We start from the raw sequence: 41,294 nt of genomic DNA on the forward strand, positions 1-41,294 counted from the left end.
CAACTTCGGACAGAGCTGGAAAACGGCCCCAGTCCTGATCAACCTGAAACACGTCTTGCAGTAAAAACTGCATGTCATCCCGTGGAGCTCGATAATCCGCCATACGACACCTCAATAAAATCAAACAATGAATTTAAACAGGTGTTTTAATATCAACTTAGCGCGCGCTTGTCCAGTCTTCTAAGGCGGGTTGCTGAAAAGCATCATTCCCCAGGGCCAGCACGACATGATTCGGGGCGATACTAAGGACCTGAATACCCTGCCAATTATCACCCTGCCGGAGGCGTTGACCGGCCAGTTCAATAAACCGATCACTCACCCGCGAAGAGTACTGGTGGGCATCGTAACTGAAGTCAGGAATGCGTCCTTGTAACGAAGAATTTAATTCGCTGATACGGGGCAACACCGAGTTTTGCTGACCGCTGCTGCCTCCTGTCGCAGTCAGCGCTTCCTCAAATGCAGAGAGTAGATCAGCTGGAACCTCATTTAAATCCACGGTCTGGTTTTGTGCGAGAGCTTCCGGTTGAGCAAAGCTGGAACGGGTCGGTTGCGTGGCTTCAACAGCTGGCTCAGGGGGCGTTGTCACCACCGCATTTTCTTCGGGGAGCTCAACCACCCGCACCGGTTGTGGCGCGCCGATCTCCCACTGTGCCGACGATGCGACAGGCGCCGCAGGCTGCTCAGCCCCTGCGGTCGTCCACCAGTGCACCAGCCACCACCCGACTAACGCCGCTATCGGTATTAGCAACCAGATCAGGCCCATAAATGAGCGTTGTTGTTTGTGCGCTGGCTCAAGATAAATTGCCGGTTGCGCCGGCACTAGTTTGGATTGTTGCTGGCGTAAGGCTTTTAAAACTGATGACATTAGTTCGCCTCCCCGTTGGCGGGACGCTGCATACGCGGGCCCATACCGGTGTGGTGGCTGGCCAGCCAGGCCAAGGTCAGGGCGTCAAGTTCCGCGGTCACTGGCAGACCATGCTGTTGCTGTAGCGCCTGCGTCAGACTGCTGAGCTCTTGTCCAGGCGCAGCGGCATAACTCTGAAGCTGGCGTTGTAGCCAGTTCTGATAGGTGGTTGCATCAGCAAGCGTGTAACCGGGCGGATGTGGATAGAAAGCCAGGAATTCACCTGTCCAGCGCTCATCCGGGAGAGTCTGAGGATCCTCGACCCACTGCCACTCATCCCCTTGCAGTTCTAGCACTACAGGTAAATTCAGCGCCACAATACGATCAAAGCGCAAACGCCCTTTAATGCAACCGAGCTGATAGTCCGTAACCCAATCACAAAGTGCGCGATCGGCCGCCGGCTGCGGCAGTTGCCAGGCGCGCAGCAACTGGCGCACACCTGCTTGTTTGCTTGTTTCCGCCGGCACTGCGGCGGCTTCCTGCGCAGGTGAGCTGTGTTGATACCAGAAACTTGCCGCCGCGCTCAAAACCAGGACCAATAACGCCACTGCGGCCGCACCTAATGGATGAAAGCGGGGGTGCCGGTTGCCTGCATCAGCGTCGAGTTCCTTGGCCGCATGCCGGATTTGCGCCCTTCCCACCACCTGTACCTGATCGTTGTAGGCAGCTAGCAGCGCTCGGTCACAGAGCAAGTTTAAGCGCCGCGGAATACCTCCACTGTAGTGATGAACAAGCCGCAAAGCGGATTTATCAAACAGCGCGCGTTGGGCGCCAGCAACTTGCAGACGGTAATTGATGTAACGTTCGGTGTCGCTTTCCTGCAGCGGTAACAAGTGGTAACGAGCGGTGATCCGCTGCGCGAGCTGGCGCAGCTCGCGGCGGCGCAATAAATCCTGTAATTCCGGCTGACCAATCAAAATCACCCGCAACAGCTTACTTTGGTTGGTCTCCAGATTGGTTAATAAGCGCAACTGTTCCAGCACTTGGGGTCGCAGATGCTGTGCTTCATCAATCAGTACCACACATTGCTCACCTTCGGCGTGCGCTTGCAGCAGAAACTCAGAGAGTTTATCGGTCAGTCGCTTGTTGGTGATGTTACGCTTGGCGTAACGGATCCCAAACTCATCACATAAGGTCGCAAGCAGTTCTGTTTCGTTGAGCATAGGATTAAGAATAAACGCCGTACGGGTCTGCTCGGGCAGTTGTTCGAGTAATGCTCTGGACACTGTGGTTTTACCCGTGCCGACTTCGCCGGTGAGGAGTATAAAACCACCACTGCCCTGCAGGCCGTAGCTCAGATGCGCGAGTGCTTCCTGATGCCGTTCACTCAGGTAAAGGAAGTTTGGATCCGGCGCAATTGAGAAGGGTTCTGCTTGTAAGCCAAAGTAATTCAGATACATAGTTTGGGTTCATTTGCCAACGTTAAACAATCTTCAGTGTAACGACTGACTTGCATCAGAGCTAGTCATTCGCCATCATCAGAAAAAATAAATAGGAGTGCAATGTGAAAGTCTATCTCGTTGGTGGCGCTGTCCGCGATAAGTTACTGGGTAAACCCGTGCATGAACGTGACTATGTCGTCGTCGGTTCGACCCCGGCAGAGATGCTGGCGCAGGGCTTTCGTCAGGTCGGCAAAGACTTTCCGGTATTCCTGCACCCGGCGACCGGAGAGGAGTACGCGCTGGCGCGCACTGAGCGAAAATCGGGGCCAGGTTATACCGGCTTTACTATAGCCGCTGACCCGGAAGTCACCCTGGAACAGGACCTGCAACGCCGTGATTTGACCATCAACGCCATCGCTGAGGACGCTGACGGCAGCTTGATTGACCCTTATGGTGGCGTGCCGGACCTCGAAGCCCGGCGCATCCGCCATGTTTCTCCTGCCTTTGTGGAAGACCCTCTCCGAGTTCTGCGAGCTGCCCGCTTTGCTGCCCGCTTTGCCGATGATGGTTTTACTGTTGCGCCGGACACCTTGCAACTGATGCGTGAAATTAGCGCTGCTGACGAATTGGCGACGCTCGCTAATGAGCGTGTCTGGCACGAAACTATTAAAGCGCTTACCACGCCCCGTCCGGAAGTTTATTTTCAGGTACTTGAGCAGGTAGAAGCCTTACTGCCCTGGTTCCCCGAGCTTGCGCCGCGCGGTAGATTTGCAGACGTAGTTCAACGTTTGGCACAGGTCAACTCCGCCAGCGCAGAGCTGACCTTCGCCCTGTGGATGGGGGAACATCCAGTTAGCGAAGTAGATGCTCTGGCAAGGCGTCTGCGCGTGCCGACCGAATGGCATCAACTGGGTAAACTTGCCAGCCAATGGCATGCCCAGCGATACGATCTGACCAGCGCAGACAATGTTATTGATTGTCTGCAGCAGAGTGACGTCTGGCGCCGTCAGGAACGATTTGAGAAGTTACTTGCTATTTGGAGCAGACAAGGTCTGAGTGCCGACCAACAGACCCTGCTGCAGCATGCGTTTGATAGCGCCCGTAAGCTGTCCGCGGCTGCATTAATACAGCAAGCAGAAGCTCGGGGCGAGACCCTGGCAGGTCCACAGATAGGCAAAGCATTGCAGCAAGCCCGCAATGCTCAGCTGCGCTCGGTGTTAAATAAATAAAACGAGCAGCAGCGCACCCAGAGCCAGGCGATAGATGACGAATGGCAGCATACCGATTCGCTCGATGGCTTTCAAAAACAGCGTGATACAGACATAAGCAGCAACAAAAGCAACGCTCATACCAAGCAGAACTACGGCCCAGGACACCGGTTCAGTTTGTTGTGCCAGTTGCAGACCTTTGTAGCTTCCAGCCAGCAAAATGACCGGAATTGAGAGCAAAAATGAGAAGCGGGCGGCATCAGTGCGTGTCAGCCCTAACAGCAGCCCGGCCGTAATCGTGATACCTGAACGCGAGGTCCCCGGGATCAATGCTACAGCCTGCGCCACACCGATCAGCAAAGCTTGTCGCAGAGTAAGCGCTTGTAGCGAAGAACGTTCACTGGCGCGGGCGTCAGCGTACCAAAGCAACAAACCAAAGCCGATAGTGGTGGTAGCAATGACTAACGCGGAGCGGCCATAGTTTTCCAATAAATCGTTGCCTAACAACCCGGCAACTCCAGCAGGAACAGTGGCCCAGATAATAAACCAGGCTAAGCGGCTATGACTTGAGTGGTGTCCCCGCAGGCTTTGAAACCACCCCGTGAGCAACTCAACTACTTCTTTACGATAATAAAATACCACCGCAGCGAGGGTTCCCACGTGCACCGCAACATCGAATGCCAGTCCTTGATCCTGCCAGCCCAGTACCTGTGAGGGTAAAATTAAATGAGCCGAACTTGAGATGGGTAAAAACTCTGTAAGACCTTGAATAAGCGCCAGGATTATGGCTTCAAACGTGCTCAAACTAGCTGTCCTTGTTATCGGTGGGGGTGATTAAGTAAGGTAAATCTTCAAATTTAAAGTCTACCGCGTGCAGACGTTGCTCACTACGATAATTTTGCCAAAGTTGCGCAAAAGATTTCCCTGCTACAGGGTGCTCGAGCTCAGCTGCAAGCTCCGCTAATGGGCGCAGCACAAAAGCATTATGCAATATTTCAGCGCGTGGCAGCTGCACCGGAGTTTCGCAGACTTCCTGGTTGTACAGCAGCACATCGATATCCAACGTTCGCGGACTGTACTTGGCTGCACTTGAGGGATGCCCATGAGCACGTTCGATAGCTTTGCAGGCTTTACTGAGATCACCAATAGAAAGCTCCGTCTGCAGCTGCACGACGGTATTTAAAAAGTCATTACCAGCGAAACCTATTGCCTCACTTTCGTAAACGCGCGCAACTCTTAGCGGCTTTCCGGCGCTGGCAAACTCCTGATGTAGAGCGCGCACCCCCGCAGCAATGTGATGGTAGCGGCGGCGATTACTGCCAAGCCCTAAAAACACCTGCGCCAACGCCATATCAGTTCTTGCCTCGGGTAATTTCTACACCGACAGTATCGGCGGCAGGCACCGCCTTAGGCTTGCTCACGCAGACCGTGACCCTGGACACCTTAAAGTCTGTCAGGATCAGTTCTGCCACTTCTTCAGCAACGGTTTCGATCAGCTGTCTGGGGCGCGCTTCAACCAGCTTAATCACGGCCTTACTCAAGGCATCATAATCAAGTGCATGCTGCAGATCATCGCTTGCAGCCGCGGCAGTCTGATCCCAGGCCATAGTCAAATCGAAGAGCAAGGGTTGTGGCTGTTCATGCTCCCATTCGTACACGCCAATGTAGGCATCAGTGCGCAGACCTTTAACAAACACTTTATCCATCGAACACTACTCTCATTATCAGCATAGAATTTTTTTCCAGAAGCGCTTATGCTTAAGGCTTCGCATAGTAACGGAAAGCGCGCCGGAAAATAAACCATATGGGTGCAATAATTGTACTGGCCATTATCGTGGCCTACTTATTCGGATCACTTAGCAGTGCAGTCATCATCTGCAAGCTGTTCCGCTTACCTGATCCTCGCTTTAACGGCTCCAACAATCCGGGCGCCACGAATGTTTACCGAATCGGTGGCAAAATTCCAGCACTGCTAACCTTAACCTTTGATGTTCTTAAAGGTATGTTACCTGTGTGGGGGTCATATTTTCTCGGTATTCCGCCACTGTTTCTCGGGGTCGTTGCCGTTGCCGCATGCCTGGGCCACATTTTCCCTCTGTATTTCCAATTTCGCGGTGGCAAGGCGGTAGCAACGGCTTTAGGTACGATGTTTCCGGTCGCCTGGGAAATGGCGTTACTATTGATTGCCACCTGGCTGCTGGTGTTCCGGGTCAGCAAGGTTTCTTCCATAGCCGCACTGATTACGGTAACCCTGGCCCCTTTCTACGCCTATTGGATCAAGCCCCAGTACACGGTGCCAACCATCATGATCTCAATTCTGATCATCTGGCGCCATCAAGCCAACATCTCACGGCTTCGCCACGGTAACGAAGAGCGCACCCGAAGACGCTCTTAAGCTTTTACCATGGGTGCGTGGAGCTGCTCCAGCGGCCAGCGCGGAAAAGTTTTTACGACATTATCCACTGACTCACCTGCGGCCAGACGTTGCGCCCCAGCGTAAGCGATCATGGCTCCGTTATCAGTACAGAACTGCGGCCCGGGAAAGAACACCTCACCGCCAATTTTTTCTGCAAAGTCGTGTAGTTGGCGTCGCAACTCTTTGTTCGCACTGACCCCTCCGGCCACGACCAGACGTTTCAGCCCTGTTGCCTTTAAAGCACGACGACATTTGATGACCAGAGTGTCGACCACAGCCTCTTGAAAAGCGCGAGCAATGTTTGCCCGGGTTTGCTGATCATCGGCAGCTGCGGCGATGGTGTTCGCAGCAAAGGTTTTCAAACCGCTAAAACTGAAATCAAGACCAGGGCGATCCGTCATCGGTCGCGGGAACTGATAGTGCCCCGTCTCACCTTGCTCTGCCAAAGCCGCCAAGCGCGGCCCGCCAGGATAGTCCAGGCCCATGAGTTTAGCCGTTTTGTCGAAGGCTTCTCCAGCGGCGTCGTCAACGGATTCGCCAAGTAGCTGATAGCGACCAATACCATCAACGCGGACGAGCTGAGTGTGGCCACCGGAGACCAGTAAGGCGATAAAAGGAAATTCCGGCGACACATCTTCCAGCATCGGCGCCAGCAGATGGCCTTCCATGTGGTGCACTGCTATTGCGGGGACCTGCCAGCCTAGGGCTAAACTGCGGCCGATACAGGCACCGACCAATAATGCACCGACCAGGCCAGGACCAGCCGTATAGGCGACGCCATCGATATCAGCGGAGTTTAACTTTGCTTCTTTAAGCGCAGCTTGAATTAACGGCAGGGTTTTACGGACATGATCACGCGAGGCAAGTTCCGGCACCACACCGCCATAGTCCGCATGAAGTTTCACCTGCGAATAGAGCTGATGTGCTAACAGACCTTTCTCTGTATCGTAAATCGCTATTCCTGTCTCATCACAGGATGTCTCGATACCTAAAACGCGCATGCTTAACCTCGTTTACTACCGCTAACAACTTGAGAGCGGTAGTTTACTCGAAGTTACTCAAGATCGACAGTCACACCTTTCATTGCGCCCTCGTCGCCAGCACCAGACTCACCACTTAGTTTAATGCGTAAGCGCAAATCGTTTGGCGCATCAGCATGGCGCAGTGCTTCCTCGAAAGATATTTTCCGTGCTTTATACAAATCAAACAGCGCCTGATCGAAGGTTTGCATGCCCAGCTCGCGTGACTTGCCCATGATTTCTTTGACTTCGCCCATGTCATTTTTGGCAATTTTTTCTGCCACGATAGGACTGTTCAAGAGCACTTCGAACGCCGCCACACGGCCACCATCACTGGTGGGCACAAGTTGCTGAGCGACAATGCCGCGCAGGTTGAGCGACAAATCAAACATAAGTTTGCCAATCTTTTCCTTTGGCACCATATGCATAATACGTTCAATCGCCTGGTTGGCGTTGTTGGCGTGTAGGGTGGCGACGCAGAGGTGACCCGTTTCGGCAAAGGTCAATGCGTACTCCATGACTTCCTGGGAGCGGATTTCACCGACCAGAATGACATCAGGAGCCTGTCGCAGCGAGCTTTTCAGCGCTGACTCGAAGCTCTCTGTATCGGTGCCTACTTCGCGCTGGGTCACCATTGACTTACCGTGTTCATGCACGAATTCCACCGGGTCTTCAATAGTAAGGATATGACCACGCGAGTGTTGATTCCGATAGCCAATTAAGGCCGCCAGGCTGGTGGACTTACCCGTACCTGTTCCACCGACCACCAGCATCAGGCCACGCTTGGCCATAATCAATTTAGTTAGCGTTTCAGGTAGCTTCAGCTCATCAACCGTTGGGATCTCGGTAACAATGCGGCGAATAACCATGCCTGCGCGCTGCCGTTGCCAGAATGCACTGACCCGAAAACGCCCAATGCCTTCGCGGAAAATAGCAAAGTTAGCTTCGAATTCTTTAAAAAATTCGTCCTGATGCTTTTCACCAAGAGCCTCTTTAACCAAATCCAGCGCACCTTCATTGGAAAGCTTTTGCTCACTTAAATGGCGCAACTCGCCATTTATCTTCGCACTCGGCGGCAAGTTTGCGGAAATAAAAAGGTCCGAAGCCTCTTTTTCGATCATGACTTTGAGTAATTTATCTAGCAACATAGTGCTTCCTCGCTTCTGCTCACTCGCCATGGCTTATTTAAACGCCTCTTTATTAGCGGCCTTGGCTCTTGCCTCGACACGGGCAACCAAACCTTGATTCAGCAGGTTAAGCAGGCCTTGGTCCAGTGTCTGCATACCATGGGATGCTCCCGTCTGGATTGACGAGTACATCTGGGCAACTTTGTCTTCACGAATCAGGTTCTTAATTGCCGATGTGGCGATCATAATTTCATGGGCTGCAATACGGCCACCGCCCACCCGCTTCAACAATGTCTGGGAGATAACCGCACGCAGTGACTCGGATAGCATCGAGCGCACCATAGGTTTTTCATCCCCGGGGAACACATCAATGATCCGGTCAATGGTCTTGGGAGCTGATGTGGTATGCAAGGTGCCAAACACCAGGTGACCGGTTTCAGCCGCAGTCATTGCCAGTCGAATGGTTTCCAGATCGCGCATCTCACCCACCAGAATAACATCGGGATCTTCGCGCAACGCTGAACGCAACGCGGCACTAAAGTTATGGGTATCGCGATGCACTTCACGCTGATTGACCAGGCTTAGCTTGTTTTTGTGCACAAACTCAATTGGATCTTCGATGGTCAGAATATGGTGGTGTTTACTTTCGTTGATGAAATCCACCATCGCCGCCAGGGTGGTGGATTTACCCGAGCCGGTCGGGCCGGTGACTAACACCAGTCCTCTGGGCTGATCAGCAATGGTTTTAAAAATTTCAGGACAGCCCAATTGTTCAAGCGTCAGGACTTCGCTGGGGATGGTCCGCAGAACAGCACCGCAACCACGGTTTTGCATAAATACGTTGACACGAAAACGCGCCAGATCAGGAACTTCGAAAGAGAAGTCGCATTCCAGGTTTTGCTCGTACTCTTTACGTTGGCGGTCATTCATGATGTCGTAAACCAGCTCCTGCACTTGCTTGTGCGTCAGTGCAGGTATATTAATTTTACGAATATCACCATCAACCCGTATCATAGGGGGCGAATCTGCCGAAAGATGCAAATCCGAAGAGTTATGTTTGACGGCGAAGCCTAGTAACTCTGTTATGTCCATACCAGTTCTCTTATTGTTATCGGTGAGCCGTTACATGATGAATAGCATAATTGACCGCTTAAAAGAAGTCCGCAGCAGCATTGAATCCGCGTGTCTACAGAGCAATCGTAGTCCAGAATCGGTGCAATTGTTAGCAGTAAGCAAAACCAAGCCAGCCGATAAGATACGCCAACTGTACCAAGCCGGGCAACGTCACTTTGGAGAAAATTACCTGCAGGAGGCACTGCAAAAACAGTTGCAGCTTACCGACCTGAGCGACATTGTCTGGCATTTTATAGGTCCGATTCAATCCAATAAGACGCGTGACATTGCAACTCATTTTACCTGGGTGCAAAGTATCGATCGGTTGAAAATCGCACGCCGCCTCAACGAGCAACGGGAACAACACATGCCGCCTCTCAATATTCTGATTCAGGTCAATATCGACGACGAACAGAGTAAAGCTGGCATTGGCCCTGATCAGTTGGCGGAGTTTGCCGCTGAACTGCAACAGTTCCCGCAGCTGAAGTTGCGTGGCTTAATGACTTTGCCAGCGGCAAACCCAACTGCTGAGCAGCAACGGCAGAGTCTGACGGCCATGCAGCGGTTGTTTTCTGAGTTAAAGTCCCAATATCCAACTGTGGATACACTTTCTATGGGTATGAGTAATGACCTTGAGACCGCTATTGCAGCGGGCTCAACTATGGTCCGCATTGGCACCGCATTATTCGGCGCCCGCGACACAAACAAGGAGTAAAGAATGACAACGCAAGTGCGCAAAATTGCCTTTATCGGCGCTGGAAATATGACCCAAAGTATCGTCGGCGGTATGGTTTCAAGTGGCTACCCCAACGATAAAATTTACGTCAGTAATCCAAGCGTCGGCAAACTTGAAAAAATGGCCAACTCGTTGCATGTCCACACCAGTCAGGATAATGCAGAAGTCGCCAACGCTGCCGATGTCATCGTTCTTGCGGTTAAACCTCAACTTATGGCCGATGTCTGCGCCGCCCTGACCGAGCAGGTCAGTAATTTAAGTGATAAACTTATTGTCACCATCGCTGCTGGCATTCGGATTGAAAAGTATCGTCAATACCTGGGAGAGAGTATTCGCATGATTCGCGTCATGCCCAATACGCCGTCCCTTGTCGGTAAGGGCATGTCCGGGCTGGTTGCTGATGATCGTGTCAGTAACGATGATAAAAACTACATTACCGAAGCTTTCGATGGCGTAGGTGCAACGCTGTGGGTGGCAAACGAAGATGAGCTCGATATTTTGGGCGCAGTCGCAGGCAGTGGTCCTGCATACTTTTTCGAGTTTATGGCAAGTTTACAAAAAGCTGCAGTAGAACTTGGTTTTGACCGGGATAAAGCCCGTAAAATGGTTCAGCAAACCGCGCTGGGCGCAGCTGAAATGGCGATTGCCAGCGAGCTTGAGCTGGAAGAGTTACGCAAGCAAGTCACCAGTAAAGGTGGCTCTACAGCGAAGGGAATTGAACAGTATCAAGCGCACGATATTGATAAAATCTCTGATGCTGCGGTCAAAGCTGCGGTCAAGCGCAACCAGGAAATGGCTAAACTTTTTTAAAGGCGACCAATTATGGAACTTATGCAATTTCTCATCACCATCCTGTTCGAGCTGTTTTTGATGGTGGTCATCTTGCGGGTTTGGTTACAAGCCGCCCGTGCTGACTTTTATAACCCGGTCAGCCAGTTTGTGGTAAAAGCGACCAACCCTTTGGTGTTGCCACTACGTAAAGTCATCCCCATGGTGGGTGTTTGGGATCTAGCCACTATAGTTCTCGCCTTGCTGGTCAGTATCGGTAAGTTTATTGCTCTTTACGCAGCGCTTGGCTATCCGATGATCTGGGCCGACATTCTGCTGGTGGGTGTGCTTAGCGCGATCAGTCAATTCCTGCAGTTATTGTTTTGGATTGTGATCATCCGCGCTCTATTGAGCTGGTTTGCGCAAGGTTACAACCCTATGCAAGCCATACTGGTGCAACTGACTGAACCTTTCCTGGCACCTATTCGACGCATTATCCCCCCTATCGGTGGGTTAGATTTGTCCGTCCTGGTGTTAGTGATTGGTATTCAGGCACTACGCATACTGATTGGAGTTTAACCTCATGCACAAGTTTAGCTACTGGTGGTTCGGGCTCGCTTTGCTTGCAGGTGCTGTATTCACAGCGCCTGCGGCAGCTGAACAAAGTAAACGACTAGGCCCCTGGGAGGTCCACTACAACGCTTTCAATTCGACCTTGCTCCGACCGGAGATGGCGCGCCAGTATCAGCTGGAACGCTCCAGTACTCTGGCCACCTTAAACATCGCCGTACTGGCCGCTGAAAAGCCTGGTAAACCAGCACAACAAGTGACGGTCGAAGGCTATGCGATGAATGCACTCAGCATGCAACAACCGCTGGACTTTCGCGAAGTAGTAGAAGGCGATGCAGTTTACTATCTGGCACAGACCTCATTTACGAACCTGGAAAGACTACGCTTTTTTATCACTATTCAAAAGGGCGACGAAGTTCAGGAGTTACGATTCTCTGAAGAGTTCTGGCGCAATTAACCCGACTTCGAATCGCTGCCGTCCAGCAGCTTCACCCCGACTTTGGTAATACGATTTTCTTCGTTCAGCTCACGAATAGTGAGCTGAACATTACCCAACGTCAGTTGATCCCCCACCACCATGCGACGATGGAACTTCTGCGAGAAAAAGGCATGTAGGCTCATTGTCAGCTCTTGCGGATTAAGATGACCGAGGGGGTAAAAGCTGGCGACATCAGCAAGCGATAACTCGCCGTTCAAGGTGAAGTCGCCGAAGAAGTCGCTGCTGTTCAGAGAGCGGGCTTTGCCACCGGCTGCTAAGACACGGCTGATTTCATCAATATGCTGAACTTTTGCCACCACCAGCACATGATCATCTTCAAGTAATTTAGGTCGCTCTGTGGGTTGTAACCATTCACCATCCCGAATCAGGCCAACAAACTCTAAGGGTACGGACCAACGCAGCTCATACCAATAATGGTCGCAGGCTGGTGAGCGTTCACTAATCTCGTAAGACCATAATTCTAACGGATCATTACTACCCACTTGATCCAGCGCCATGCGCCGATCCGGCTCAGCCTCAAGCGGAACTTCTAACTTCAGCCAGCGTGCCAGCGGTGCAAGAGTCCAGCCTTGTAAAATCAGCGAAACCAGGACCACGACAAAGGCGACATCAAAAAACAGTTCTTGCCCCGGCAAGCCGCTTAGCCAGGGGTACAGAGCAAGAATAATAGGTACCGCGCCTCTTAATCCGACCCAGCTTATGAAAAACTGCTCGCGTATGGGAAACGAGAAAGGCGCCAGACTCACTACGACAGCCAAAGGCCGCACGATAAAAATCATCAATCCTGCAATACTAAGAGACAGTCCCAGGTTCTCAATCAAGTGCGAAGGAGTGACCAACAAGCCCAAAATCAAAAACATCATGATTTGGCTTAGCCAGGCCAGCCCATCCTGAACCTGTAAGATATGCATCAGCTGCGGTAATCTGGCATTGCCAATCTTGTAGCCCATCAGGTAAACCGCGAGGAAGCCACTACCGCCAATACTTGAGGTCAAGGCAAACACCACGACAGCACTGGCTGCTGCTAATAGCGGGAAAAATGCGAATTGTGCAGTAATTTTTTCCGCCATCAGGACAAACAGCCGGCCGCCGAACCAGCCAGCAATAAAGCCAATAGTCAGCTGCTGTGCAACCTCCAGCCCGACCACCGTAAACGAGAAGGCTTCTCCTGAAGCTATTAACGTGGTCATGGTCATGGTGAGAATGACCGCCATAGGGTCGTTGGTTCCCGACTCAATTTCCAACGTTGAGGCGACGCGTTGCTTAATCTTTAGGTTCTGCGACTGAAAAATGCCAAACACCGCAGCGGCATCCGTTGAGCTGAGAATGGCGCCAATCAGTAAAGCTATCGGCCAGGACAAATCAAACAGCCAAACGATGCCCAGGGCGGTTAATGTTGAAGTTAAGGCAACCCCAAGGGTGGCCAGGCTTATTGCCGGCCACAGCGCTACACGGAAGCGCTCACGCTTGGTGCGCATGCCGCCGTCGAAGATGATGATGACTAACGCCAGTGAGCCTATGAGGAACGCAATTTCAGGCTGATCGAAGCCAATGCCCAGCAAGCCTTCTTCGCCTGCCAGCATGCCCACAACCAGAAACACCAGTAGCAATGGCGCTCCCAGCCGGGAGGATACGACCGCTGCCAGAATGCTCACTAATAGCAGCGAGCCCATAAGCAGCATAATACCGTTTAGATCTGCCAATGATTTCCCCTTTGGTCAGTACACCCTATGCTTTATACTACTCCTATTGTGCCCAAACCAAAATCATCTGTCATGCAACAACTCGTATTAGCTACTGGTAACCAAGGAAAAATTCGCGAACTGCAGGCGCTCCTGCAAGCGCTGGACTGGCAGGTGCGCGCACAGGGAGAATGGCAGTTTGAAGAAGTGGAAGAAACTGGCCTCAGCTTTATTGAAAACGCGCTGTTAAAAGCCCGCCATGCTGCGGCGCAGACCGGACTGCCGGCGCTGGCCGATGACTCTGGTCTGGCCGTCGACGCGCTGGCCGGAGCACCGGGCATTTACTCTGCCCGCTATGCCGGCGCTCAGGCTTCGGATCAGGCAAACGTTGATAAGCTATTATCGGACTTGGCCAATGTACCGCCCGGGCAACGTCAGGCAAGCTTTCACTGTGTGCTTGCCTTCATGCGCCATGCCACTGACCCAACTCCAATAGTTTGTCACGGCGTCTGGCACGGCGAGATCGCTCTGCAACCAAGCGGTGCAGGAGGTTTTGGTTATGACCCGGTATTTTATGTCGCCAACGAAGGCTGTACTGCCGCAGAGCTCGAAAAGAGTCAAAAACAACAACTAAGCCACAGAGGTCAGGCCTTGCAACAGCTACTTAAACAGTTGCAGACCCCCTCATGAGGCTACCTCCACTTTCGTTATATGTGCACATCCCCTGGTGTGTACAAAAGTGCCCCTATTGCGACTTTAACTCCCACGCACTAAAAGGCGGCGTTCCTGAAGATGCTTATGTGAATCGTTTACTCGATGATTTGCGCGCCGATCTGGCATGGGTTCAGGGACGTCAATTGAGCAGCATTTTCATTGGTGGCGGCACACCAAGCTTGTTAACCGCGGCAGCAGTAAAGCGCTTGCTCGCCGGCATTGCAAGCCTGGTAGAATTGACGGAAGGCTGCGAGGTCACCCTGGAAGCTAATCCGGGCACCTTTGAAAAAGAACGTTTTCAGGGGTTTGTAGAAGCCGGTGTGAATCGCTTGTCAATTGGCGTGCAAAGCCTCGATACCGAGCAGCTCAAAGGCCTTGGCCGGATCCATGACCCACAGCAGGCATGTGCGGCCGCTGAGCATGCCAGCCAGCTCCAGTTAAACAGCTACAATCTCGATCTGATGCATGGTTTACCGGAGCAAAGTCTGGCACAGGCGATGGCGGACCTTGACGGAATTATTGCCCTTAATCCACCCCATATTTCCTGGTATCAGCTCACCATCGAACCTAATACATCCTTCGCCAGCCGACCACCCAAGTTGCCGGATGATGAGGTTCTATGGGAGATCTATCAACGTGGGCATGAAAAACTGGCCGCTGCGGGGTATCAGCATTATGAGGTCAGTGCTTATGCCAAGCCTGGGCATCAGAGCCAGCACAATCGCAATTACTGGCAATTTGGTGATTACCTGGGGATTGGCTGCGGAGCGCACAGCAAAATCACGTTACCTGCAGAGGGTAAGATTTTACGCTGCGAGAAAATAAAACATCCACAGGGCTATTTAGATCTTACTCGTCCACTTCGGTACAAGTTATGGCAGGTGAGCGAGGAAGAATTACCTTTTGAGTTCTTCATGAACCTATTGCGACTCAATGAACCTATGTCAAAATCGTTGTTCAGCGCGCGCACGGGGTTATCTGTGGCTATTGCCGAACAGGCGCTTGCCCCAGCCATAGCGCAAGGACTGCTAACTGGGAGTGACGAACAATGGGAAACGACGTCACTGGGACGCCGTTTTCTTAATTCAATCCTCGACGAAATGGTCTAGAGAATTATTCCACACGGCTAAACTTCAAATCCCATACCCCGTGACCAAGTCGTGCACCGCGCTTTTCAAATTTCGTCAGCGGGCGCTCGTCCGGGCGTGGGATATAATCATTGGTAGCGGACAGATTTTGCCACTTGGACGCATTCTGCATCACTTCAAGCATGTGTTCTGCATAGTTTTCCCAGTCCGTAGCCAGGTGTAAAACACCACCTATACGTAATTTGCGCCGCAGTTGTTCGACAAACTCAGGCTGGATCAAACGGCGCTTATGGTGGCGCTTTTTATGCCATGGGTCAGGGAAAAAGACTTGCACCCCGGCCAAAGCTTCATCGGCGATACAATCCTGCAATACTTCTACTGCATCGTGCTCAAAAACGCGTAAATTGGTCACGCCCTGTTCTTCAGCTTCCATAAGACAGGCGCCGACACCCGGCCGATGTACTTCAATACCAATGAAATTCTTTTCCGGAGCAGCGGCAGCCATCGCGACTAACGAATGGCCCATACCAAATCCGATTTCAACTATGGTGTCTGCTTCACGGCCAAATACTTTTCCTAAATCAAGCAGGCCATCTTCATGTTGCAGCCCCATCGTCGGCCAGCTGCGCTCTAAAGCTGATGCCTGGCCTTTGGTCAGACGACCTTCACGCTTTACAAAACTGCGGATCCGGCGAATATAACGCCCTTGTTCCTGCGCTTCACTGAGATTCTTTTGAGTGGATTCTTTATCGTTCATAGTAGTGTTAACTATCTCAATTTAAGACAAAAAAGGCGCAACCAAGCTGGGCTCGGTGCGCCTCTTTTAAAGAGCAACTAAAACTTAGTTGTCTTCTTTTACCGGCACTTCTTTAGTGATCGACATTTTCGCTTCGATCCGGCGGTTCTTCGCACGGTTCTCAGGCGAAGTGTTCGGCACTAACGGGCGGTTCTCACTGAAACCTACAGTGCTAACGCGCTCCTGCTCGATACCAAAGTCAGAAATTAAGCTTTGACCTACTGACTTCGCACGGCGCTCTGATAAGCCTTGGTTGTATTCAACGGTACCAATGCTATCAGTATGACCTTCAATGCGGATATCAAGCTGCGGGAACTCTTTCAGGAAGTCTGCAGTTTCCTTGATTTCAACTTTTTCACCTGCAGGAATGACTGCAGAATCAAAGGCAAAGTTGATCATTAACTCATGCGTGATTGTTTCGTTGCTATACATCACACAACCATACTGATCCACTTTGTAAGTTGGCTGAGTGTTCGGGCAACGATCGTTGGCGTCCATCACACCATCACCATCTGAATCAACTGGTGCGGCTTGCTGTGGCGCTGGAGCCGGTGCAGGTGCAGGTGCAGGGCTTGCCGACTCACCGAAGTAGTAACGCAGACCCGTCATTAACAGGAACTCTGTTAAGTCGCCGTCGCTCTGCTGTACGCCACCTTCAACGAAAAGCTGCCAGTTATTGTTAAGCTGCTCGCGGTAACCGGCACCAACACGCAGGAAACGATTGGATACGTCACCCAGGTCTGTATTGTTAATACCGATGCTACCGTACACGCTGTCGGTGAAGTTATACATCAGGTCAACACCATAAATAGAACCATCTGCAGAGTCTGCGTTATGCAGATCGCCACGCAGATAGTCATAATACACCCGATAACCCCACTCTGGAGTAAATTGGAAACCGGCCTCCAGGCCGTAGAATGCACTGTCGAATCCGCCCTTGAAAGTACGTAACTGATTGTTGTCAATTGCGACACGATCAGAGTCAGTACCTAGTGGTCCAAGACGCGGACCGATATACCATTGGCCTTCTTCAGAACTGGTTTGCGCGAACGCTGTACCCGTCACTGATAAGCCTGCTATTACAGCAAATGAAACTGCGGCGATACGATTCACGAGATGCTCCTTTAAATTTCTCAATGAATGGATTTTAATTTCCCTTTACTATATACGAAATAAGCAAATTTTGCTCACTTTTCAGCAAATTCTTTGGGCTTTACAAAACCTTTACTAAGTGTTGATTTGTCGTCAAACAAATCGTTGAGGATTCATGCAATCTATTGATTATTATGTACGTACAGCGAAGCAGACGATTGCGCCAGCTAACTTTTCCCGGACGGTTATCGACTGGCAACAAACACATGGCCGCAATGATTTGCCCTGGCAGCGTGAAGCCAACCCCTACCATGTGCTGGTCAGTGAGCTGATGTTACAGCAGACTCAGGTTAAGACGGTCATTCCCTACTTTTCCAGGTGGCTGGCTCGCTTCCCGGATGTTGAAACCCTTGCTGCAGCATCTGAGGACGACGTTATGCAACTGTGGCAGGGACTTGGTTATTACCGGCGCGCGCGAAACCTGCAGGCTGCAGCCCGGACCGTCGTCAACAATCACAACGGTGAGATCCCGACAACGGCAACAGAGCTGCGTGAGATCCCGGGCATTGGCCCCTACACGGTTGGCGCGATTCGTGCGTTCGCTTACGATGCCCCTGCAGCAATTGTCGATGGCAACGTGAAACGTCTGTTCGCCAGACTGTTTGCCCTGCCGTTTCTGGTGAACAAGAGCAGCCACGACCGTTACTTCTGGGCGCTCGCAGAAGAGTATACGCCAACGCAGGAGAACCGGCGCTTCGCGCAGGGGCTGCTCGACCTCGGAGCCACCATCTGTAAGCCGAAACAGCCGCTCTGTGCCGCCTGTCCGCTGCAATCCGTCTGTCATAGTCTGGCCCAAGACCTGGTCGATGATTACCCGAAGCGCGAAACAAAGAAAGCAACCCCGACACGCGCCGGACATTTTGTACTGGATGTAACAGAAGCCGGCGTGCTGCTGGAGAAACGTGACGACAGCAGTGTCTGGCCTAATCTCTGGTGTCTCCCGGAACTGGCCGCAATGCCAAGCGGCGACGCCTTTGGGCACTTTAAACATACGTTTAGCCATTACAAGCTTGAGGCCTCCATCTGGTGGCAGCCTGCCCCTGACCAATCGCGCCAACAAAGAGTTGCTCTTGACGCGATCGACCAACTCGGATTACCCGCCCCCATCCGCAACTATTTGCAGAAACTGGATCGCAGAGAAGTTTGTCAGAAATTAGAATAGTGCGTACTATTAGTACTATCTGAAATCGAGCGAGGTAATCATGAGTCGTACTGTATATTGCCAATATTTGAAAAAAGAAGCGGAAGGCTTGGATTTTCAAATGTACCCCGGTGAATTGGGGCAGAAAATTTTCGAAAACATCTCCAAAGAAGCTTGGGCTGAGTGGCAGAAAAAGCAAACTATGCTGATTAATGAGAAACGCCTGAATCTGATGGATCCGGACTCACGTAACTTTCTTGAGGAACAGATGAAAGCCTTTCTTTTTGAGGGGCAAGACATCGAAATTGAAGGTTATACCCCGCCCGGCCAATAAATTCCTTGCTAGCCCCATACTTTTGGGGCTTTTTTTTACCCGCCCTCCACCTTTCTGAGCGTTTTTTGAGCGCTATTTCTCAAATTTTACTAAACTATGATCAACATAGGCAGCAGTTATAGTACGAAGCTAGAGAAACCCTAACGATTCTGTTAGACTACGAACGAATTTTTCAAGAGGGAGCCACTATGAAAATGCCTTCCTGGCAGCGTGCTGTTGTAAAAGTAGGCAGTGCTTTGATTGCGCCAGACGATACAGGAACGAGCAGTAAATATTTATTAGCCATTGCCCGTTTTATTATTGAATGTCATGAACGCGGGCAAGAAGTTGTCTTAGTATCATCCGGCAGTGCTGCTGCTGGACGTAAGCACATTACCTTCGACGGCGAGACAATCCCCGTCACGGTGAAAAAAGCAATGGCAGCCGTCGGTCAAACCGATATGATGGCGAATTGGTCACGCTTTTTTGACTTTCCTTGTGCTCAGGTACTGATGACCCACGGTGACCTGCGCGACCGAGCGCGGTACGTGAGTATCCGTAACACCTTACATACATTGTTAGAACACGATGTATTGCCGATCGTGAACGAAAACGATGCCCTGGCAACCGATGAGATGAAGGTCGGTGACAACGACAATCTCGCTGCCATGGTGGCAACATTGGTCGATGCCGATGCACTGTTTATTTGCTCTGACATCGATGGCTTATTCGATGCTGATCCGCGGGTTAAACCTGATGCGAAAAAAATTCCAGTGGTCGACACGATCACCGAAGAAATTTTTGCACTGGCAGGCGGAACCACTAATAAAATTGCCACAGGCGGTATGCGCACTAAGATTGAGGCTGCTGAGAAAGCGACCTCGCACGGCATAGATACCTATATCGTCAACGGCCGCAAAGGGGATACCTTTGAGCGTCTGTTGCAAGGCGAAAATCCGGGAACCTTGTTTAGCCGGCAACAGGATCCAATGACCAATAAGAAGCACTGGCTGCGTCACACCCTGGTTTCTCAGGGCGAGATTGTGGTCGATGCTGAAACGGCGAAGAGCGTCGTCGACGGTCAGTCCCTTACCACCATGGGAATTGTTGATATTCAGGGCGATTTCAACCGTGGCGATGCGGTGGTCATCCGTAGCGGTGATAATGCCGAAGCTGTTGCCAAAGGTATTTGTCAGTACAGCTCGCACGAACTGATCCATATCAAGGGCCAGGAAGTCAGCGACATCGCAAAACAATACGGGTACAGCCCAATCACCGAAGTTATCCAAAGTAACGACTTAATGATTCTGGAGGATGAATGAGTAACTCCGTAGCACAAGATATTTCTAAACGCGCTGCCGTCGCAGCGCGCGCAGTCGCAACGCTAAGTGAAGCAGAAAAGAACAAGGTTCTGCAGAGCATGGCTGATAGCATTCGCAAGCATCAGGACAAGATCCTTGCCGTCAACGAGAAAGACATGCAGGCCGGCCGCGACAAGCAGCTTTCTGATTCAATGCTGGATCGGTTGCAATTGAACCCAGAGCGTATCGAGGGTATGGCAACGGCAATCGAAGAGATTATTCAGTTGCAGGACCCGGTAGGCGAACGCAAGCCGTTCAATACCCGCCCGAATGGTATTGTTGTTGAAAAAATGCGCATCCCGCTTGGCGTGATTTGTATGATTTACGAAGCTCGGCCAAACGTTACCGCTGACGCTGGAGCACTTTGCTTCAAGTCAGGTAATGCCGTCATTCTGCGTTGTGGACGCGAAGCAATCGAAAGCAGTAAAGCCATTGCTGACGCCTTGCATGAAGCGCTGCGTGCGAATGGCCTGCCAGAAGATGTGATCACTGTGGTACCGACGCCTGACCGCGACCTGATGCTGCAGCTGTTGCAGCAAGACGACTACATTGATCTCGTCATTCCACGCGGCGGCGAAGGCTTGATTCACTTTGTCAGCGATAACAGCAAAATTCCGGTCATCCAGCACTACAAGGGTGTTTGCCATCTCTACGTCGATAAAGACGCTGATCTGGACAAAGCTTTAGCGCTGTTATTGAACGGTAAAACTCAACGAACTGGCGTCTGTAATGCGCTTGAAGGTCTGTTAGTCCATAACGACATCGCTGCTGAATTCCTGCCAAAAGTAGCGCAGGCGCTGCAAGATAAAGGCGTGAAGATCCATAGTGACAAAGCCTCTGCTGAGTACTTTGCTGATGCCGACGTCATCGCTGATTATGCTTTTGGTGAAGAGTACCTGGCGTTAGAAATCGCAGTGCGTACGGTCGCCGATTATGATGGCGCCATCGAGCATATTCAGAATTTTGGCAGCGGCCACACAGAAGTCATCGCGACCGAAAACGAAGTTACTGCGCAACGTTTCATTCGTGAAGTCGACTCTGCGGTAACCATGTGGAATGCGTCATCACGATTCAGTGACGGTGGTCAGTTAGGCTTAGGCGCTGAGATTGGTATTTCCACCAGTAAGCTTCACGCATACGGTCCTATGGGACTGCAAGCGCTTACGACAGAAAAATTTGTGGTGACAGGTACCGGTCAAATTCGTGACTAAAAGCGACCTTATGTATCGGGTTTAGCTTCATAACCCGTAATGAGAAGGGGCCAGTCGCGTTCTTCCTGCCAATGGAAGTCGCGATTGGCCTCTTTTGCTTTAGCTGCCTCTTTCAGCAGACTGCGTAGTAATCGCGCCAGATTGTCTTGTTGCCATTCCCCTGCCTCACGAAAACCACACTTATCAAAATCAACCAGCCATACTTTGTCGTCAGCATCGAGCATGATGTTGTGACAGTTCAGATCAGAGTGGTAAACACCAGCCTCATGAAAGCGGCGAATAACAGCACCTATGCTGTGCCATTCATCATGGTTTAGCGGACGCTCGCCAAGCACTTTAAAGACGTCCTGTGCCTGGGGAATAATCTCGACTAAAATGTCTGCCCGATACCCCCACAATGGCGCCCTTTCATAGCGCGCCGCCAGCGGTTTTGGCACCGGCAGACCAGCTTCCCGCAGGCGTTGCAATAGTTCAAATTCAGCCATCGCGCGGCTTTTAGCAATGGGCTCGCGAGCAAAACGGTCTTTGTTCACTTTGCCCACTAAGCCGCCGCGGTAATAATGACGAAGTAACATGCCTGGTTCGCCAAACTCAATAAACCAGGCTGTACTTCGGCCCGTCGCAGCGCCTTTTATCTTATGCTGCTGTTGCCAGTATTCCGCACTGAAAAACTCATCTGAGAAGGTTTTAAAAACAGAGTTATCAAACCAGATCTCCAACTTGTCGGAGGGTTTTAAGGTAGTGATAGTTTTCATACTGGTGAACTCCATAGCATCAGTTTCTGAAGGCCGCTTGATAGGTGGTGACTGATGTTTAAAGATAGCGTGAATATCATTGAGCATGGCTGCTGTAGCGCCCTGATCCTGAGCAAACTCCCGAGCTGCAGCTCGTTGCATGGTAAAGCGTAAGTTCGCATCATTAAGTAAGCTCAGCCATTGCCGCGCCAGCTGCAGGTCATCGGCGGCCCAGCACACGCCTTCAGCCGCGTTCAGGCGATCAAATATATCCTGGAAATTAAATACATGAGGCCCGGAAACAATGGGCGTATGGGTGGCAATCGGCTCCAGAGGATTGTGTCCGCCACGAGTGATCAAACTTCCTCCGACAAAGGCAACATCGGCGGTTGCGTACCATAGCATCAACTCACCCATACTATCCCCCAGCCAGACCTGTGTCGCTGAGTCTGGTTGGTCACCAGCACTGCGCCGAACCAGCAACAATTCAGCCGCTGCAATCTGTTCCGCGACTGCGTCAAAACGCTCAGGGTGGCGCGGGACCAAAATTAGCAAGGCTGCAGGGATTTTCGCTAAAACTTTTTTAAATGCCTGCAACACCAGCTCGTCTTCACCATTGTGCGTGCTGGCTGCCAATAACACAGGCCGCTCAAGCTGTTGCTTTAATAAAGTAGCCTCTGCCAACAAATTAGCCGATACCTGGCTATCAAACTTCAGGTTTCCGCGCACCGCAATGCGATCCGCTGCCACCCCAAGATTTACGAAGCGCTCCGCGCTACTTTGGTTCTGCGCCGCAATCCAGCTTAACTGCTGCCAGACAGGACCAATCAGCCAACTGTATTTATGGTAGGAGCGTTGCGATTTTGCCGACATACGGGCATTGAGTAAAACCACCGGAACCTTGTGCTGCTTCGCGCGTTGTAAAAAGCACGGCCAGACTTCCGTTTCCAGCAGCAACACAGCTCTTGGTGCCAACTTGGTAAACAGGCGGCGCATCGCACCGGGGGTATCGATCGGAAGATAAAGGTGGTGAACACGGTCACCAAAGGCAGACTGCGCCAGCGCGGCGGCGGTTGGCGTCATCGACGATAAAGTTACCGGAAGGTGGGGGTAGCTATGCAGAACTTGTTCGATCAGCTGGCGAGCTGCCACCGTCTCCCCTACAGATACGCAGTGGATCAGAATTCCCTGCCGCGCATTCGCGGGAATAGACTGTAAAGCCAGGCGCTCGCTCCAGCGTTGACGATAAGCCGGAGCTTTGCGGCCGCGTAGCCACAGATAAATAAAAATCAGTGGCAGACTGAGGCGTATGAGCAGACGATAAGAAACCGTCATCGCATTTAACGCCAGTATTCTTTAATCCAGGTCGTTGGAAGAACCTTGCGGTACCACTTACCGCTACGCCCTGCCACTGCATCGTCCGGATGCGGACGGCCGTGGAAAATAATCACTTTCGCCCCGTCAGGGATGCGCGGCTGTTGGAAGAAACTTAGCGGGAAGGGCCGCAAGCAATGACGTTTGAAACTGCGGCACCACTCGGCTGGCCAGTATTTGAGCTTACCCTGACGGTCAACAAACTGAGTAATAAACTCTTGCTCATTCCGGACATTCTTACGCGATCCAACCGGATCATTCTTTAAATGTTCAAGAGCGTCGACATGAGCGCCTATGTTGAAGCGAAACACCGAGGTATTGCCTGTTGCATCGGACTTATCCCATTCTTTGATGACCAGAAATTCCCCCTCCGGCTCAAAGAATTCGTCCAGACTGCCAACAATCACGATATCCAGATCGAGAAATAGTGTCTGCCCTTCGAGATCATACAGCGGTTTGGCAAAGCAAGTTAACTTCAACCATCCATGACCAAAGGTCCAGGGCTTGCGCTGGTCAAAATCTTCAAAACCTACCTCAGGGATGGGTTTAACTTCGACTTCGTCACGAATACCATCGGCATCGTCGGTCAAACAGACAAAGCGGAACGGCCGCGATAAATTACGGCTTACCATTGAGTAAAGTGTATTGACGTAATCAGCGCCGTATTTTTGGCCCCATTTGATACAAATAACGTTAACTGGCTGCATTCTTATCCCTGCCTGTAAGACTCGCTTATGAATGTGCGCATAATGCCAAATTCTGCATGCGGTGGCTATATTTCGCGTTATAAAACCCGATCTTTTCCTGAACCTGCTGCGTAGTTCTTGGCTAAGCTTAGTACACATCGAACCACCCGGGACGCCATGACTCAACTTCATTCGAATTGCTTCACCAGTTTGTCCGAGCTACCCACCAATGACTATGCAGAAATTGCGTTAATCCTTGGCGATCAGCTTAATGCCAGTCACAGCTGGTACCACCAGAAATCTAAACGACGCTTGTTTGTTATGTTCGAAATGCGCCAGGAAACCGACTACTGTCGCCACCATATTCAAAAAGTGGTGGGCTTTTTTGCTGCGATGCGAAACTTTGCCAGCGCCTTGGCAAAAGCGGGTCACAACGTGCTCTATCTCACTTTGGACCACAGCGATAACAAACAATCCCTGACGGATAATCTTGCCGCGGTCGCTAAGCACTGCAACAGCAAGGAAATTTTACTGCAACAGCCCGATGAATACCGTCTGAATAAGCAGTTCGATGAATGGCAAGCGCCAGACTCGTGCTCATTAACCTGGCACGACAGTGAGCACTTCCTTACTGAGCGGAACGTCCTGAATCAATGGTTTGGTGACAAAGACAACTATCTCATGGAACATTTCTACCGCCGCGTCCGCAAGCAAACCGGTTACCTTATGGGAGACGGCAAACCTGTCGGTGGCAAATGGAACTACGACAAAGAAAACCGCAAATCCCTCAAAGCATCGGCAGAACTGCCCGAGCCGTTGCTGTTCGCGCACGATGTCAGCGCACTTGTTGAGCTACTTGAGCAAGAAGGTGTTGATACCTTTGGTCATATTGACCCTAACAACTTCATCTGGCCGGTCCAACGCAGCGAAGCTAAGCAGCTATTGAGTTACTTTACTGAACACCTGCTGTCGCGCTTCGGAGATTATCAAGACGCTATGCTTGAGGGGCACTGGGCTCTTTACCATGCCCGCATCTCCTTTGCGCTGAACACCAAAATGCTCAGCCCTAAGCAAGTTGTGGAAGCCGCGTTATCTGCCTGGCAAGCGAACCCCGATGACATTTCACTGAATCAGATTGAAGGGTTTATCCGGCAAATCATTGGTTGGCGTGAGTTTGTGCGCGCAATTTACTGGCACTTTATGCCGGCTTATGCAGACAGTAACTTTCTGGAGCATGAGCGTCCCCTGCCTGACTTCTACTGGACTGGGAAAACCCAAATGAACTGCCTGCAGCATAGCATCACTCAGTCACTAGACTATGCGTACGCGCACCATATTCAGCGGCTCATGGTCACCGGCAATTTCGCACTGCTGGCCGGTTGCGCTCCAGATGCTGTGGATGCCTGGTATCTGGGGGTCTACATTGATGCGATTGAGTGGGTCGAGCTTCCCAATACGCGGGCGATGAGTCAATTTGCAGACGGGGGTAAGTTAGCAACCAAACCTTATGTGTCCAGTGGCAGTTACATTAATAAGATGTCCAACTATTGTAAGTCCTGTCATTACGATGTGCAGACCAAGGTTGGTGACGGCGCTTGCCCTTTTAATCTCTTGTACTGGCATTTTATTGACCGTCATCAGCAGCGCTTTGCCAATAATTCACGAATGGCTTTGATTTTAAGTCAGTGGCGAAAAAGAGACGAGAGGGAAAAGAAGGAGATTCTAGAGCAGGCGGAGAGCTTTCTGGCAAACCTGGGAAATTCGCCGCAGCAAGATTAAAAAAGGGAGCTACTGGAGCTCCCTTTTTGGCTAGTGCTTATTATACCGGCTTATTGAAAGCGACGGCTGCGACGTTCACCACGGGGCTGGCGTTCGTTGCGGGCAAAACTTTTCGGTGCTGGACGTCCACCAGGCTTGTGCGCACGAGGCGCGATAGCCTGATCGGCAGCTAACTCCATACCCATCTGTTGCTGACGGACACGGGCGCGCTGCAGAATGCGTAACACGCCTGTTGGCAAGCCTTTCGGTAACTCAACCAGACTGTGGTTTTCAAATAATTGGATTTGCCCGATATACTTGCTGTCCATTTCCGCTTCGTTGGCAATAGCACCCACGATATCTTGTGGACGAGCACCGTGATCACGGCCGACCTGAATCCGATAAGTATCAAATTCAACGTTTGCATCGCGACGATCACGAGTATTTGCGCGTTTCTCTGGACGCTTACGGTCACCACGGTCATTGCGGTCAGCGCGCTCAGGACGCTCGGCGAATTTCTTCGGCGCCGGATCAGCTGAGACAATCAACGGACGCTGCTGTTGTTGCTGTGCTAACAACGCTACTGCGATTTGGCTTGCCGTTAATTCTGTCTGCTCTTGCATCTTTTCGATGATCGCAGTCAGTTCATCCATACCGCCTTTTTCAACCTGTGCAACGATTTTCTGTTGCAAAGAAGCTTGGCGATGAGCACTCAAATCGCTTGCACTTGGCACTTCGAAAAACTCAATGGTGCTGCTCGTTAACCGCTCGTAATGGCGCAACAAATGTTTCTCGCGCGGGCGGAAAAACAAGATTGCCTCGCCACTGCGACCGGCACGGCCGGTACGGCCGATGCGGTGGACATAAGATTCAGTGTCACCAGGTAAGTCATAATTCACCACGTGGGTGATTTCTGGTACGTCTAGTCCACGCGCAACAACGTCGGTAGCGACGAGAATTTCAATACGACCACTACGCAACTGATTCACCGTCTGCTCACGTTGCGCCTGATTAAGATCGCCGCTCAATGGCGATGCTTTGAAGCCGGCAGCCTGCAACTGCTCAGTAACTTCCATCGTATCATTACGAGTGCGGACGAAAATCAACACGCGTTGATAATCCATGGTTTCAAGCAGGCGTGTCAGTGCCATCATCTTGGTGATACCACGAACTTGCCATGCACGTTGACGAATCGTAGATTTCGCCACGTTTTTAGCTTCAATTTTAATCGAAACAGGTTGTTCGCCTTCGCTGGTCACCAGGAAGGTTTTTGCAAGCTTACGGATTGCATTCGGCATCGTCGCTGAGAACAAGGTCCGTTGCGATGTATTTGGCACAGCACCCATGATGGCTTCGATATCATCGATGAAGCCCATGTTTAGCATTTCGTCTGCTTCATCCAAAACGGCCATACGCAGTGCGTCTAATTTCAATACGCCTTTTTTCAGCATATCGAGCAAACGACCCGGAGTACCGACGATCACTTGCGCGCCAGTACGTAGCGCTTTGATCTGTGGTCCAAATGCAGCGCCACCGTAGACAGTTGCGACTTCAAGACCTCGCATTTGTTTGCCAAATTCGGTAATAGCTTCTGCTACCTGAATCGCCAATTCGCGAGTTGGTGCAACAACCAACATTTGGGTTTGACGTACTTTTGGATCGACTAAAGTCAAGCCAGGCAAGCCAAAGGCCGCAGTTTTACCGGTACCGGTCTGCGCTTCGCCTAAAACATTCTTACCTTCAAGTAAGGCTGGAATGGCTTGAATTTGAATAGGAGTTGGTGTTGTAAAGCCCATGCTTTCGACTTGTTTAAGCACAGCACTTGGTAGGCCAAAATCGCTGAACGATTGGCCAGTCATTAAATCAGACATTTGTATCTCACATCATTTCTGTAAAGCATAAAGGGGGTATAGGTACGCCCAGCTACAGAACACGATGAACACTCTGGCAGGAAGATTAGGCGCTGAACCCCAGCGTAGTCAGGGGTTGAGCCGCTCCCATCATTAGCGGTAATGACCCTGAGGTTGCGGACTATACGTGAATCACTACCTAATTACAAGCTAAACTAGCGTTGCATGTGAACCACTTAGGCAACATACTCATAGGAGAGTTATAAGTTTTTACTACTTGCCAACAACAAGGGGAAAATTATGACATCCCACAGCATGCGTTCACTTACGAAGACCAATGCATTCATCGATGGCCACTGGGTGCCTGTGGAACAGCGTTTTGCCGTTACCAACCCGGCCACTGGTGAAGTCGTTGCCGAAGTTGCTGATGCTGATGCAACGCTGACTGAACGGGCCGTTGAGGCAGCCAAAAATGCCCTGCCCGGCTGGCGCAAGAAGACGCCCCACGAGCGTGCCGAATTATTGCGTCGGTGGTTTAACTCGATGCTAAGTAACAAACAAGCCCTGGCCGAGTTAATGTGCGCCGAGCAAGGCAAGCCCGTCGCGGAAGCCGCGGCTGAAATTGAATACGGCGCCAGCTTTGTTGAGTGGTTTGCGGCTGAAGCTGAGCGCAGTTACGGCGACGTGCTCCCACTGCAGAGCCCGGATAAGCGCGTTTGGATCACCAAACAAGGGGTAGGCGTCTGTGCCGCGATAACTCCCTGGAACTTTCCAAACGCCATGATCACCCGAAAAGTCGCGCCAGCGCTGGCAGCTGGCTGCACTATGGTGGTAAAACCACCACAATTAACACCACTTTCCGCACTGGCTATCGCGCAGCTCGCCAGCGAGGTGGGGATCCCTGACGGCGTCATCAATATCGTACCTAGCACTGACGCCAAATCGATTGGCGGAGTTCTCACCGAACATCCAGACGTGCGTAAGTTTAGTTTCACTGGCTCAACGGCGGTCGGTAAGAAACTGATGCAGCAATGCGCCAGCACCGTGAAGAAAGTATCTTTTGAGCTCGGTGGCAATGCTCCGTTTATCGTATTTGACGATGCCGACATTGAGCTTGCAGTCGAGCAACTTTTAATCTGCAAATTCCGTAACGCAGGCCAGACCTGTATCAGTGCCAACCGTATTCTGGTACAGGAGAAAGTCTTAGATAAATTCGTCAACACCCTGAAATCCGAAATGGAAAAGCTCAAAGTTGCCCCAGGTACTGCAGATGAAGTCGATTATGGCCCGCTGATTGACCAAGATGCCATCGATAAGGTCAAACGACTGGTTGCCGATGCCAGAGAGCAAGGTGCTAAATGTTTAACCGGCGGCAAGGTTCTGGACGAGGTTGGCGAGTTATTCTATGCCCCTACCCTGTTAACCGGAGTGACCTCAACCATGGACATCGCTCAGGAAGAGATATTTGGCCCCGTGGTTGCAGTTCAGACCTTCGACACCGAAGAAGAAGGCATCCGCAAAGCCAATGCCACGCCCTTTGGTCTGGCTGGCTACTTTTGTGCCGAAGACTATCGCCGTATCGAGCGGGTCAGTAGTGAACTGGAGTGTGGCATGCTCGGCATAAATGCCGGCGCCATCTCGCACGCGTATAACGCCTTCGGTGGTGTTAAAGAGTCAGGTATTGGTCGCGAAGGCTCGCGTTACGGCCTCGCCGAATACCAAGAAACCAAAACCCTTACTTTAGGTGGTTTTGCTTAAGGAGTACGACCTGTGTCAGAACAAATGGAGCTTAGCAACTTAATGCAACGCCTGCGCCATACCTATGTGAGCGGACTGACGCGTTCTCACGCGTGGCGTATGACGCAGCTGAAACAGCTCGCGTTAATGCTGGAAACACATGAAGCTGAGCTTCTCGAGGCGTTACATTCTGATCTGGGTAAAAGCCAGGCAGAAGGCTGGCTGACGGAGCTGGGTTATTTGACCAGTGATATTGAACATACCTGCAAGCGGCTACGGAAGTGGATGCAACCAACCCGCGTAAGTCAGCCACTGATGGCCTGGCCGGGCAAAAGCTTTTTGCAGCCCGAGCCGCTGGGGGTGGTGCTTATCATAGGTGCCTGGAATTACCCGCTACAATTGCTGCTAAGCCCATTGATTGCTGCTCTGGCAGCCGGTAATTGTGTCGTGCTGAAACCGTCAGAACTTGCCCCAGCGACGGCGTCACTCATGGCGCGATTGTTGCCCGACTATTTAGCTAATGAAGCAGTTCAGGTGGTTAATGGCGGTGCTGACACTGCGCAAGCGCTTTTGCAGCAGCGTTTTGACCACATCATGTACACCGGGGGTGGTCGAGTCGGACGTATTGTCATGAAAGCCGCCGCCGAACATTTAACACCAGTAACGCTGGAGTTGGGAGGAAAGAGCCCGGCGGTGGTGCTGGCGGATGCTGATATCAAAACAGCGGCCCGCCGTATTGCCTGGGGAAAGTGGCTGAACGCAGGACAAACCTGTATCGCTCCAGATTATGTGCTGGTCGATGAAAGCGTCAAAGCACCTTTTCTTGAGGCGCTACGAGAAGCGATTGAGTCCTTTTTTGGGGACGATGCAGCAGATGCTGACGACTATGGAATGATTGTCAATGAGCAACACTGGCAACGACTGGTCGATTACCTTGACCAGGGTACGCTTTATTATGGCGGTGAGTTTGACCGTCAGGCGCGTTACATTGAACCCACCATAATGACCGAGGTCGCCACCGACAGCCCCGTCATGCAGGAGGAGATTTTCGGCCCGCTACTCCCGGTGCTGACGGTGCCAAACCTTGCCAGTGCCATCGAATTTATTCGTGATCGTGATAAGCCACTGGCACTTTATGGTTTCAGCGGCTCGACACGCAGCCTACAGCAGTTAACGGAGCAAACCCACGCGGGGAACCAATGCAATAATGACACGCTGATGTTTATGCTGAATCCGAAGCTTCCCTTCGGCGGCGTAGGTCCTAGTGGCATGGGTCGCTATCATGGCAAATTTGGATTTGATACCTTTAGCCATCAGAAATCGGTAATGCAACGGCCATTTTGGTTCGATCCGAATTTCCGGTATCCTCCCTATACTTCGTTTAAGCAAAAGCTTTTACGCTGGTTTAGTTAGTTCAACATACAAACTTAATGAGTAAGAAGGAATAAGTGTGGCAAACACAGGTATCACGGTAACGCTCGAGAACTTCCAACAAGTGATTCTGGAGGGCTCTCAATCCAAACTGATTATTGTCGATTTTTGGGCTGACTGGTGTGAGCCGTGTAAGCAGCTCATGCCGGTATTGGAAAAACTTGCCGCCGAATACAGTGACCGTGTCACTTTGGCTAAAATCGATTGTGACGAACAGCAGCAACTTGCCGCCCAATTTGGCATTCGCAGCTTGCCGACCGTCGCGTTTTTCAAAGAGGGTCAGCCCGTGGATGGCTTTGCCGGTGTTGAGCCCGAAAGTGCTATCCGTGCGCGGATTGAACAACATATACCTGGCCCTGGCGAGGACTTACTAAAGCATGCCCGGGAGTTACTCGAGCAAGAACAATTTGACGAGGCTTATGCGCTTGCCAAACAGGCCTATGACCTGCAGCCAGAAGACACCCAGGCGCAACTGACTTTAGCTGATGCAGCCTGCAGCCTTGGCCGAATCGAGCAAACGGAGTCATTGCTAGATGGAATTCGACTCGCTGATCAGGACAGCTATTTCCAGCAGGTACAGAGTAAATTACAGCTGGCAAAGCAAGCGGCGGACAGTCCGGAGCTGCGAGCCCTGCAGCAGCAGGTAAAGGAACAACCGGATAATCTCGAACTGGCACTGGAATTAGCGACCAGCTTATATCAGGCGAAGCGTATGGAAGAGGCGTTGGAGGTTTGCTTTTCCGTACTCAAACGAGATTTCAACTTTCCAGAAGCCAGACAACAAGCGCTGGATATGCTCAATGGCCTACCAAAAGGCGATCCTTTGGCCGCCCGTTACCGCCGTTTACTCTATAGCATGATGTATTAAGAGCCGGCTCGGCGCAGCGTAAGGTTTATGCGCTGCGCGCCAAGCTGCGGATGGTGGCCATCCGCTAATTTGGCAATTCCATGATAGCGCAAGCGATCAACACCACCCCAGACCACTACGTCACCATGCCGCAGCTCGATACGAGACGGACGATCCGAACGTTGCAAACCTCCCCATAAAAAACGCGCCGGTAAACCAAGTGACACCGATACTATGGGATGCTCAAAGGAGTATTCATCACGGTCTTGATGAAGTCCCATCTGCGTGCCTGGCTGGTAACGATTGATCAGGCAAGCGTCAGCAATAAACTCAGAAAAGCCCACGTGTGCAGCGGCATTTTTCGCTAATCCAATCACCGCAGCAGGTAACTCTGGCCAAGGCTTTTCCGTCAAAGGATCTGTCCCTACGTAACGGTATCCCTGCTTATCACTATGCCACCCCCAGCTTCCGCTATTTGTGGTTTGCACCGACATCGCTCGTCCACCAGGCGTCTGCAGGCGACGCCACAAGGCTTGGCTCGTTATAGTATCAATTGCCTTAAGCAGCTGCCTTTCCCAGGGTAAGGCATAGCCGCGTAACAGCGCGCTCTGCTCACCAAGAGAAATGATCTCAGGGCTTCCGTTTGTCGAGAATAAATCGTGTTGCATCGTATCTATGTGTTGCTGGTGCTTGCCGCATTCTACGGCATACGCTAGGATTGAGCGAATGTTCGTCGAGGTTTCCTTATGCCTCGCTAAGCTATGTCTATAATAACTATAAATAAAGGTCCCCCTATGAGTACATCTCGCGAGCATTTTAGCTCGAAAATTGGCTTCATACTGGCTGCGGCAGGTTCTGCCGTAGGTATTGGCAACCTCGTTGGTTTCCCAGTTGCAGCAACGAAAAACGGCGGCGGTGCATTTCTTATCATCTATGCACTTTTTGTCGCTTTTATTTGTCTGCCAATCATGCTCGCGGAAATGGGACTGGGCCGCCGTACTCAGCATAGCCCTTATAGCGCTTACGCCGAACTTGGTAAGAATGCTATTCAGTGGCGTCTCGCCGGGTGGTTCGCAACCATAACGCCGTTTATGATTGCAGTCTTCTATATGGTCATTACCGTGTGGATCTTCGGTTATCTGTTTCAGACCTTGTCGGGTAATTTGGAAGTCATAGCGCAACCCGAGTACTTTGGACATTTCGTTAACGACTATTCGTTTGTCGGTTACTTAATCGCCGTCACCCTGATCATCAACTTTATTCTGGTAGGTGGTGTCCGTAAGGGTATTGAACGCGCATCCAAAATTCTGATGCCAACGTTGTTTTTAATGCTCATCTTACTGGTCATCTTCGTACTGACATTGGATAACGCCATGGCAGGGGTCGAATTCTATCTGGTTCCTGATTTCAGCAAAATTGATGGTAGTGTGATTAACGGTGCCCTCGCCCAAGCATTCTTCTCGTTGTCGTTAGGTATGGGGATTCTCATTACCTATGGCTCCTATTTCCGCCGCAATGACGATATCGTGACCTCTGGTAAGCTGGTCGCTATTACCGACACGGCAGTAGCTTTTACCGCCGGCTTAATGACATTACCTGCAATTTTTGCCATCTATCCAGATACCAACCCAGAGTCCTTAAGTGACTCATCGGTATCAATGATTTTCTCGTTCTTCCCGCAAATTTTCATGCAGTTGTCAGACATTATAGGTTACGGTTTTGCCACAGTCGCAGCTTCCGTCTTCTTTTTGCTCGCCTTTGTTGCCGCTATCACTTCATTAGTGTCTATTATCGAAGTGCCGACCTCATCCTTTATGGAGAAGCGCAACGTGTCACGCAGTACGGCGCTATTGGTTATGGGCATTGCCATCACTATTCTGACCTTACTGGCAGCCACGTCCTTTGGTCTGGTGCCCTGGGTGAGCCACGTGATTACCTACGCCGGGATAGATAAGTCACTGTTCGATGTCATTGTCGACGTCTTTTACGAAACCATCTTGCCATTAAACGGTCTGTTGATTTGTCTCTTTGTCCGCTTCCGCTGGAAGCGTGAGAACTTCGCGGCTGAACTTGGCGAAGGTAACAGTAACTACGCAACCAGCTTTCTGCACAAATATGTCAACTTTGCGATCGGTACCTTTATCCCGTTAATTCTCGCTCTCGTATTTGCCAATACGGTAGCAGCGAAGTTCTTTGGTGTGGCTTTGTTGTAAGCTGCTTACACGTCATCACGACATGTCACTGCAAGCTTCATTAGCACTCGTCAGACACCATTTGAAAACAGCACGGCAACGTGCTGTTTTCATTTTTAGCCCAGACCATGATCATGAGCGTGCACAGCTTCGTGATAAGCTGCTGGAACTCACTCCCAACGCCCTGCACTTCAGTGATACAACAGCTGACACTAAAGCCATTCACCGTTACCGCGATGTACTGGGTCAGACTTATGACGCAGTGCTGCTTGACTACCAGCAGCTTATTCATGCTGATGCCCTTGCGGCAGTCACCGGCACCATCAGGGGTGGCGGTATTTTGTGGGTGATTTTACCGGCGGGCTCATCAGCATTTAAACAGCGGCTGTTACAATCTGCCGAAGAGATCGGTCTGGTTCGACACGTCGGCCACTGGCAACACCTGCCTGATCATCTCGCTGCCGTTAGTCAGACGCACCTGCCTGCGTCTGCTGCACCAGACTTACCCTCTGCCAGTCAGGCTCAGGTCATTAGTCAAATGACCAAATACAAATTAGCGACACATCTCTTGCTCGCCGACCGTGGGCGCGGCAAAAGTACGACTTTGGGCCTGGCGATTAAAGCAGCGGGTTACAGCTCAGCAAAGCCGATTCTGGTGACCGCGCCGCAGCCACAGGCTGCGGCTACACTCTTAAAACATGCTGCCGGCGGGGCACGGTTTCGGGCATGGGATCGACTACTTAAAGATAGTTCTGAGTTCGGCGCCAAGCTCGTTATCGATGAAGCCGCGGCTATTCCGTTACATATTCTCAAGCAACTGCAGCAGCATTTCCGTGTCTGGGCCATCGCGACTACCGTCGACGGTTATGAAGGCTGTGGTAAAGGCTTTGCCCTGCGGTTTCTAACCTGGCTCAAACAAAGCTGCGAGTGTCAGCAACACCAGCTCACCGAGCCGCTCCGTTGGAGCACTGCTGACGCAGTAGAGGCATGGCTCAATCAAGTGCTGATGCTCAAACTCGCACCCTTAAAAAAACCGCAAGCAACATCAGGCCAAGTCCGCTGGCATTATGTTCATGCCAGTGAGCTTAGCAATGCACTCCTACAGCAGGTGATGACGCTACTCCTTGAAGCGCATTATCAAAGCAGTCCAAACGATCTGCGGTTATTACTCGATGACCCCGCTCAGCACCTCGGTTTATTACTGGCAGATGAGCTGGTTATAGGTGTCTGCTGGGTGGCGCAGGAAGGTCCTATCGAATTGGAGCTACAACAACCTGTTTTGCGCGGTGAGCGTCGGCTTAAGGGGCAGCTTCTGCCGCAAGCGGTAGGATTTTACCGGCAACAACCCGATTGTCTTGCGTGGCGCTGGCTGCGCATTGTCCGCATTGCCACGCACCCCGAACTGCGCCGCCAGGGGATTGGCCGGCGCATGCTTACAGCGCTCTATCAACATGCACAGACACAGAACATAGATGCGTTAGGTACCAGTTTTGGCATCACGCCCGCAGTTGAAGCTTTTTGGCAAACATCAGGGCTGGTGGAAATCCGCCGTGGCCAGAAAAAGAATATGGCCAGTGGCGCGGTCAGTGCGATCTGGGCGCAGGGGCTGACCACGGCAAGCTGTTCGCTGATCAAAGCGTTACAACAGTTACAGGAAGCCGAACTATGCTGGCAGCGCGGCCAAACTGTGCCACTGAACCTTAATATCGACACTACCGTTGTTCCCATTCTGCGTGGTTTTGCGCAAGGGTATTTACCGCTGTCGAACGCGCGCTTTGCCTGGTGGTATATACTGCGGCAGCAAGCTGCACATTCAGTTCTGGCAGCCCAACCCCGGGCGCTATTTGACCCGACTATTGATAGTGCGGCGTTGACGCAAATCAACCACGCTAACAGCCGCGCCGAATTTGAGAATCAGCTACGAGAAATCGTTGGTCAGTATCTGCACTACGGCCCCACCAAAGGTTAAGTCGGGATGCTGTTTTTGCAAAAATATGCTATCTTTCAGCCTTTAAGTCACCCGTAAATGGAACCAAAGAAAGGGTCTCTACATGTCACGAGTATTAGTTATTGGCGCCGGCGGTGTAGCCGGAGTCGTTGTCAAAAAATGTGCAATGCTACCAGAGTATTTTTCTGAAATTCACCTGGCCAGTCGTACCGTTTCGAAATGCGAAGCCTTGCAACAGGAAGTGGGTAAAGATCGCGTGGTCGGTGTTTACCAGGTTGATGCCGACAATGCTGGTGAGGTGGCAAAACTAATCCGTGAGGTTGAGCCAGCGCTGGTAATTAATGTTGCTCTTCCTTATCAGGACCTGCCAATCATGGATGCTTGTTTAGAAACCGGCGTTCACTACCTGGATACGGCCAACTACGAGCCTAAAGACGAAGCCAAATTCGAATACTCCTGGCAGTGGGCCTACCATGAGCGTTTCAAAGAGAAAGGCATCATGGCACTACTTGGCGCCGGCTTTGATCCAGGCGTGACCAACGTGTTTACTGCATACGCTGCAAAACATTATTTTGATGAAATTCATTATCTGGATATTGTCGATTGTAATGGCGGAGACCATGGTCAGGCCTTTGCGACCAACTTCAATCCGGAAATTAATATTCGCGAGATTACCCAACGAGGCAAATACTGGGAAAACGGGGAGTGGCTTGAGACTGACCCGATCAGTGTGCGCGAAGATCTCGACTATCCGGGTGTCGGTGTCCGCGCTTCTTATTTGTTGTTCCATGAAGAGCTGGAGTCACTGGTAAAACATTTCCCAAGTCTCAAACGCGCGCGATTCTGGATGACCTTTGGTGATCAGTACCTGACGCATTTACGCGTATTGGAAAATGTCGGTATGACCTCGATTGAGCCAGTTGAGTTTCAGGGACAGAAAATTGTACCTCTGGAGTTTTTGAAAGCAGTATTGCCAAACCCAGGCTCGTTAGCCGAAGGTTACACTGGACGCACCTGTATCGGTACTTATGTCACTGGCATCAAAGATGGTGAAGAGAAAACTATCTTCATTTTCAATAACTGTGACCACGCCGCCTGTAACGCAGAAGTAGGTGCGCAAGCCGTATCCTACACCACTGGTGTACCAGCGATGATCGGTGCTTCCATGATGCTGCAAGAGCACTGGATGAAACCTGGAGTCTGGAACATGGAACAATTTGACCCGGATGAGTTCATGGAGCGTCTGAACAAGTACGGTCTGCCATGGCAGGTGGTCGAATGTGAATCACCATTTAAGCGCTAATATGATGACAGAATCCTATTTATCTGACGCTATCCCATCGCCTTGTTACGTCTGTAACGAGGCGCTGCTGGAACAAAACCTGCAATTAATGGAGCGGGTGCAGCGCGAAAGTGGTGCACACATCATTCTTGCCTTAAAAGGTTTTTCGATGTGGAGTACCTTCCCTTTGATCCGCAAGTACCTGGTGGGATGTACCGCCAGTTCAGTGTGGGAAGCAAAACTCGCCGCTGAGGAGTTTGGCCGCGAAGTCCACGCTTACGCACCAGGTTACAAAACGTCTGAAATGGACGCCTTGTTACCGCTGGTCAACCATATCTCATTTAATAGTTTGAACCAGTGGCAAACCTTTAAAGATCAGGTTCTCGAAGCGGGCGTTTCCCCGGGATTACGGGTGAATCCGGAACATCAGGAAGCAGAGACTGAGTTGTACGATCCCAGTGCTCCCGGCTCACGCTTAGGGATCCGTGCGGCTGACCTGCAAGGAGCCGATCTGGAAGGAATCGAGGGCTTGCACGTCCATAACTTGTGCGAGTGCGACTCTTTCGCCCTGGAGCGCACGCTTAAAGCTGTTGAAGAAAAGTTTGGTGACCTGCTGCATAAGATGAAATGGTTGAATCTGGGCGGCGGTCATCTGATGACCCGCGCTGGCTATGATGTCGACCATTTGATCAAACAACTTAAGCGTTTGCGCGAGACGTATGACCTTGATGTGATTCTTGAACCTGGTTCTGCCGTAGCTTGGCAAACCGGTCCTCTTATCGCCGAGGTCATTGATATTGTAGAGAATGATGGTCCAATCGCGATCCTGGATATCTCCGCTACAGCACATATGCCTGACGTGCTGGAGATGCCCTATCGCCCGGCAATCACCGGTGCCCGCGAACCTGGTGTTCTCAAGCACACCTACAAGCTTGGTGGGAACTCGTGTCTTGCCGGAGATGTCATTGGTTTGTACAGTTTTGACGAACCGCTGCGTCCGGGTAGCCGCATTATTTTCGAAGATATGATGCATTACACCATGGTCAAAACGACATTCTTCAACGGTGTTGAGCACCCGCACATAGGTATTCTGCGCCGGGATGATAACTTTGATCTGGTGCGCAGCTTCACCTACGAGGACTTTCGCTCACGCTTGTCCTGAGGCTTAGGCTTTAATTTAGTCATCGGTACCTGTGATGCACGAGCATCACAGGTACTTCAGCTTACCGCCAATCCCTGACGTTAAATTCCTGACTGCTCCCGCGCGTACAATGCCAGACCTTGCAGTACTAATTCACTGCGCAGTTCGCCTTTACGCTTCAACTCGACAGGCAGTAACGGTGTCGAACCGCCACTAAAGAGCAGCCGGTAATCAAACCAGTCCAGCTCGGTTTCAGTTACGTGCAAGGCCTGCCGAACAATACCGGCAAACATATTTACGCAGCCGTCCAGCAAACCGTCAGGGGTACTCGTGCCAAGCTGATTCACTCGGCCCCATATTTTCTGAGTATCAGTGAATACACGGGGCGCTCGGTCGGTAACCGCCTTTTGCATCATATCTACGCCAGGCGCGATCCAGCCGCCTAAGTGCTGGCCTTGGTCATCAATCCAGTCAACGGTAATGGCGGTACCTGCGTCGATGATTAACGTCGGCTTTTTATTTTCATTGTACGCTCCCAGCAGAGCGAGCCAGCGATCTACACCAAGATGCGTAGGTTCACTGTAGGCGTTAGAAACACCAAACTTATGCGCCTCAGAAGTTACTGGATAAACTTGCGCCTGTCCGCATTGTGACTTCATCCATTCGTTCAGCAACGATTGCTGCGCCGCACCGCCGACCAGAGCAAGCCATACGGAAGCCACAGGAGCCTGCAGATGGGTCTCACGAAGCTCTTCGTAGGAGAGATTAAAAAGCGGCTCTAAATGGCCGTCGGCGTCCATTTGCGCCGCTTTGACTCGGGTATTCCCTGCATCAATCAGTAATTTATTAGGATTCATAGCGTAAACTTACTTCTCCCGCGTGAAAACGCTTTACTTCACCGGCGACTTCGACCAGCAAGGCGCCATCTTCTGAGATGCCCTTGGCCACTCCTGAAATGTATTTTTCGCCAAACTGGATGCGCACCGCGCGCTCCTGTAGTTTATCGAAGCTGCTCCAACGTTCGATAAAAGGGGCAAGTCCCTCGACATCATAAGCCTGCAAAGCAGTGCGCAGCTTATTCAGCAGTTTAGCTACCAGTTGATTACGCTCCACCCGGCCATTTAGCTCAGTTTCGACATCCGTCCAGGGCTGGTCAATCGGGGCATCAAGCCAATCCGGCATGCGCAGATTAATACCTATACCAATAATCGCATGCGCTGAATCTGTCGCCTGCCCTTCAAGCTCGATCAGGATGCCAGCTATTTTCTTACCGCCAACCAGGATGTCATTGGGCCACTTCAGTTGCACCCCTTCCATACCATCTTCGGCAAGAGTTTCAGCTAATGCGGTACCAATAGCAACGCTAAGGCCCATTGCACCGGACATGCCATGCTCGAGAGGCCAGTACATACTCAAATAAAGGTTAGAAGCAAAGGGCGAGTACCAAGCTTTACCGCGTCGTCCCCGACCAGCCGTTTGCGCTTCTGCCAGTACAGCGTAACCCGCATTCAGTTCCTTGTTTTCCCGTAAGCGCTCACGCAAGACATCATTGCTGGACGTGACCACACGTTCCACTTCTATGTTCGCCACAGGAGCTTTGAGTTCCCGGGTGATAATGTCTTCATCCAAAAGCTCTACAGCCTTCGCCAGTCGGTAGCCTTTGCCGGTCACCCGGAACACATCGACACCTAACCCCTGAATATCTTTTATGTATTGGCTGATGGCGGTACGGGTAACACCAATCTCATCGCCAATGGTCTGACCGGAATGGAACTCGCCGTCGGCGAGTAATTCGATCACTTTTATCACCCGTTCATTGCGTTTACTCATGCGTTGATAAGTTCCTTTTCACCCATGATCCTGACCTCAATCTCCAATTCGATGGCAAACCTCGTCTTGACCCGGCTTGTGATTTCCTTTGCCAGGGTAAGCAGCTCCTCACCTGAAGCCTCACCTTTATTAACCAACACCAAAGCTTGCTTATCGTGAACCGCGACACCACCGCAACTGAAACCTTTCAGGCCCAGCTGATCGATCAACCAGCCAGCTGCGACTTTAACCTGCATATCATCTACTGGGTAATACGGCATGTCCGGGAACCGCTCCAGCAATCCCTGTAACTGCTGCCGGGGAATAACGGGATTTTTAAAAAAGCTGCCAGCGTTTGGTAATACTTTGGGGTTTGGTAATTTACTGTTCCGTATGGCCACCACTGCCTTCATGATCGTCTTCGCCGAGGCATCACCAGGCACGCTGGATAAAGCTCCGTAGCTAAGCTGAGCGCGCCAGTTTTTACTAAGCGAAAAGTTGACATGCGTAATCACATAACGTCCCGCATGCTGTTTAAACAAACTATCACGATACGCAAAGCAGCACTGCTTCTGGCTGAACAGAACAAACTCGTGTTGTTCCCTATCCCAGGCCTCCACTGTGCGGATAAACTCCGACACCTCGACCCCATAAGCGCCAATATTCTGCACCGGTGCTGCGCCAACACTCCCCGGTATCAACGCAAGATTTTCCAGCCCTGGCATGTCTGCATCTAAGGTTTTTATCACTAAATCATGCCAGTTTTCGCCTGCGCCAACCCTAAGCTCGAAACTGTTTTCCGTTTCCGAGCATTCGTAGCCTTTGATCCCAACCTTCAATACCGTTCGGCTAAAGTCGGTCGTGAAAATAGTATTACTGCCTTCACCAAGTACATAGTAGTTATCAGCAAGCGACGGCAGATCCTCTGCCGCAGTTAATTCAACCACAGCATCTGCCTGATAAGGTAATTTAAATGTATGCAGGTCTTTTAAAGAGACGAACTTATGAATCTTTGTCATAAAGGCATTCTAAACCAGCGAGTAGCTTTAGGGAATGAGCGAACAGTAAATGCAACATCAAGAACTTAGCAAAACTCTTAAAATGCTGGGTTCTCCATCATTAGCTATAAAAAGGCGGGCATAAAAAAAGCCCCCAGCGTTAGCTGAGGGCTTTCTTCTTAATTAAAGCCTGGCGGTGTCCTACTCTCACATGGGGAAGCCCCACACTACCATCGGCGCTGAAGCGTTTCACTACTGAGTTCGGAATGGATCAGGTGGTTCCACTTCGCTATTGCCGCCAGGCATA

Annotated in this window: 39 protein-coding genes and 1 rRNA gene (1 of these 40 cut by a window edge); 20 read left to right on the forward strand and 20 right to left on the reverse strand. The window is 51.2% G+C overall.

From position 1 onward, the window contains the following. The 3 genes in view from J6J34_RS11605 to J6J34_RS11615 are tightly spaced (at most 54 nt apart) and all read right to left on the reverse strand, a layout consistent with a single transcriptional unit that may run on beyond the window. Window positions 1-103, reverse strand: the start of a protein-coding gene (locus J6J34_RS11605; RefSeq protein ID WP_301899057.1) for an acyl-CoA dehydrogenase C-terminal domain-containing protein. 1,673 nt of this gene lie to the left of the window's left edge; 103 of the gene's 1,776 nt are visible here — the first part of the coding sequence; it begins with the start codon at window positions 101-103; its stop codon lies beyond the left edge, outside the window. Between the two features lie 54 nt (window positions 104-157). Next, window positions 158-865 carry a general secretion pathway protein GspB gene (locus J6J34_RS11610; protein ID WP_301899058.1) on the reverse strand — a complete coding sequence of 236 codons (708 nt, stop codon included), beginning with the start codon at window positions 863-865 and terminating at the stop codon, window positions 158-160. Next, window positions 865-2,304: an ExeA family protein gene (locus J6J34_RS11615; RefSeq protein ID WP_301721687.1), complete on the reverse strand. Its 1,440-nt coding sequence runs from the start codon at window positions 2,302-2,304 to the stop codon at window positions 865-867. Before J6J34_RS11615 ends, J6J34_RS11610 begins: the two co-directional genes overlap by 1 nt. Window positions 2,305-2,408: 104 nt before the next feature. Between J6J34_RS11615 and J6J34_RS11620 the strand changes: the two genes are divergently transcribed. Next, window positions 2,409-3,515: a tRNA nucleotidyltransferase/poly(A) polymerase-related protein gene (locus J6J34_RS11620; protein ID WP_301899059.1), complete on the forward strand. Its 1,107-nt coding sequence runs from the start codon at window positions 2,409-2,411 to the stop codon at window positions 3,513-3,515. Here J6J34_RS11620 and J6J34_RS11625 read toward each other — a convergent pair. The 3 genes from J6J34_RS11625 to folB are packed head-to-tail and all read right to left on the reverse strand — an operon-like array spanning window position 3,504 to window position 5,200. After that, window positions 3,504-4,298 (reverse strand): undecaprenyl-diphosphate phosphatase, encoded by a 795-nt coding sequence (locus tag J6J34_RS11625; protein ID WP_301721685.1) that lies wholly within the window; start codon window positions 4,296-4,298, stop codon window positions 3,504-3,506. The two genes, J6J34_RS11620 and J6J34_RS11625, sit on opposite strands and share 12 nt — an antisense overlap. Before the next feature lies 1 nt (window position 4,299). Next, window positions 4,300-4,845, reverse strand: coding sequence for a 2-amino-4-hydroxy-6-hydroxymethyldihydropteridine diphosphokinase (folK, locus tag J6J34_RS11630; protein ID WP_301834725.1), 546 nt, complete (start codon window positions 4,843-4,845; stop codon window positions 4,300-4,302). 1 nt (window position 4,846) lies between these two features. Further along, window positions 4,847-5,200, reverse strand: a complete 354-nt coding sequence (gene folB / locus J6J34_RS11635) for a dihydroneopterin aldolase (protein WP_301834723.1) — start codon at window positions 5,198-5,200, stop codon at window positions 4,847-4,849. Window positions 5,201-5,298: 98 nt separating this feature from the next. Between folB and plsY the strand changes: the two genes are divergently transcribed. Beyond that, a complete protein-coding gene (gene plsY, locus J6J34_RS11640; protein ID WP_301721682.1) occupies window positions 5,299-5,889 on the forward strand; it encodes a glycerol-3-phosphate 1-O-acyltransferase PlsY in 591 nt (196 codons plus the stop codon). Here plsY and tsaD read toward each other — a convergent pair. Genes tsaD through J6J34_RS11655 form a run of 3 tightly spaced genes read right to left on the reverse strand, consistent with a single transcriptional unit; the run spans window position 5,886 to window position 9,148 of the window. After that, complete coding sequence (tsaD, locus tag J6J34_RS11645) at window positions 5,886-6,911, reverse strand: tRNA (adenosine(37)-N6)-threonylcarbamoyltransferase complex transferase subunit TsaD (protein WP_301834721.1); 1,026 nt, start codon at window positions 6,909-6,911, stop codon at window positions 5,886-5,888. The genes plsY and tsaD overlap by 4 nt on opposite strands. A 53-nt stretch (window positions 6,912-6,964) precedes the next feature. After that, complete coding sequence (locus J6J34_RS11650; protein WP_301721679.1) at window positions 6,965-8,077, reverse strand: PilT/PilU family type 4a pilus ATPase; 1,113 nt, start codon at window positions 8,075-8,077, stop codon at window positions 6,965-6,967. A gap of 33 nt (window positions 8,078-8,110) precedes the next feature. After that, window positions 8,111-9,148, reverse strand: coding sequence for a type IV pilus twitching motility protein PilT (locus J6J34_RS11655; protein ID WP_301899060.1), 1,038 nt, complete (start codon window positions 9,146-9,148; stop codon window positions 8,111-8,113). 37 nt (window positions 9,149-9,185) lie between these two features. Between J6J34_RS11655 and J6J34_RS11660 the strand changes: the two genes are divergently transcribed. Genes J6J34_RS11660 through J6J34_RS11675 form a run of 4 tightly spaced genes read left to right on the forward strand, consistent with a single transcriptional unit; the run spans window position 9,186 to window position 11,700 of the window. Then, window positions 9,186-9,884: a YggS family pyridoxal phosphate-dependent enzyme gene (locus J6J34_RS11660; RefSeq protein ID WP_301899079.1), complete on the forward strand. Its 699-nt coding sequence runs from the start codon at window positions 9,186-9,188 to the stop codon at window positions 9,882-9,884. Between the two features lie 3 nt (window positions 9,885-9,887). Further along, window positions 9,888-10,715, forward strand: a complete 828-nt coding sequence (gene proC / locus J6J34_RS11665) for a pyrroline-5-carboxylate reductase (RefSeq protein ID WP_301899061.1) — start codon at window positions 9,888-9,890, stop codon at window positions 10,713-10,715. Between the two features lie 12 nt (window positions 10,716-10,727). Next, window positions 10,728-11,252 carry a YggT family protein gene (locus J6J34_RS11670; protein WP_301899062.1) on the forward strand — a complete coding sequence of 175 codons (525 nt, stop codon included), beginning with the start codon at window positions 10,728-10,730 and terminating at the stop codon, window positions 11,250-11,252. A gap of 4 nt (window positions 11,253-11,256) precedes the next feature. Then, window positions 11,257-11,700 carry a DUF4426 domain-containing protein gene (locus tag J6J34_RS11675; RefSeq protein ID WP_301721674.1) on the forward strand — a complete coding sequence of 148 codons (444 nt, stop codon included), beginning with the start codon at window positions 11,257-11,259 and terminating at the stop codon, window positions 11,698-11,700. On the opposite strand, the gene J6J34_RS11680 is transcribed toward J6J34_RS11675, so the two are convergent. After that, window positions 11,697-13,445: a potassium/proton antiporter gene (locus J6J34_RS11680; protein WP_301899063.1), complete on the reverse strand. Its 1,749-nt coding sequence runs from the start codon at window positions 13,443-13,445 to the stop codon at window positions 11,697-11,699. The two genes, J6J34_RS11675 and J6J34_RS11680, sit on opposite strands and share 4 nt — an antisense overlap. A 72-nt stretch (window positions 13,446-13,517) precedes the next feature. Between J6J34_RS11680 and J6J34_RS11685 the strand changes: the two genes are divergently transcribed. Together J6J34_RS11685 and hemW are read left to right on the forward strand one after the other, a co-directional pair. Next, window positions 13,518-14,114 carry an XTP/dITP diphosphatase gene (locus J6J34_RS11685; protein ID WP_301899064.1) on the forward strand — a complete coding sequence of 199 codons (597 nt, stop codon included), beginning with the start codon at window positions 13,518-13,520 and terminating at the stop codon, window positions 14,112-14,114. Then, the gene (hemW, locus tag J6J34_RS11690) at window positions 14,111-15,247 is read left to right on the forward strand and encodes a radical SAM family heme chaperone HemW (protein ID WP_301899065.1); all 1,137 of its coding nucleotides are present in this window, start codon (window positions 14,111-14,113) and stop codon (window positions 15,245-15,247) included. The genes J6J34_RS11685 and hemW overlap by 4 nt, the downstream gene beginning before the upstream one ends. A 4-nt stretch (window positions 15,248-15,251) precedes the next feature. Here hemW and trmB read toward each other — a convergent pair whose 3' ends face one another. Together trmB and J6J34_RS11700 are read right to left on the reverse strand one after the other, a co-directional pair. After that, window positions 15,252-15,983 (reverse strand): tRNA (guanosine(46)-N7)-methyltransferase TrmB, encoded by a 732-nt coding sequence (gene trmB, locus J6J34_RS11695; RefSeq protein WP_301899066.1) that lies wholly within the window; start codon window positions 15,981-15,983, stop codon window positions 15,252-15,254. Between the two features lie 84 nt (window positions 15,984-16,067). Beyond that, a complete protein-coding gene (locus J6J34_RS11700) occupies window positions 16,068-17,135 on the reverse strand; it encodes an OmpA family protein (protein ID WP_301899067.1) in 1,068 nt (355 codons plus the stop codon). Between the two features lie 154 nt (window positions 17,136-17,289). On the opposite strand from J6J34_RS11700, the gene mutY reads away from it, so the two are divergent. From mutY to J6J34_RS11720, 4 genes are all read left to right on the forward strand, one after another. Then, the gene (gene mutY, locus J6J34_RS11705) at window positions 17,290-18,336 is read left to right on the forward strand and encodes an A/G-specific adenine glycosylase (protein WP_301899068.1); all 1,047 of its coding nucleotides are present in this window, start codon (window positions 17,290-17,292) and stop codon (window positions 18,334-18,336) included. A gap of 40 nt (window positions 18,337-18,376) precedes the next feature. After that, window positions 18,377-18,649 carry an oxidative damage protection protein gene (locus J6J34_RS11710; RefSeq protein ID WP_301721666.1) on the forward strand — a complete coding sequence of 91 codons (273 nt, stop codon included), beginning with the start codon at window positions 18,377-18,379 and terminating at the stop codon, window positions 18,647-18,649. Window positions 18,650-18,837: 188 nt separating this feature from the next. Next, a complete protein-coding gene (gene proB, locus J6J34_RS11715) occupies window positions 18,838-19,950 on the forward strand; it encodes a glutamate 5-kinase (RefSeq protein WP_301899069.1) in 1,113 nt (370 codons plus the stop codon). Beyond that, a complete protein-coding gene (locus J6J34_RS11720) occupies window positions 19,947-21,200 on the forward strand; it encodes a glutamate-5-semialdehyde dehydrogenase (RefSeq protein WP_301899070.1) in 1,254 nt (417 codons plus the stop codon). The genes proB and J6J34_RS11720 overlap by 4 nt, the downstream gene beginning before the upstream one ends. Before the next feature lie 8 nt (window positions 21,201-21,208). Here the strand turns inward: J6J34_RS11720 and waaA are convergent, their stop codons facing one another. Beyond that, window positions 21,209-23,269 (reverse strand): lipid IV(A) 3-deoxy-D-manno-octulosonic acid transferase, encoded by a 2,061-nt coding sequence (gene waaA / locus J6J34_RS11725; RefSeq protein WP_301899071.1) that lies wholly within the window; start codon window positions 23,267-23,269, stop codon window positions 21,209-21,211. A 5-nt stretch (window positions 23,270-23,274) separates the two neighbouring features. Next, entirely contained in the window at window positions 23,275-24,015 is a 741-nt protein-coding gene (locus J6J34_RS11730) for a glycosyltransferase family protein (protein WP_301899072.1), read from the reverse strand. 156 nt (window positions 24,016-24,171) lie between these two features. On the opposite strand from J6J34_RS11730, the gene J6J34_RS11735 reads away from it, so the two are divergent. Further along, a complete protein-coding gene (locus tag J6J34_RS11735) occupies window positions 24,172-25,773 on the forward strand; it encodes a cryptochrome/photolyase family protein (RefSeq protein WP_301899073.1) in 1,602 nt (533 codons plus the stop codon). A 50-nt stretch (window positions 25,774-25,823) separates the two neighbouring features. Here the strand turns inward: J6J34_RS11735 and J6J34_RS11740 are convergent, their stop codons facing one another. After that, a complete protein-coding gene (locus J6J34_RS11740; protein WP_301899074.1) occupies window positions 25,824-27,623 on the reverse strand; it encodes a DEAD/DEAH box helicase in 1,800 nt (599 codons plus the stop codon). 279 nt (window positions 27,624-27,902) lie between these two features. Between J6J34_RS11740 and J6J34_RS11745 the strand changes: the two genes are divergently transcribed. The 3 genes from J6J34_RS11745 to trxA are packed head-to-tail and all read left to right on the forward strand — an operon-like array spanning window position 27,903 to window position 31,638. Further along, window positions 27,903-29,360: an NAD-dependent succinate-semialdehyde dehydrogenase gene (locus tag J6J34_RS11745; RefSeq protein WP_301899075.1), complete on the forward strand. Its 1,458-nt coding sequence runs from the start codon at window positions 27,903-27,905 to the stop codon at window positions 29,358-29,360. A 24-nt stretch (window positions 29,361-29,384) separates the two neighbouring features. After that, window positions 29,385-30,752, forward strand: a complete 1,368-nt coding sequence (locus J6J34_RS11750; RefSeq protein ID WP_418055289.1) for an aldehyde dehydrogenase family protein — start codon at window positions 29,385-29,387, stop codon at window positions 30,750-30,752. Between the two features lie 37 nt (window positions 30,753-30,789). Further along, window positions 30,790-31,638, forward strand: coding sequence for a thioredoxin (gene trxA / locus J6J34_RS11755; protein ID WP_301774010.1), 849 nt, complete (start codon window positions 30,790-30,792; stop codon window positions 31,636-31,638). On the opposite strand, the gene alkB is transcribed toward trxA, so the two are convergent. After that, complete coding sequence (alkB, locus tag J6J34_RS11760) at window positions 31,635-32,285, reverse strand: DNA oxidative demethylase AlkB (RefSeq protein ID WP_301774009.1); 651 nt, start codon at window positions 32,283-32,285, stop codon at window positions 31,635-31,637. The two genes, trxA and alkB, sit on opposite strands and share 4 nt — an antisense overlap. Before the next feature lie 126 nt (window positions 32,286-32,411). Between alkB and J6J34_RS11765 the strand changes: the two genes are divergently transcribed. From J6J34_RS11765 to nspC, 4 genes are all read left to right on the forward strand, one after another. Next, a complete protein-coding gene (locus tag J6J34_RS11765) occupies window positions 32,412-33,830 on the forward strand; it encodes a sodium-dependent transporter (RefSeq protein ID WP_301721650.1) in 1,419 nt (472 codons plus the stop codon). Window positions 33,831-33,852: 22 nt separating this feature from the next. Further along, window positions 33,853-35,778 carry a GNAT family N-acetyltransferase gene (locus J6J34_RS11770; protein WP_301899077.1) on the forward strand — a complete coding sequence of 642 codons (1,926 nt, stop codon included), beginning with the start codon at window positions 33,853-33,855 and terminating at the stop codon, window positions 35,776-35,778. Between the two features lie 82 nt (window positions 35,779-35,860). Then, entirely contained in the window at window positions 35,861-37,060 is a 1,200-nt protein-coding gene (locus J6J34_RS11775; protein ID WP_301721647.1) for a saccharopine dehydrogenase family protein, read from the forward strand. A gap of 4 nt (window positions 37,061-37,064) precedes the next feature. Next, window positions 37,065-38,201, forward strand: a complete 1,137-nt coding sequence (gene nspC / locus J6J34_RS11780; protein ID WP_301899080.1) for a carboxynorspermidine decarboxylase — start codon at window positions 37,065-37,067, stop codon at window positions 38,199-38,201. An 80-nt stretch (window positions 38,202-38,281) separates the two neighbouring features. On the opposite strand, the gene J6J34_RS11785 is transcribed toward nspC, so the two are convergent. The 4 genes from J6J34_RS11785 to rrf form a co-directional block, all read right to left on the reverse strand. Continuing rightward, window positions 38,282-39,037, reverse strand: a complete 756-nt coding sequence (locus J6J34_RS11785) for a type III pantothenate kinase (protein WP_301721645.1) — start codon at window positions 39,035-39,037, stop codon at window positions 38,282-38,284. Then, window positions 39,027-40,010 carry a bifunctional biotin--[acetyl-CoA-carboxylase] ligase/biotin operon repressor BirA gene (birA, locus tag J6J34_RS11790; protein ID WP_301721644.1) on the reverse strand — a complete coding sequence of 328 codons (984 nt, stop codon included), beginning with the start codon at window positions 40,008-40,010 and terminating at the stop codon, window positions 39,027-39,029. Before birA ends, J6J34_RS11785 begins: the two co-directional genes overlap by 11 nt. Beyond that, window positions 40,007-41,008 carry a UDP-N-acetylmuramate dehydrogenase gene (gene murB, locus J6J34_RS11795; protein WP_301899078.1) on the reverse strand — a complete coding sequence of 334 codons (1,002 nt, stop codon included), beginning with the start codon at window positions 41,006-41,008 and terminating at the stop codon, window positions 40,007-40,009. The genes birA and murB overlap by 4 nt, the downstream gene beginning before the upstream one ends. A gap of 167 nt (window positions 41,009-41,175) precedes the next feature. Further along, window positions 41,176-41,290, reverse strand: a 5S ribosomal RNA gene (rrf, locus tag J6J34_RS11800). Between the last annotated feature and the right edge of the window lie 4 nt (window positions 41,291-41,294).

This window comes from Pseudidiomarina terrestris (genome assembly GCF_030466405.1).
GTDB classification, from domain to species: Bacteria; Pseudomonadota; Gammaproteobacteria; order Enterobacterales; family Alteromonadaceae; genus Pseudidiomarina; species Pseudidiomarina terrestris.

Excerpts from the sequence above, each read along its gene's own strand:
- birA (WP_301721644.1), bottom strand. The coding sequence starts at position 40,010 with ATGAGTAAACGCAATGAACGGGTGATAAAAGTGATCGAATTACTCGCC.
- J6J34_RS11720 (WP_301899070.1), top strand. The coding sequence starts at position 19,947 with ATGAGTAACTCCGTAGCACAAGATATTTCTAAACGCGCTGCCGTCGCA.
- J6J34_RS11670 (WP_301899062.1), top strand. The coding sequence starts at position 10,728 with ATGGAACTTATGCAATTTCTCATCACCATCCTGTTCGAGCTGTTTTTG.
- J6J34_RS11740 (WP_301899074.1), bottom strand. The coding sequence starts at position 27,623 with ATGTCTGATTTAATGACTGGCCAATCGTTCAGCGATTTTGGCCTACCA.
- J6J34_RS11770 (WP_301899077.1), top strand. The coding sequence starts at position 33,853 with ATGTCACTGCAAGCTTCATTAGCACTCGTCAGACACCATTTGAAAACA.
- J6J34_RS11745 (WP_301899075.1), top strand. The coding sequence starts at position 27,903 with ATGACATCCCACAGCATGCGTTCACTTACGAAGACCAATGCATTCATC.
- J6J34_RS11775 (WP_301721647.1), top strand. The coding sequence starts at position 35,861 with ATGTCACGAGTATTAGTTATTGGCGCCGGCGGTGTAGCCGGAGTCGTT.
- plsY (WP_301721682.1), top strand. The coding sequence starts at position 5,299 with ATGGGTGCAATAATTGTACTGGCCATTATCGTGGCCTACTTATTCGGA.
- trmB (WP_301899066.1), bottom strand. The coding sequence starts at position 15,983 with ATGAACGATAAAGAATCCACTCAAAAGAATCTCAGTGAAGCGCAGGAA.
- hemW (WP_301899065.1), top strand. The coding sequence starts at position 14,111 with ATGAGGCTACCTCCACTTTCGTTATATGTGCACATCCCCTGGTGTGTA.
- J6J34_RS11685 (WP_301899064.1), top strand. The coding sequence starts at position 13,518 with ATGCAACAACTCGTATTAGCTACTGGTAACCAAGGAAAAATTCGCGAA.
- alkB (WP_301774009.1), bottom strand. The coding sequence starts at position 32,285 with ATGCAACACGATTTATTCTCGACAAACGGAAGCCCTGAGATCATTTCT.
- J6J34_RS11710 (WP_301721666.1), top strand. The coding sequence starts at position 18,377 with ATGAGTCGTACTGTATATTGCCAATATTTGAAAAAAGAAGCGGAAGGC.
- tsaD (WP_301834721.1), bottom strand. The coding sequence starts at position 6,911 with ATGCGCGTTTTAGGTATCGAGACATCCTGTGATGAGACAGGAATAGCG.
- J6J34_RS11615 (WP_301721687.1), bottom strand. The coding sequence starts at position 2,304 with ATGTATCTGAATTACTTTGGCTTACAAGCAGAACCCTTCTCAATTGCG.
- J6J34_RS11785 (WP_301721645.1), bottom strand. The coding sequence starts at position 39,037 with ATGAATCCTAATAAATTACTGATTGATGCAGGGAATACCCGAGTCAAA.
- J6J34_RS11730 (WP_301899072.1), bottom strand. The coding sequence starts at position 24,015 with ATGCAGCCAGTTAACGTTATTTGTATCAAATGGGGCCAAAAATACGGC.
- J6J34_RS11660 (WP_301899079.1), top strand. The coding sequence starts at position 9,186 with ATGAATAGCATAATTGACCGCTTAAAAGAAGTCCGCAGCAGCATTGAA.
- J6J34_RS11735 (WP_301899073.1), top strand. The coding sequence starts at position 24,172 with ATGACTCAACTTCATTCGAATTGCTTCACCAGTTTGTCCGAGCTACCC.
- folB (WP_301834723.1), bottom strand. The coding sequence starts at position 5,200 with ATGGATAAAGTGTTTGTTAAAGGTCTGCGCACTGATGCCTACATTGGC.
- J6J34_RS11765 (WP_301721650.1), top strand. The coding sequence starts at position 32,412 with ATGAGTACATCTCGCGAGCATTTTAGCTCGAAAATTGGCTTCATACTG.
- waaA (WP_301899071.1), bottom strand. The coding sequence starts at position 23,269 with ATGACGGTTTCTTATCGTCTGCTCATACGCCTCAGTCTGCCACTGATT.
- J6J34_RS11675 (WP_301721674.1), top strand. The coding sequence starts at position 11,257 with ATGCACAAGTTTAGCTACTGGTGGTTCGGGCTCGCTTTGCTTGCAGGT.
- proC (WP_301899061.1), top strand. The coding sequence starts at position 9,888 with ATGACAACGCAAGTGCGCAAAATTGCCTTTATCGGCGCTGGAAATATG.
- J6J34_RS11750 (WP_418055289.1), top strand. The coding sequence starts at position 29,385 with ATGGAGCTTAGCAACTTAATGCAACGCCTGCGCCATACCTATGTGAGC.
- J6J34_RS11655 (WP_301899060.1), bottom strand. The coding sequence starts at position 9,148 with ATGGACATAACAGAGTTACTAGGCTTCGCCGTCAAACATAACTCTTCG.
- folK (WP_301834725.1), bottom strand. The coding sequence starts at position 4,845 with ATGGCGTTGGCGCAGGTGTTTTTAGGGCTTGGCAGTAATCGCCGCCGC.
- nspC (WP_301899080.1), top strand. The coding sequence starts at position 37,065 with ATGACAGAATCCTATTTATCTGACGCTATCCCATCGCCTTGTTACGTC.
- murB (WP_301899078.1), bottom strand. The coding sequence starts at position 41,008 with ATGACAAAGATTCATAAGTTCGTCTCTTTAAAAGACCTGCATACATTT.
- J6J34_RS11650 (WP_301721679.1), bottom strand. The coding sequence starts at position 8,077 with ATGTTGCTAGATAAATTACTCAAAGTCATGATCGAAAAAGAGGCTTCG.
- mutY (WP_301899068.1), top strand. The coding sequence starts at position 17,290 with ATGCAATCTATTGATTATTATGTACGTACAGCGAAGCAGACGATTGCG.
- J6J34_RS11610 (WP_301899058.1), bottom strand. The coding sequence starts at position 865 with ATGTCATCAGTTTTAAAAGCCTTACGCCAGCAACAATCCAAACTAGTG.
- proB (WP_301899069.1), top strand. The coding sequence starts at position 18,838 with ATGAAAATGCCTTCCTGGCAGCGTGCTGTTGTAAAAGTAGGCAGTGCT.